Origin of the sequence: Burkholderia sp. 9777_1386 (assembly GCF_015712265.1) — a bacterium.
In the GTDB taxonomy this organism is placed as follows: domain Bacteria; phylum Pseudomonadota; class Gammaproteobacteria; order Burkholderiales; family Burkholderiaceae; genus Burkholderia; species Burkholderia cenocepacia.
This window is the reverse complement of record NZ_JACCQB010000001.1, coordinates 171414-227963: the sequence shown is the minus strand read 5'-3', so window position 1 is coordinate 227963 and position 56550 is coordinate 171414. Positions and strand designations below refer to the sequence as shown.

The 56550-nt window shown below is 67.9% G+C and carries 49 protein-coding genes (1 of these 49 cut by a window edge); 22 read left to right on the top strand and 27 right to left on the bottom strand.

Annotation, left to right across the window (positions count from 1 at the left end):
- On the bottom strand, positions 1 to 141 hold the start of the coding sequence (locus H0X91_RS00940; protein WP_062911515.1) for an iron-containing alcohol dehydrogenase. 1023 nt of this gene lie to the left of the window's left edge; the window shows 141 of its 1164 coding nt (coding positions 1-141); its start codon is at positions 139 to 141; its stop codon lies beyond the left edge, outside the window.
- 227 nt (positions 142 to 368) lie between these two features.
- Here H0X91_RS00940 and H0X91_RS00935 point away from each other — a divergent pair, with 227 nt between their 5' ends.
- Positions 369 to 1685, top strand: a complete 1317-nt coding sequence (locus tag H0X91_RS00935; RefSeq protein WP_006497965.1) for an MFS transporter — start codon at positions 369 to 371, stop codon at positions 1683 to 1685.
- A gap of 103 nt (positions 1686 to 1788) precedes the next feature.
- On the opposite strand, the gene H0X91_RS00930 is transcribed toward H0X91_RS00935, so the two are convergent.
- The gene (locus H0X91_RS00930) at positions 1789 to 2808 is read right to left on the bottom strand and encodes an aldo/keto reductase (protein WP_006497964.1); all 1020 of its coding nucleotides are present in this window, start codon (positions 2806 to 2808) and stop codon (positions 1789 to 1791) included.
- A gap of 101 nt (positions 2809 to 2909) precedes the next feature.
- Between H0X91_RS00930 and H0X91_RS00925 the strand changes: the two genes are divergently transcribed.
- On the top strand, positions 2910 to 3821 hold the full coding sequence (locus H0X91_RS00925; RefSeq protein WP_069352166.1) for a LysR family transcriptional regulator: 912 nt from the start codon (positions 2910 to 2912) through the stop codon (positions 3819 to 3821).
- A gap of 60 nt (positions 3822 to 3881) precedes the next feature.
- Here H0X91_RS00925 and H0X91_RS00920 read toward each other — a convergent pair whose 3' ends face one another.
- Positions 3882 to 5465: an aldehyde dehydrogenase (NADP(+)) gene (locus H0X91_RS00920; RefSeq protein WP_077190586.1), complete on the bottom strand. Its 1584-nt coding sequence runs from the start codon at positions 5463 to 5465 to the stop codon at positions 3882 to 3884.
- A gap of 281 nt (positions 5466 to 5746) precedes the next feature.
- On the opposite strand from H0X91_RS00920, the gene H0X91_RS00915 reads away from it, so the two are divergent.
- Complete coding sequence (locus H0X91_RS00915) at positions 5747 to 6715, top strand: cyclase family protein (protein ID WP_006497961.1); 969 nt, start codon at positions 5747 to 5749, stop codon at positions 6713 to 6715.
- A 63-nt stretch (positions 6716 to 6778) separates the two neighbouring features.
- On the opposite strand, the gene H0X91_RS00910 is transcribed toward H0X91_RS00915, so the two are convergent.
- The gene (locus H0X91_RS00910) at positions 6779 to 7567 is read right to left on the bottom strand and encodes an SDR family oxidoreductase (RefSeq protein WP_034203932.1); all 789 of its coding nucleotides are present in this window, start codon (positions 7565 to 7567) and stop codon (positions 6779 to 6781) included.
- Between the two features lie 231 nt (positions 7568 to 7798).
- Here H0X91_RS00910 and H0X91_RS00905 point away from each other — a divergent pair, with 231 nt between their 5' ends.
- A complete protein-coding gene (locus H0X91_RS00905; protein ID WP_006497959.1) occupies positions 7799 to 8737 on the top strand; it encodes a LysR family transcriptional regulator in 939 nt (312 codons plus the stop codon).
- A gap of 116 nt (positions 8738 to 8853) precedes the next feature.
- Here the strand turns inward: H0X91_RS00905 and H0X91_RS00900 are convergent, their stop codons facing one another.
- Together H0X91_RS00900 and H0X91_RS00895 are read right to left on the bottom strand one after the other, a co-directional pair.
- The gene (locus H0X91_RS00900; RefSeq protein ID WP_006491822.1) at positions 8854 to 9270 is read right to left on the bottom strand and encodes an SRPBCC family protein; all 417 of its coding nucleotides are present in this window, start codon (positions 9268 to 9270) and stop codon (positions 8854 to 8856) included.
- A 17-nt stretch (positions 9271 to 9287) separates the two neighbouring features.
- Positions 9288 to 10307 carry an aldo/keto reductase gene (locus H0X91_RS00895; protein ID WP_006485206.1) on the bottom strand — a complete coding sequence of 340 codons (1020 nt, stop codon included), beginning with the start codon at positions 10305 to 10307 and terminating at the stop codon, positions 9288 to 9290.
- A gap of 331 nt (positions 10308 to 10638) precedes the next feature.
- On the opposite strand from H0X91_RS00895, the gene H0X91_RS00890 reads away from it, so the two are divergent.
- The 4 genes from H0X91_RS00890 to H0X91_RS00875 all read left to right on the top strand — a co-directional run bounded on the left by H0X91_RS00890 (position 10639) and on the right by H0X91_RS00875 (position 17055).
- Complete coding sequence (locus H0X91_RS00890; RefSeq protein WP_006497957.1) at positions 10639 to 10983, top strand: DUF4148 domain-containing protein; 345 nt, start codon at positions 10639 to 10641, stop codon at positions 10981 to 10983.
- A 311-nt stretch (positions 10984 to 11294) separates the two neighbouring features.
- Complete coding sequence (locus H0X91_RS00885) at positions 11295 to 12476, top strand: efflux RND transporter periplasmic adaptor subunit (protein WP_230391138.1); 1182 nt, start codon at positions 11295 to 11297, stop codon at positions 12474 to 12476.
- Entirely contained in the window at positions 12473 to 15664 is a 3192-nt protein-coding gene (locus H0X91_RS00880; RefSeq protein ID WP_080331937.1) for an efflux RND transporter permease subunit, read from the top strand. Before H0X91_RS00885 ends, H0X91_RS00880 begins: the two co-directional genes overlap by 4 nt.
- On the top strand, positions 15661 to 17055 hold the full coding sequence (locus H0X91_RS00875; protein ID WP_196432718.1) for an efflux transporter outer membrane subunit: 1395 nt from the start codon (positions 15661 to 15663) through the stop codon (positions 17053 to 17055). The genes H0X91_RS00880 and H0X91_RS00875 overlap by 4 nt, the downstream gene beginning before the upstream one ends.
- Positions 17056 to 17159: 104 nt before the next feature.
- Here H0X91_RS00875 and H0X91_RS00870 read toward each other — a convergent pair whose 3' ends face one another.
- The 3 genes from H0X91_RS00870 to ampC form a co-directional block, all read right to left on the bottom strand.
- Positions 17160 to 18062: a LysR substrate-binding domain-containing protein gene (locus H0X91_RS00870; RefSeq protein ID WP_048988543.1), complete on the bottom strand. Its 903-nt coding sequence runs from the start codon at positions 18060 to 18062 to the stop codon at positions 17160 to 17162.
- Between the two features lie 199 nt (positions 18063 to 18261).
- A complete protein-coding gene (locus H0X91_RS00865) occupies positions 18262 to 19173 on the bottom strand; it encodes an NAD-dependent epimerase/dehydratase family protein (protein ID WP_006497951.1) in 912 nt (303 codons plus the stop codon).
- Between the two features lie 264 nt (positions 19174 to 19437).
- On the bottom strand, positions 19438 to 20607 hold the full coding sequence (ampC, locus tag H0X91_RS00860; protein ID WP_196432717.1) for a class C beta-lactamase: 1170 nt from the start codon (positions 20605 to 20607) through the stop codon (positions 19438 to 19440).
- A 611-nt stretch (positions 20608 to 21218) separates the two neighbouring features.
- Here ampC and H0X91_RS00855 point away from each other — a divergent pair.
- Genes H0X91_RS00855 through H0X91_RS00845 form a run of 3 tightly spaced genes read left to right on the top strand, consistent with a single transcriptional unit; the run spans position 21219 to position 25305 of the window.
- Positions 21219 to 22526, top strand: coding sequence for a hypothetical protein (locus H0X91_RS00855; RefSeq protein ID WP_196432716.1), 1308 nt, complete (start codon positions 21219 to 21221; stop codon positions 22524 to 22526).
- The gene (locus tag H0X91_RS00850; RefSeq protein WP_196432715.1) at positions 22520 to 23302 is read left to right on the top strand and encodes a DUF1266 domain-containing protein; all 783 of its coding nucleotides are present in this window, start codon (positions 22520 to 22522) and stop codon (positions 23300 to 23302) included. Before H0X91_RS00855 ends, H0X91_RS00850 begins: the two co-directional genes overlap by 7 nt.
- Positions 23303 to 23316: 14 nt before the next feature.
- Positions 23317 to 25305, top strand: coding sequence for a DUF4034 domain-containing protein (locus H0X91_RS00845; RefSeq protein ID WP_230877862.1), 1989 nt, complete (start codon positions 23317 to 23319; stop codon positions 25303 to 25305).
- 46 nt (positions 25306 to 25351) lie between these two features.
- Here the strand turns inward: H0X91_RS00845 and H0X91_RS00840 are convergent, their stop codons facing one another.
- Together H0X91_RS00840 and H0X91_RS00835 are read right to left on the bottom strand one after the other, a co-directional pair.
- A complete protein-coding gene (locus H0X91_RS00840; protein WP_080322383.1) occupies positions 25352 to 26161 on the bottom strand; it encodes an alpha/beta fold hydrolase in 810 nt (269 codons plus the stop codon).
- A gap of 72 nt (positions 26162 to 26233) precedes the next feature.
- Complete coding sequence (locus tag H0X91_RS00835) at positions 26234 to 26719, bottom strand: hypothetical protein (protein WP_058903835.1); 486 nt, start codon at positions 26717 to 26719, stop codon at positions 26234 to 26236.
- A 411-nt stretch (positions 26720 to 27130) separates the two neighbouring features.
- Here H0X91_RS00835 and H0X91_RS35205 point away from each other — a divergent pair, with 411 nt between their 5' ends.
- Positions 27131 to 27265, top strand: coding sequence for a hypothetical protein (locus tag H0X91_RS35205; RefSeq protein ID WP_006767081.1), 135 nt, complete (start codon positions 27131 to 27133; stop codon positions 27263 to 27265).
- Here the strand turns inward: H0X91_RS35205 and H0X91_RS00830 are convergent.
- The 10 genes from H0X91_RS00830 to H0X91_RS00785 all read right to left on the bottom strand — a co-directional run bounded on the left by H0X91_RS00830 (position 27219) and on the right by H0X91_RS00785 (position 39508).
- Positions 27219 to 27539 (bottom strand): beta-mannosidase, encoded by a 321-nt coding sequence (locus H0X91_RS00830; protein WP_196432713.1) that lies wholly within the window; start codon positions 27537 to 27539, stop codon positions 27219 to 27221. The genes H0X91_RS35205 and H0X91_RS00830 overlap by 47 nt on opposite strands.
- 49 nt (positions 27540 to 27588) lie before the next feature.
- Entirely contained in the window at positions 27589 to 30084 is a 2496-nt protein-coding gene (locus tag H0X91_RS00825) for a GH92 family glycosyl hydrolase (protein ID WP_196432712.1), read from the bottom strand.
- Positions 30085 to 30728: 644 nt separating this feature from the next.
- Entirely contained in the window at positions 30729 to 31916 is a 1188-nt protein-coding gene (locus tag H0X91_RS00820; protein WP_062911520.1) for a beta-propeller fold lactonase family protein, read from the bottom strand.
- Positions 31917 to 32043: 127 nt separating this feature from the next.
- The gene (locus H0X91_RS00815; protein ID WP_196432711.1) at positions 32044 to 33546 is read right to left on the bottom strand and encodes a M81 family metallopeptidase; all 1503 of its coding nucleotides are present in this window, start codon (positions 33544 to 33546) and stop codon (positions 32044 to 32046) included.
- On the bottom strand, positions 33543 to 34832 hold the full coding sequence (locus tag H0X91_RS00810; RefSeq protein ID WP_196432710.1) for a Zn-dependent hydrolase: 1290 nt from the start codon (positions 34830 to 34832) through the stop codon (positions 33543 to 33545). The genes H0X91_RS00815 and H0X91_RS00810 overlap by 4 nt, the downstream gene beginning before the upstream one ends.
- A 34-nt stretch (positions 34833 to 34866) precedes the next feature.
- The gene (locus H0X91_RS00805) at positions 34867 to 35568 is read right to left on the bottom strand and encodes an ABC transporter ATP-binding protein (RefSeq protein WP_006485194.1); all 702 of its coding nucleotides are present in this window, start codon (positions 35566 to 35568) and stop codon (positions 34867 to 34869) included.
- Positions 35565 to 36332 carry an ABC transporter ATP-binding protein gene (locus H0X91_RS00800; RefSeq protein ID WP_006485184.1) on the bottom strand — a complete coding sequence of 256 codons (768 nt, stop codon included), beginning with the start codon at positions 36330 to 36332 and terminating at the stop codon, positions 35565 to 35567. Before H0X91_RS00800 ends, H0X91_RS00805 begins: the two co-directional genes overlap by 4 nt.
- Before the next feature lie 71 nt (positions 36333 to 36403).
- Entirely contained in the window at positions 36404 to 37372 is a 969-nt protein-coding gene (locus H0X91_RS00795) for a branched-chain amino acid ABC transporter permease (RefSeq protein ID WP_230877860.1), read from the bottom strand.
- On the bottom strand, positions 37369 to 38229 hold the full coding sequence (locus H0X91_RS00790) for a branched-chain amino acid ABC transporter permease (protein WP_006497936.1): 861 nt from the start codon (positions 38227 to 38229) through the stop codon (positions 37369 to 37371). The genes H0X91_RS00795 and H0X91_RS00790 overlap by 4 nt, the downstream gene beginning before the upstream one ends.
- Positions 38230 to 38299: 70 nt before the next feature.
- On the bottom strand, positions 38300 to 39508 hold the full coding sequence (locus tag H0X91_RS00785; protein WP_006485185.1) for an ABC transporter substrate-binding protein: 1209 nt from the start codon (positions 39506 to 39508) through the stop codon (positions 38300 to 38302).
- Between the two features lie 229 nt (positions 39509 to 39737).
- Between H0X91_RS00785 and H0X91_RS00780 the strand changes: the two genes are divergently transcribed.
- A complete protein-coding gene (locus tag H0X91_RS00780; RefSeq protein WP_006497935.1) occupies positions 39738 to 40595 on the top strand; it encodes a FadR/GntR family transcriptional regulator in 858 nt (285 codons plus the stop codon).
- A gap of 78 nt (positions 40596 to 40673) precedes the next feature.
- On the opposite strand, the gene H0X91_RS00775 is transcribed toward H0X91_RS00780, so the two are convergent.
- Genes H0X91_RS00775 through H0X91_RS00765 form a run of 3 tightly spaced genes read right to left on the bottom strand, consistent with a single transcriptional unit; the run spans position 40674 to position 44938 of the window.
- Positions 40674 to 42113 carry an aldehyde dehydrogenase family protein gene (locus tag H0X91_RS00775; protein ID WP_077190564.1) on the bottom strand — a complete coding sequence of 480 codons (1440 nt, stop codon included), beginning with the start codon at positions 42111 to 42113 and terminating at the stop codon, positions 40674 to 40676.
- 30 nt (positions 42114 to 42143) lie between these two features.
- Positions 42144 to 43541 carry an aspartate aminotransferase family protein gene (locus H0X91_RS00770; RefSeq protein ID WP_006484830.1) on the bottom strand — a complete coding sequence of 466 codons (1398 nt, stop codon included), beginning with the start codon at positions 43539 to 43541 and terminating at the stop codon, positions 42144 to 42146.
- A gap of 50 nt (positions 43542 to 43591) precedes the next feature.
- On the bottom strand, positions 43592 to 44938 hold the full coding sequence (locus H0X91_RS00765; RefSeq protein ID WP_059721459.1) for an APC family permease: 1347 nt from the start codon (positions 44936 to 44938) through the stop codon (positions 43592 to 43594).
- 293 nt (positions 44939 to 45231) lie between these two features.
- On the opposite strand from H0X91_RS00765, the gene H0X91_RS00760 reads away from it, so the two are divergent.
- On the top strand, positions 45232 to 46353 hold the full coding sequence (locus tag H0X91_RS00760; protein ID WP_196432709.1) for an AraC family transcriptional regulator: 1122 nt from the start codon (positions 45232 to 45234) through the stop codon (positions 46351 to 46353).
- On the opposite strand, the gene H0X91_RS00755 is transcribed toward H0X91_RS00760, so the two are convergent.
- Complete coding sequence (locus H0X91_RS00755) at positions 46337 to 47287, bottom strand: LysR family transcriptional regulator (RefSeq protein WP_196432708.1); 951 nt, start codon at positions 47285 to 47287, stop codon at positions 46337 to 46339. The two genes, H0X91_RS00760 and H0X91_RS00755, sit on opposite strands and share 17 nt — an antisense overlap.
- Before the next feature lie 164 nt (positions 47288 to 47451).
- On the opposite strand from H0X91_RS00755, the gene H0X91_RS00750 reads away from it, so the two are divergent.
- Together H0X91_RS00750 and H0X91_RS00745 are read left to right on the top strand one after the other, a co-directional pair.
- The gene (locus H0X91_RS00750; RefSeq protein WP_196432707.1) at positions 47452 to 48753 is read left to right on the top strand and encodes an MFS transporter; all 1302 of its coding nucleotides are present in this window, start codon (positions 47452 to 47454) and stop codon (positions 48751 to 48753) included.
- Positions 48754 to 48801: 48 nt separating this feature from the next.
- On the top strand, positions 48802 to 49731 hold the full coding sequence (locus H0X91_RS00745; protein WP_006497931.1) for an agmatinase: 930 nt from the start codon (positions 48802 to 48804) through the stop codon (positions 49729 to 49731).
- Positions 49732 to 50113: 382 nt separating this feature from the next.
- On the opposite strand, the gene H0X91_RS00740 is transcribed toward H0X91_RS00745, so the two are convergent.
- Positions 50114 to 50296, bottom strand: a complete 183-nt coding sequence (locus H0X91_RS00740) for a hypothetical protein (RefSeq protein WP_006484836.1) — start codon at positions 50294 to 50296, stop codon at positions 50114 to 50116.
- On the opposite strand from H0X91_RS00740, the gene H0X91_RS00735 reads away from it, so the two are divergent.
- From H0X91_RS00735 to H0X91_RS00720, 4 genes are read left to right on the top strand one after another with little or no spacing between them, the layout of a single operon-like run.
- The gene (locus H0X91_RS00735) at positions 50295 to 51011 is read left to right on the top strand and encodes an ABC transporter permease (protein ID WP_006484827.1); all 717 of its coding nucleotides are present in this window, start codon (positions 50295 to 50297) and stop codon (positions 51009 to 51011) included. The genes H0X91_RS00740 and H0X91_RS00735 overlap by 2 nt on opposite strands.
- Entirely contained in the window at positions 51008 to 51919 is a 912-nt protein-coding gene (locus H0X91_RS00730) for a glycine betaine ABC transporter substrate-binding protein (protein WP_006484838.1), read from the top strand. Before H0X91_RS00735 ends, H0X91_RS00730 begins: the two co-directional genes overlap by 4 nt.
- Positions 51920 to 51929: 10 nt before the next feature.
- The gene (locus tag H0X91_RS00725) at positions 51930 to 52583 is read left to right on the top strand and encodes an ABC transporter permease (RefSeq protein WP_059721462.1); all 654 of its coding nucleotides are present in this window, start codon (positions 51930 to 51932) and stop codon (positions 52581 to 52583) included.
- Positions 52580 to 53764, top strand: coding sequence for an ABC transporter ATP-binding protein (locus H0X91_RS00720; RefSeq protein WP_058903826.1), 1185 nt, complete (start codon positions 52580 to 52582; stop codon positions 53762 to 53764). The genes H0X91_RS00725 and H0X91_RS00720 overlap by 4 nt, the downstream gene beginning before the upstream one ends.
- Positions 53765 to 53845: 81 nt before the next feature.
- Here H0X91_RS00720 and H0X91_RS00715 read toward each other — a convergent pair whose 3' ends face one another.
- The gene (locus H0X91_RS00715) at positions 53846 to 54223 is read right to left on the bottom strand and encodes a hypothetical protein (protein WP_006484823.1); all 378 of its coding nucleotides are present in this window, start codon (positions 54221 to 54223) and stop codon (positions 53846 to 53848) included.
- A gap of 243 nt (positions 54224 to 54466) precedes the next feature.
- Here H0X91_RS00715 and H0X91_RS00710 point away from each other — a divergent pair, with 243 nt between their 5' ends.
- A complete protein-coding gene (locus H0X91_RS00710; RefSeq protein WP_062911523.1) occupies positions 54467 to 55447 on the top strand; it encodes a bifunctional helix-turn-helix transcriptional regulator/GNAT family N-acetyltransferase in 981 nt (326 codons plus the stop codon).
- 120 nt (positions 55448 to 55567) lie between these two features.
- Positions 55568 to 56269, top strand: coding sequence for a pentapeptide repeat-containing protein (locus H0X91_RS00705; protein ID WP_080322372.1), 702 nt, complete (start codon positions 55568 to 55570; stop codon positions 56267 to 56269).
- Positions 56270 to 56550 lie beyond the last annotated feature (281 nt).

Genomic DNA, 56550 nt, shown 5'->3' with positions numbered 1-56550 from the left:
CACGCCGCTCTTGATCAGGCCTTCGTCGGTCACGACCAGCAGCTTGCCGCTGAACAGCGGCTTCAGCAGTTCGCCGGCCTGCCGCGCGAGGCCGTTGCCGAATTTCAGCGTGGTGGGAAAGAAATATTGGAATGGGCTCATGGTGCTTTCTCCGTGTGAAGTCTCCGCACCGAACACTACAAGCGGCCGATTGCCGCCGGTAATGAAAAAACCGGATCGCCCGATAACGTCCGCTTATTCCCCGCGCGCCGCGCCGTTTGGTTATCACGCGATCACGAAGCGTCATTAGGCAAGACGCGGCCATGCCCCTACAGTCGCTGCACGGCGACGATGCCATCGCCCCCGCAACCATAACGACGGAGACACGCATGCCCCCCTCGACTTCCCCCGCCGTCCCGGCCGCCGCGCCGACTTCGCTCGACGCGGCGGCGCGGCCGACCAACGTCCGCTGGCGCATCTTCCTGCTCATGCTGCTGCTGGTCGCGATCAACTACATCGACCGCGCGTCGCTGTCGGTCGCGATGCCGCTGATCGCACCGGAATTCAACCTGTCGCCGGCGCTCGAAGGCCTGATGCTGAGCGCGTTCTTCTGGTCGTACGCGCTGATGCAGATCCCGGTCGGCGTGATGCTCGACCGCTATCACACGCGCGGCATCATCGCGACCGCGACGCTCGCATGGGGCGCGTTCCAGGCGCTCGGCGCGGCATCGCACAACTGGATCCTGCTGATGCTCACGCGCATGGGCCTCGGCTTCTCCGAATCGCCGGTGTTCCCGGCCGGCGCGAAGCTGATCGGCACGTGGCTGACGCCGCACGAACGCGGCCGCGGCGCGGTGCTGGTCGACGGCGGCGCGCCGCTCGGCAGCGCGCTCGGTGCGATCCTGATTTCCGGGCTGATCGCGTGGTTCGGATCGTGGCGCATCGCGTTCGTGATCGCGGGCGTCGGCACGATGCTGGTGGGCGTGCTCGTATGGCGCTACATCCGCAACCATCCGTCCGAGCATCCGGGCGTGAATGCGGCCGAGCTCGAACACATCACGCGCGCGAATGCGCCGACGCAAACCACGGGCGAACGCGTGCCGCTGCGCGAACTGGTGAAGGATCGTTCGGTGCTCGCGATGTTCGCCGGCTACAGCTGCATCCTCGCGGTGTTCTACGGGCTGCTGACGTGGATGCCGAGCTACCTGCACAAGACCTACGGCTTCAACATCGCGACGACGGGCGGCGCGACCTTCATCATCTTCATGTCGGGCTTCGTCGGCGAACTGATCGGCGGCACCATCGGCGATCGCTGGAAGGCGTCGGGCGCGTCGCCGAACCTGGTGATGCGCACGATGTTCAGCGGCTCGTCGCTGATCGCGGCCGCGTGCATCCTCGCGGCGGCCTATATCGCGAACGCAAACGCCGTGGTGCTGCTGCTGAGCATCGCGATGTTCTTCATCCGCTTCTGCGGGATGTACTGGAGCCTGCCGGCGATCGTCGGCGGCCCGGAACGCGCCGGCGTGCTCGGCGGCACGATGAACTTCTGCGGCAGCATGGTCGGCGTCGTGGTGCCGATCCTGATCGGCGTGATCGTCCAGTGGTCGGGCTCGTACTTCCTCGCACTGCTGTTCTTCGTCGCGATGGCCGTGCTGATCGCGGTGTTCTCCAGCCTGATCGATTACCGGCCGCGCACGCACGGCTGACGGTCACGCAGCCGAGCTTTCCTTCTGCCGAAACGACGAGGCCCGCGCGAGCGGGCCTCGTCGCGTCGTCAGCGGCCAGACGGACTCGGCGGCGCTGACCGAATCAACGATCGATCGGCAGCGGCGCATCGGCCGCGACGAGCTGCTGCTCGCGCATCTCGCGCCAGAAATCGGCGGGGATCTCGAACGTCAGCGCCGCGGCATCTTCCGCGATGCGCTCCGGGCGGCTCGCGCCCGGAATCACCGCGGCCGTCGCCGGATGCGCGAGCACGAACTGCAGCGCGGCGGCCTTGACCGGCACGTCGTGGCGCGCGGCGATCGCGTTGATCCGCTCGACCTTCGCGACGACCTCGGGCGGCGCCTTCCGGTATTCGAAGTGCGCGCCGCCGACGAGCACGCCCGAGCTGTACGGGCCGCCGACGACGATCCCGACGTGACGGGCCGCGGCGGCCGGCATCACGCGCTGCAGCGCGCGTTCGTGATCGAGCAGCGTGTAGCGGCCGGCCAGCAGCATGCCGTCCGGTTGCGGTTCGGCGAGGTCGAGCAGCAACTCGATCGGCTCGACACGGTTCACGCCGAGACCCCACGCGCCGATCACGCCTTCCTCGCGCAGCTTGCCCAGTACGCGAAATGCGCCCTTGCGCGCCACCTCGAACTGCGCGAGCCATTCGTCGCCGTAGATGTCCTGCGCGACGTCGTGCACCCACACGACGTCGAGACGATCGGTGCGCAGCCGCTTCAGGCTGTCCTCGATCGAGCGCAGCGTCGCGTCGGCCGAGTAGTCGCTCACCAGCCGGTTCGCGCGGCCGTGCGCGAAGATCCCGCTCTTCTCGCCGTAGTCGCGGGTGGCCGCTTCCTCCAGATCGTCGAGCACGATGCGGCCCACCTTCGTGCTGATGAAGTAGTCGTCGCGGCGCCGGCCGGCCAGCGCGTCGCCGAGACGCGCTTCCGCGAGCCCCGCGCCATACGACGGCGCGGTGTCGAAGTAGCGGATGCCGCGTGCCCACGCGGCTTCGACGGTCGCGTGCGCTTCCGCGTCGGGAATGTCGCGGAACATGTTGCCGAGCGGCGCCGCGCCGAAACCGAGCCGGTTGTCGGCGGGCAGCGTGTCGTTGAGAGCCATGCGTTTCTCCGGATGGGACAGGAAAGTGCGCCCAGTCTAGGTTGCATGAATAAGTCTGTCCAAGACATAATTCATCACACTTGAGTCCCATAAGGTCTTACATGCTCGACATCCGCCAGCTTCAATATTTCATCGCGGTCGCGGAAGAGGAACACGTCGGCCGCGCGGCCGAACGCCTGCACATTTCGCAGTCGCCGCTCAGCCGCCAGATCGCGCAGCTCGAGGAGAAGCTCGGCCTGACGCTGTTCGAACGCAGCCAGCAGCGCATTCGTCTGACGCGTGACGGGCGCACGTTCCTCAGCGAAGCGCATGCGTTCCTGCGCCATGCGAACCGGCTCGAATCGCTCGCGCGCCGGCTCGGTCGCGGCGACGAAGGCGGTCTGTGCATCGGCTATCTGGAAACGGCCACGCACTCGGGCGTGCTGCCGCGCGCGCTGAAAACGCTGCGCGCGGAGCGCCCGTCGGTGCATATCGCGCTGTACAACTATCCCTGCGCCGCGCAGCTCGAAGGCCTGCGCGAACGCAGCCTCGACATCGCGCTCGTGACCGAGCCGCCCGCACCGGACGATCCCGAACTCGATTCGACGATGGTGCTGAACGATCCGATGCTGCTCGCGCTGCCCGACGGGCATCCGCTCGCGAAGAAGAAGACGCTGGTCGCCGACGATCTTGCCGCGCAGGCGTGGATCGGCGTCACGCAGCAGGAAAGCGCGCCGCGGCACGGCGCGTTCGTCGCGGCCTGTGCGAAGGCCGGTTTTTCGCCGGACATCTCGGTGGAAGCGACCGAGCCGCTCGCCGCGCTCGGGCTCGTCGCCGCCGGGCTCGGCGTGACGATGATCCAGCAAAGCCTGCGTCACCAGGTGCCGGAAGGCGTCGTGCTGCGCGAGCTGCCGTGGTTCAGCTACCGCACGCCGCTGTGGGCCGCGTGGCACAAGGTCAACCTGCGCCCGCTGGTGGGCATCTTCCGCGAGATCCTGACCGGCGAGGAGATCGTCGCGGCAGTCGGCAAATAAGGCCGTGAAAACGCGGGGCGCCGGTGCGTCGCGACGCCCCGCCTGCCATTCGCTCGCCGCTTACCGCGCGAGCGTGAGCTTGCCGTCGAGCAGGCGGTTCAGCGCCCACGGGTTGCTCGTTCGCAATGCGTCGGGAAGCAGCGCATCCGGCATGTCCTGATAGCTGACCGGCCGCAGGAAGCGGCGGATCGCGAGGCTGCCGACCGACGTCGAACGCCCGTCCGCGGTGGACGGATACGGGCCGCCGTGCACCATCGCATGCGCGACCTCGACGCCGGTGCCGAAGCCGTTGACCAGCACGCGGCCCGCGCGCCGCTCGAGCGCCGGGAGGAATCGGCGCGCGTCCGCGTAATCGGCTTCGTCGAGATGAATCGCCGCCGTCAGCTGCCCTTCCAGCGACTCGACCAGCGCGAGCATCGTGTTCAGGTCCGGACACCGAACGATCAGCGACGCCGCGCCGAAAATCTCCTCGTGCAACGCCTTCGATTCGCGGAATGCGTCGGCGCTCGTCACGAACAGCGCGCCCTGCCCCTGGTTCGCACCGGCAGGCGCCTGGGCGCGCGCGACGGTCCGCACCTGAGGATGCTGCGCGAACACCGCGACCGCACGCTCGAACGCCTGGTGAATACCGGGCGTGAGCATCGTCGCGGCCGGCGCCTGCGCGAGCCGCCCGGCCGCCGCCGCGATGAAGCGTTCGAGCGCCGGCCCTTCCACCGCGAAGATCAGCCCGGGGTTCGTGCAGAACTGGCCGGCACCGAGCGTCAGCGACTGCACGAATGCCTGCGCGATCGCGTCGCCGCGTTGTTCCAGCGCGTGCGGGAACAACAGCACGGGGTTGATGCTGCTCATCTCCGCATAGACGGGGATCGGTTCGGGCCGCGCGTTCGCGATCGCGATCAGTTCGGTCCCCGCATGGCGCGAACCGGTGAAGCCGACCGCCTTGATCCGGCGGTCGCGCACGAGCCCCTGGCCGATTTCAAGGCCGCTGCCGAACAGCAGCGAGAACGTGCCTTCCGGCATCCCGCATGCTTTCACGGCCTGCTGCACGGCCATCCCGACGAGTTCCGACGTGCCGGGGTGCGCCGAGTGCGCCTTCACGATCACCGGGCAGCCGGCCGCGAGCGCGGACGCGGTATCGCCGCCCGCCACCGAGAACGCGAGCGGGAAGTTGCTCGCGCCGAATACCGCGACCGGGCCGACGCCGATATGACGCAGGCGCAGATCGGGGCGCGGCGCGGGTTGGCGTTCCGGCTGCGCCGGATCGATGCGCGCTTCGAGGTAGTCGCCCGCGCGCACCACGCCGGCGAACAGGCGCAACTGGCCGACCGTGCGGCCGCGCTCGCCTTCGACACGCGCGCGCGGCAGGCCCGATTCGGCGACGCAGCGCTCGACCAGCGCATCGCCGAGCGCGAGGATGTTCGCCGCGATCGCTTCGAGAAACTGCGCGCGTGCTTCGGGCGGGGTCTCGCGATACGCGTCGAAGGCCGCCCAGGCCAGCGCGCACGCTTCGTCGAGATCGACGACGGTCGCGCCGCCGAAAGCCGGCTCCATGCGTTCGCCGCTCGCCGCGTCGATCGCATACGTGACGCCCTGGGTGCCGCGCCGCGCGCGCTGACCGATCAGCAAGTTGCCTGCGATGTTCATTTCCGTTTCCTGTGTGGATCAATCGACTGGATGCGTTGGCGTCGACGCGCATGCAGCGCCGCCACGATCGACCACGATGGTTTCAAACCCGCCCGACCCGCGTCAATACTTCGCGCATGACAGCTTTTCATAGCGCTATGAGCGGCTCTCAATACCGGATGGGCGGCGCGATTTCTATACTGGCCCGACGTCGCGCCGCACCGGGCGCGCCCGTCCGATGCCGAATGCCCGCACGGCAAATCGCCCCCGGGTTCGCGTCGATCACAACGATGGAGACGAACATGTGTGTGCAGAAACCGGCCGATGGCCCCGACGTCAAGCGCCTGCTCGACGGCCTGCCGACCAACTGGGGCAAGTGGGGCCCCGACGATGAAGTCGGCGCGCTGAATTATCTGCAGTCCGAACAGGTGATGCGCGGCATCGCCGCCGTGCGCCAGGGCCGCACCTTCACGCTGCAGGTGGACATCGGCCACGCGAAGGGCGAGCCGCTGTTTCCGGGCCGGCGCCCGTCGATGCGGATGAACGTGCTCGACAAGGGCCATTTCCTCGCGGGCAAGGCGCACTTCGACGGCAACGTCGAATACGCGGACGACGTGATCTTCATGCACGTGCAGGGCTCGACGCAGTGCGACGCGCTCGGGCACGTGTGGTACGACGATACGCTGTGGAACGGCTACGACGCGCTGAGCACGGTCGGCGGCCTCGAACGCGCGAGCATCCTGCCGATCGCCGAGCGCGGTATCGCGGGCCGCGCGGTGCTGATCGACATCGCGCGCCATCGCAACAAGCGCGTGCTCGACAAGGGCGAGACGTTCGATCATCACGACCTGCTCGACGCGGCGCGCGCGCAGAACGTGACGATCGAGCCGCGCGACATCCTGCTGATCCGCACCGGCTGGATCGGATCGTTCTACGAGCGCGACGAAGCCGAGTTCTATCGCGACTACGTCGAGCCGGGGCTCACGTTCAGCCGCGAGCTCGTCGAATGGTTCCGCGAGATGGAGATTCCGAACCTCGTCACCGATACGATGGGCAACGAAGTGACGGTCGACCCCGTGTCGGGCGTGATGATTCCGCTACACAACGCGCTGATGCGCAACCTCGGCGTCGTGTTCACCGAGGTCGTGCTGCTCGATGCGCTCGCGGAAGATTGCGCGCGCGACGGCCAGTGGCAATTCCTGTACACCGCCGCGCCGCTGAAGATCGTCGGCGGCACCGGTGCGCCGGTCAATCCGCTGGTGATCAAGTAACGCGGGCAAGCCATGCCCGGGCGCACCGTGCGGCCCGGGCATCCCGCGACGAACGCCGCGCGATCAGAACGTGCCCGGATATGCGCCGCCGTCGAGCAGCACGTTCTGCCCGGTCAGGTAACCGGCGTGCGCGCTGCACAGGAACGCGCAGACCGCGCCGAATTCGTCGGCCGTGCCGAAACGCCCGGCCGGCACGTTGCGGCGCTTCGCTTCACGCGTCGCTTCGTAGTCCGTCCCTTCTGCCTGCGCGGACGCTTCGGTCGCCTTCTTCAGACGGTCGGTATCGAACAGCCCCGGCAGCAGGTTGTTGATCGTCACGTTGCGCGCCGCGATGCGCTTCTGCCGCGCGATGCCCGCGATGAAGCCGGTCAGCCCCGTGCGGGCGCCGTTCGACAGGCCGAGCACGTCGATCGGCGCTTTCACGGCGCTCGACGTGATGTTGACGATGCGCCCGAAGCCGCGCTCGGTCATCCCGTCGACGGTCGCCTTGATCAGCTCGATCGCCGTCAGCATGTTCGCGTCGAGCGCCGCGATCCAGTCGTCGCGCGTCCATTCGCGGAAATCGCCCGGCGGCGGGCCGCCCGCGTTGTTCACGAGGATGTCGACTTGCGGCGCGGCCGCGAGCGCCGCCGTGCGGCCCGCGCTCGTCGTGATGTCGCCGGCCACGGCCACCACCGTGACGGCCGGGTTGAGCGCGCGCAGTTCGCGGGCGGTCGCGTCGAGCGCGTCGCTGCCGCGCGCGGTGATCACGACGTTCACGCCCTCGGCGACGAGCGCCTGCGCGCACCCCTTGCCCAGCCCCTTGCTGGCCGCGCAAACCAGCGCCCAGCGGCCTTCGATGTTCAGATCCATGTGTGCTTCGCTCCTGGCATCCAGCGCGTGTCGTCCGGGTGCGACCGCAATCGACACGGCAATAAGTTCAAGTTATAGTGAGTGCACCCGCTTTCCGCCGCACGTCGGCGGCATCCCGGTTCACCCATCCAAAAACAGCTTGATAAAAAGGCTCGACGGGCCAGCATAAGGAATCGCAATCGTCGAGACAATTGACGGGACGTGATACCGGTATAACTTTTCGTCACATCCATGACCCCGCCGCTTCACTCCATCATTTCCCGCCTTCACCTGAAGCAGCTGCGCCTGCTGATCGCGCTCGCCGACCAGGGCTCGCTGCTCAAGGCCGCGCAGCAGGTCGCGCTCACGCAGCCGGGCGCGAGCAAGGCGCTGCAGGAGATCGAGACGACCTTCGGCACGCCGCTGTTCAATCGCACCAACCGCGGGCTCGAACCGACCGAGGTCGGCGATTGCGTGATCCGCTACGCGCGGCTGATTCATACCGATCTCGCACATCTGCGCGAGGAAATCGTCGGCATCCTGCGCGGACATGGCGGGCGCGTGAGCGTCGGCGTGATCATGGGCGCGGTGCCGCGGCTGACCGATGCGATCTCGACGCTCGTCGCACGCCATCCGGAGATGTCCGTCGAGATCGTCGAGGACACCAGCGAAGCGCTGCTGAGCGAGATCGACGCAGGCCGGCTCGATCTTGCAATCTGCCGCACGACGATCAGCCGCACGCCACAGCTCTACGACAGCGTGAAGCTGCAGGACGAGACGCTCGCGGTGGTCGCGAACGTGCGCCATCCGCTCAAGGGCGCAAAGAAGCTCGCGCTGCGCGACCTCGCCGAATACAGGTGGGTCGTGTATCGCGCGAACATGCCGATGCGGCTGCTCCTGGAACGCGAATTCCTCGAAGCCGACATCCGCTTTCCGCCGCATCTGCTCGAAACGACGTCGGCATTCGCGACGCTCGCGCTGTTGCAGGGCAATCCGTCGTTCGTCGCGCTGGTGTCGATCGACGTCGCCGAATTCTTCGCGCGGCACGACATGACGCGCATCCTGCCGCTGCGGATCGGTTCGCGCAGCGAGCCTTACGAACTCGTCACGCGCAAGGGCGCGCCGATCTCGCCGGGCGCGCGGCTGCTGATCGACGAGCTGCACGCCGATGGCGGCGGCCCGTCGGTGTAGAACCACGCCGACGCGCTCACACCTGCGCCCAAGCCTTCGCCGCAGGCGACACCCGCGGCGAAGGCGTGGCGGGAGCCGGACGCCCCGCCTCCGTCACACGATGCGACGTGTCGCCGTCAGGCCACCGCGAAGCGCTTCGCCAGTTCCGCGAGGCCGTCTTCGTAGATGCCGCGGAACAGCCGGATCGTTTCGTCGTCGGTCGCGCCGTGCGGCGTGAACGTGCCGGACCACTCGACCTTCGACGCGTTCGGGCCGTTCTCGCGCACGCGCAGCGTGGAGCGATAGTTCACGACCGGAAACGGTGCTTCGAGGATCGCGTACGTATAGCTGCGCTCCGCTTCGTCGAACGCAACCAGCCGCTCGACGATCGCATCGCCCGCCGGATTCGCGAGACGCCGCACGCGCCCGCCCTCGCTCAGCTCGCTGGCCGGAATGTACGACAGCCAGTCGGGCAGTGAGCCGAAGCCGCCGATCAGTTGCCAGACCGTGTCGGCCGAAGCCGCGATCTCGATACTTGCATGTGCCTGTGCCATGTCATCACCTTTCAGGATCAACGATCGGTCGGCAGCGGCGCATTGGCCGCGATCAGGCCTTGTTCACGCATCTCGCGCCAGAAGTCGGCCGGAATCGCCACGTTCAGCGCGGCCTGGTCTTCCGCGATCCGCTCCGGACGGCTCGCGCCCGGGATCACCGCGACGGTCGCCGGATGCGACATCGAGAACTGCAGCGCGGCGGCCTTGATCGGCACGTCGTAGCGCGCGGCGATCGCCTTGATCCGGTCGACCTTCGCGAGGATTTCCGGCGACGCCTTCTGGTATTCGAAGTGCGTGCCGCCCGCGAGCACGCCCGAGCTGTACGGGCCGCCGACGACGATCCCGACGTTCTGCGCGGCCGCCGCCGGCATCACGCGTTGCAGCGCGCGCTCATGATCGAGCAGCGTGTAGCGGCCGGCCAGCAGCATGCCGTCCGGTTGAGGTTCGGCGAGGTCGAGCACCAGTTCGATCGGTTCGACGCGGTTCACGCCGAGGCCCCACGCCTTGATCACGCCTTCCTCGCGCAGCTTGCTCAGCACGCGGAATGCGCCCTTGCGCGCCACTTCGAATTGCGCGAGCCATTCGTCGCCGTAGAAGTCCTGCGCGATGTCGTGCACCCACACGATATCGAGGCGGTCGGTGCGCAGACGCTTCAGGCTGTCCTCGATCGAGCGCAGCGTCGCGTCGGCCGAGTAGTCGTTGACGATGCGGTTCGGCCGGCCGTGTTCGAACAGGCCGCCCTTTTCGCCGAGATCGCGCGCCGACACGTCTTCGATTTCGTCGAGGATCACGCGGCCGACCTTCGTGCTCAGCACGTACTCGTCACGCGGATGGTTCGCGAGCGCGTCGCCGAGGCGGATTTCCGCCAGGCCGGCGCCATAGAACGGGGCCGAATCGAAATAGCGGATGCCGTGTTGCCACGCGGCTTCGACGGTGGCCGCGGCTTCCGCGTCGGGGATGTCGCGGAACATGTTGCCGAGCGGGGCGGTACCGAAACCGAGGATCTTGTTGCCGGGCAGCTTGTCTTTGAGACTCATGATTTTCTCCAGGGAGTAAAGGAAAGCGAGTTCAGTCTAGGGAGACCGGTTAAGTCTGTCCAAGACGGAATTCGACACACTTGAGTCCCGCGAGGTCTAATGGGCCGATTGGCGGCCTGTTTCGATCACCGGCCCCTAGCCACTGTTCGGGCCAGACGCCCGGCCGGCAAGGCTGCCGACCGAATTCACGTTCGATTCGTGACGCAGAATCAAAAATGATTTGGTCCGGCAGCCGTTTTTCCCGGGCGTCGGCGTACCTATATTGGCTGCACGCGCAACGACATCGACGTGGTCGATGTTGGTTGCGGCTCACTCAACCACACAGGTACCCATGATGAAAACGCTCGTTTCTTCCACCCTTGCCGCCCTGATCCTTGCCGCACCGGCGCTGTCGTTCGCGCAGCAGGCCGACCATCAGCTGACCCGCGCCGAAGTGAAGGCCGAGATGGCCCGCCTCGCGGCCGTCGGCTATACCCCGGCGCTGGACCACAACCAGTATCCGGCCGCGATCCTCGCCGCCGAACAGCGTGTGCGCGAAAACGCCGTCGCGCAATCCGCCCCGAACGCCACCCCGGCCGCGAACACGACCGGTTACGGCAGCGAAACCCGCACGGCCGGCGAATCCGGCCGCGCGATGTCGGTCAACGGCCGCGACTCGATCTATCGCGGGCATTGAGCCACGTCGGCGTGCAAGCGAGCACGCCTTCCGATACGCGCAATCGCGCGTCCGCCCCCTCCGCATGGCCGGCCCGAATCGCCTGAACAGGCATTCGGGCCGCGCGTCGTCGCTGCCCTTCCGCTTGCTCGCCGTGCTCCGCGAAACCGGCTCGCCGGTCGCCGATGCAGGCAGCGATTCGTGACTGCGCAGTACAAGTTCTTATGCCGCTTCGTCCGTTTATCCGCCGCGCGCCGCGCCCGATACTTCGCACCGTCCGGCGCCACGCGCCCCACTCGACATCTCGTACGCATATGAACCGATATCCAGGATTGAAACGCATCGCGCGATCGGCCGTGCTGGCCGCCGTTCCGCTCGCCGCGCTCGTCGCGTTGGCCGGCTGCCAGTCGGACGACAAGGCCCCGGCCGCGACGCCCAACGTGATCGTCAGTGCGCCCGTCGTGCGCGACGTCCACGACGTCGACGTCTACACCGGCCGCTTCGAAGCGGTCGACACCGTCGACGTGCGTCCGCGCGTGAGCGGTTATCTCGACAAGGTCGCGTTCCAGGACGGCGCGACCGTCCGCAAGGGCGACCTGCTGTTCGTCATCGACCCGCGCCCGTACCAGGCGGCCGTCACCGCCGCGCAGGGCGCGCTCGAACGCGCGCAGTCGCAACTGAAGCTGAGCCGGCAGGATTTCGAGCGCGCGAGCATCCTGATCAAGACCGATACGATCGCGCAGAGCCTCTACGACCAGCGCAGGCAGGCCGTGCAAAGCGCGCAGGCCGAGGTGACGAGCGCACAAGGCGCACTCGAACGCGCGCGGCTCGACCTGTCGTTCACGCGCATCGTCGCGCCGATGTCCGGCCGCATCAGCCGCAAACTCGTGAGCGAAGGCAATCTCGTGAAAGGCGGCGACAGCGACGCGACCGTGCTGACGACGATCGTGTCGCAGGATCCGATCGACATCTACTTCGATGTCGACGAGGAAAGTTACCTGCGCTATACGCGCGAAGCGCGGACAAGCGGCGGCAACGCGTCGTCGCGGCAGGTCGCGATCGCGCTGCCGGGCGATGCCCGGCCGTCGCTGACGGGGACGATGGATTTCGTCGACAACCGCCTCGACGACTCGACCGGCACGCTGCGCCAGCGCGCACGCGTCGCGAATCCGGACCGGCGCCTGAGCCCCGGCCAGTTCGGCCGCGTGTACCTGTCGAGCCGCGTCGCGCACCACGCGCTGCTCGTGCCCGATGCGGCCGTCGCGACCGATGCGACGCGCCGCGTGCTGTACTTCGTCGACGCGAACGGCACCGTCGCGATCCGCCCGGTCACGCCCGGCCGCCTGTACGACAACCTGCGCGAGATCGATGCGGGGTTGAAGGCGGGCGATACCGTGATCGTCGACGGCTTCCAGCGCGTGCAGGCCGGCGACAAGGTCAAGGCCGTGCCGCGCGCGATCGAAGCGGCCACGGTGGCCCACGCGGCGAGCGGCACGATGGGGAGCGCGCAATGAACCTCGGCCGCCTGTCCGTCCAGCAGCCGGTGCTCGCGATCGTCCTGTCGATCGTGTTGACGATCGCCGGTGCGCTGGCCTATTTCTCGCTCGCGGTGTCCGAGTATCCGGACATCGCGCCGCCGACCGTCGTGATCCAGGCGACCTATCCGGGCGCCTCCGCGGAAACGGTCTCGCAAACGGTATCGACGCCGATCGAACTGGAAGTGAACGGCGTGGAAGACATGCTGTACATGTACAGTCAGGCAACGTCGGACGGCAGCCTGAACATTACCGCGACGTTCAAGCCCGGCACCGACGTCGACAAGGCGCAGGTGCTGGTGCAGAACCGCGTCGCGCTCGCGACGCCGCGCCTGCCCGAACCGGTGCAGCGCAGCGGCGTGTCGGTACGCAAGTCGTCGCCGACGCAGCTCGGCACGATCTTCCTGTACTCGCCGGACCAGCGCTACGATCCGCTGTACGTATCGAACTATGCGATCCGCAACGTCGCGGACGTGCTCAAGCGGATCGAAGGCGTCGGCGACATCAACGCGCTCGGCGCGCGCGAATACTCGATGCGCATCTGGCTCGACCCCGAGCGCGTCGCGTCGTTCGGCCTGAGCCCGGCCGACCTGATCGCCGCGGTACGCGCGCAGAACACGCAGCTCGCGGGCGGCGTGGTCGCGCAGGCGCCGATCACGAACCAGGCATTCCAGCCGAACCTGATCTTCGAGGGGCGGCTCAAGCGTCCCGAGGATTTCAGCGACATCGTCGTCAAGCAGGGCAAGGATGGCAGGCTCGTGCGGCTGAAGGACGTCGCACGCGTCGAAATCGGCGCCCTCGCGTATGCGACCGACAGCTACATGCTGCGCCACCCGACGATCGCGCTGCAGGTGCTGCAGCAGCCCGGCGCGAACGCGGTCGCGACGATGGCCGCGGTCGAGAAGAAGATGGCCGAACTGTCCAGGGACTTCCCGAAAGGCATCGTCTACAACATCGGCTACAACCCGACCGCGTTCATCGGCGACAGCATCCACGAACTCGTCAAGACGATCTACGAGGCCGTCGTGCTCGTCGTGTTCGTCGTGCTGCTGTTCCTGCAGGGCTGGCGGCCGTCGATCATCCCGATCCTGTCGATTCCGGTGTCGCTCGTCGGCACGTTCGCGGCGATGGCCGTGCTCGGCTACTCGATCAACAACCTGACGCTGTTCGGCCTCGTGCTCGCGGTGGGGATCGTCGTCGACAATGCGATCGTCGTGGTCGAGAACGTCGAGCGGCACCTGTCGGCCGGTGCGGGGCCGCGCGACGCGACACTGCTGACGATGAAGGAAGTCGGCGGCGCGCTGTTCGCGATCACGCTCGTGCTGTGCGCGGTGTTCGTGCCGACCTCGTTCATTCCCGGCATCTCGGGCCAGTTCTTCCGCCAGTTCGGCGTGACGATCGCCGTGTCGACCGCGATCTCGTTCTTCACGTCGGTAACGCTCGCGCCCGCGCTGTCCGCGATGATGCTGAAAGCGCACGCCGGTGACCATGACGCACCGACGCCGACATCCCGCATGGCCGCGCCGTTCGCGCCGGCGCTGCGCGTCGCGCGACGCTTCTCGAACGCGTTCAACCGCCTGTTCCAGCGGCTGTCCGATGCGTATGGCCGGCTGGTCCGGAAAGTCGTCCGGATCATTCCCGCCATGGCCGCACTGTACGTGGTACTAATCGCCGCAACCGGCTACCTGCTCGTGTCGAGCCCGAAGGGCTTCATTCCCGCTCAGGATCGCGGCTACCTCGTCGTGCTCGTGCGGATGCCCGACGGCGCGACGCTCGAACGCACCAGCGCGATCGCGCGCAAGATCGAGGACATCGCGCTGTCGGTGCCCGGTGTCGCGCGCGTGCCGGTGTTCTCCGGCGTCAACGCGGCGACCGGCACGAACTCGGCGAACAGCGCCGGCCTGTTCCCGGTGTTCCAGCCCTGGCCGGAACGCAAGGCGCGCGGCCTGACGATCGACACGATTGCCGCCGAGATGCGCAAGCGGCTCGCGACCATCACCGAAGCGTCGACCGTCGTCGCGATGCCGCCGCCGGTGCAGGGTCTCGGCAGCACGGGCGGCTTCGCGATGCGGCTCGAAGACCGCAACGGCCTCGGCACCGCCGCGCTCGCGAAGGCGACGCAGGATCTCGTCGCGGCCGCGAACCGCACGCCCGGCATGGTCGGCGTCTACACGCCCTACTCCGCGACGAGCCCGCAGGTGCACGTCGAACTCGACCGCGAGAAGGCCGAGATGCTCGGCGTGCCGAGCCAGGCGATCAACGACGCGGTCGAGACGTATTTTGGTTCGACCTATATCAACGACTTCAATATCGTCGGGCGCACCTATCGCGTGACCGCGCAGGCGGACCTGCCGTTCCGCGTCGACGCGTCGGATCTCGCGCGGCTGAAGGTGCGCAATCGCGACGGCGAGATGGTGCCGATCGGCAGCGTGACGCGTATCGACGACATGCTCGGCGTCGATCGCGCGCCGCGCTACAACCTGTATCCGGCCACCGAAATCAACGGCGATACCGCGCCGGGCCTCGGCTCGGGCTTCGCGATCAAGACGATGGAAACACTGGCGAAACAGGTGCTGCCGCCCGGCATCTCGTTCGAGTGGACCGATCTGTCCTATCAGCAGACCACGGCCGGCAACACGGGGCTGCTCGTGTTCCCGCTGTGCGTGCTGCTCGTCTATCTGGTGCTCGCCGCGCAGTACGGCAGCTGGAGCCTGCCGGTATCGATCCTGCTGATCGTGCCGATGTGCCTGCTTGCCGCCTCGCTCGGCGTGCGCGCGCTCGGCCAGGACGTGAACATCCTCACGCAGATCGGCTTCATCGTGCTGGTCGGGCTCGCCGCGAAGAACGCGATCCTGATCGTCGAGGTTGCAAGACAGCTGGAGGCCGACGGCGCCGAGCTCGTCGAGGCCGTCGTCGAAGCATGCGTGCAGCGGCTGCGCCCGATCGTGATGACGTCGCTCGCGTTCATCCTCGGCGTGCTGCCGCTCGTGATCTCCGAAGGCGCGGGCGCGGAAATGCGCCAGGCCGTCGGCGCGGCGGTGTTCTTCGGGATGATCGGCGTGACATTCTTCGGGCTGCTGTTTACGCCCGTGTTCTATGTGATGGTTCGCCGGCTCGCGATGCGCAAGACCGCTGTCGCAGCCGTCGCGACGGAGGCTGTGCAATGAAGTTCGTTCGACTCGTGGCCGCGCTGTCCGCAGCGGCCGTCCTGACCGCCTGCACGAGCGCGCCGGTCGCCACCGTCACGCCGCCGCCGCTGGCCGCGACCTTTGCGAACGCGGATCTCGCGGCCAGCGGCCCGGCCGCCGACACCGGCGCGTGGTGGCATGGCTTCCACGATCCGATCCTCGACCGGCTGGTCGACACTGCGCTCGCGAACAACCTGGACCTGCAGGCGGCCGTCGCGCGCATCGATGCGGCCCGCGCGGTGCGGATCGGCGCGGCGTCGTCATGGTTCCCGTCCGTCGACCTGAATGCCGGCGCCAGCCGTCAGCGGCTTTCCGCATCGCAGGCGTTCCCGACCGATACGCCGACGACCGGCAACGCGTTCGACCTGAATGCGAGCCTCGCATGGGAAATCGACATCTTCGGCCGCATCCGCCAGGGGGTGTCGGCAGCCGACGCGGATATCGCATCGGCGCAAAACGATGCGACGGCCGTGCGGATCGCGACGATCGACGAAACCGTGCGCACCTACGTGACGGTGCGCGGCCTCGAACAGCGGTTCGCGCTGGTCGAGGCCAACGCGTTGAGCCAGCGCAGCACCGAGGAATCGACACGGCGCCTGTTCGACGCCGGCGTCGTGCCGGCCGCCGACGTCGACCGCGCCACCGCGCAGACGGAAACGACGCTGGCCGAGCTGCCCGCGCTGCAACTGCAGCGGCAAGCCGCGATCCATAGGCTGTCGATCATCACCGCGTCGACGCCGCAGGCGATCTATGCGCGGCTCGACCCGCCCGCGCCCGCGCCGGTGTGGACCGCCGCCGCGCCGGGCATCGGCACGCCGGCCGACCTGCTGCGCCGGCGGCCCGACGTGCGCGCGGCCGAGGCGCGCGTCGTCGCGGCCTATGCGCGCATCGGCGTCGCCGAGGCCGACCTGAAGCCGCACCTGCAACTGATCGGCGTGATCGGCGCGGCGATCGACGGTTTCTCGGGCGCGTCGCTCGCGCGTTCGCTCGCGTGGATGGCCGGCGCCGGCGCGAGCGCGCCGTTGTTCGACGGCGGCCGGCGCCGCAGCGTCGTCGCGTTGCGGCGCGCACAGGCCGACCAGGCACTCGCCGCCTATCGCACGGCGGTGCTGACGGCCGTCGGCGACGTCGAGACATCGGCGGCCGCGACCGCCCGGAATCACGGCCGGACCGAGCGCCTCGAGCGCGCGGTGTCGAATGCGCGTGATGCGTATACGCAGATCAACCGGTCGTGGCGCAGCGGCGAATCGGCGTTCATCGATACGCTGGAGGTGCAGCGTACGCTGCTCGCGGCCGAGGATTCGCTCGCCCAGGCGCGCACCGAGGAAACGTTGAGCCGGGTCAGGCTGATGAGTGCGCTGGGGCAGTAAGCACGCGGTTCGCTTCGAGCGATGCGCAAAGGGCGACGGGTTCGATGTCATGCGAACCCGCCGCCCTTTTTACGTCGCGTGAACCCGTGCGGGCGGCATCGACGTCAATCGATGTCGCCGCCTGCCTTCAACTGCGCGCTCACATAGTCGAGAAAGCTGACGATGCGCGACGACAGCGTCGTGTTGCGATAGAACACCGCGTGAATCGGCTGGCGAAACTCGATGGTGTCGTCGACGAGCAGTTCGACGAGGCTGCCATCGCGGCGATGCGTGCCCGTCATGTAGTCGGCGAGGCATACTATGCCCGCGCCATTGAGCGCGAGCGTCAGCAACGTCTCGCCGCTCGACGCCTGCAGCGCCGGATGAATGCGGTACACGTCGCCGTCCGCGGTGCGCAGCGGCCAGTGGTTCAGCGTCTCCGGCTGCACGAAACCGAGCAGCGTATGGTTCGCGAGATCGGCGACACGCGTCGGCACGCCGGCTTTCTCCAGATAAGCCGGACTCGCCAGAATGCGCAGCCGGCTGCTGCCGAGCCGGCGTGCATGCAGCGTCGAATCGCGCAGCTCGCCGATCCGGATCGCGACGTCGGTGCGCTGTTCGAGCAGGTCGATGATCTCGTCGCTCGTATGCAGTTCGACCTCGATCGCCGGGTACGCGTCGCGAAAGCCCGGCATCATCGGCGCGATCACGTGCTGCATGAACGGCATCGCCGCATTGATCCGCAGCCGCCCGGCCGGCGTCTCGCGCTGGCTGACGATCTGTTCCTCGGCGAATTCGACCGACGCGATGATTTCGCGCGCGTAGTCGAGAAAGAGCTTGCCCTCCTCGGTCACTTCGAGGCGGCGCGTGGTGCGGCGGATCAGCGTGGTATCGAGCTTTTCCTCGAGGCGTCGCAGGATCCGGCTCATCACCGAGGTCGGCTGGTGCAGTTTGTCCGCCGCCCCCGTCAACGAACCGGTATCGGCGATGGTCACGAACGCGAGCATCTCGTCGAGGGTCGTCTTCATGGTCGGCAGTCGTCAGCGGTGTCAGGAACCGCCACGATAGTGCCGCCGCGCCGGTTTGATAAGCGGGCGCGCGTGCGAATCACAGTTGATTTCGATTCAATAATTCGCGGCGAATATTGTCCGAACAATCGGGTGTGAAGCGGGAAGCCGGCCACGCCAACACGCGCAGCTTTTCGTCAGACGACGCGAAGCGGCCGCGTCAGGCCGCGACGGGCATCTCGTCGCGAATCCAGTCCAGCATCGCGCCGTGCTTCGGCGCCCATCCGAGTTCCCGCCGCGCACGCAGCGCCTTCACGCGGCTGTTCGACGCGAGCGAGAAATGCGCACGCGAGTGACCGAGCGCCTGCGCGGCATCGGCGACGTCCCATTCGACGACCGAGCGCAACCCGAGCCGCGCGGCGAGCGCACGGCCGATCTGCGCGAACGACGCTTCGCCGTTTTCCGCGTAGTAGAACCCACCCGGTGGCGCCGCATGGACCGCACGCAGATACAGGTCGGCGACGTCGGCGACGTGCACGTTCGACCAGCGGTTCAGCCCCTTGCCGATCACGCGCACCGCGCCGGCATCGCGCGCGATGGCCGCGAGCAGCGGCAGTTGCGCGCTGTCGCGACGCAGGCCGAGGCCGTCGCCGTAGATCATGCTGTTGCAGATCACGGCCGAGCGGATGCCGAGGGACGCGGCCGACATCACGAGCCGGTCGATCGCGCGGCGCTCGGCCTTCGCAGGCTCGACGATCGGCGTCGTTTCGTCGAACACGATCGCGTCGCCGTGTGCGCCTTGCGCATCGTCCGCGATCACGCTCGTGCCGCTCGTGTGCAGGAACGTCTTGCCCGAGCCGCTCAGCGCCGCGATGATCGTTTCGACGGCCTCGCGGTGATCGCTGCTCGCCGCGTTGACGACGCAGTCCGCGTCGCGCGCGAACGCGTACAGCAGCGCCGTGTCGTCGAGCGTGCCGACGACCGGCATGATGCCGGCCGCCGCGAGCTTCGCGGCGTGGCTGCCATCGCGCGTGAGCCCGGTGACGACGTGCCCTGCCGCGACGAGCCGCGCGGCCACCGAGCCGCCGATGTAGCCGGTCGCGCCCGTCACGAATATCCTGATGCCTTTCATCCGCTGCTCCGGAGGCGAAACGGGCCATGCGGCGCCCGTCCCGCGAAATGTCGTGCGTCGCAGTATCGACGGCCGGTGCCGACGGCGGAAGGCGTGAATCGCTAAAACAGTTTTGCGCGCGGCGGGATGATGGGCCGCGTCAGGCGAAGCCCGCTTCGACCGGCGTGCAGCCGTCGGCCGCGATCTCGTGCCGCCGGCCCGAGCCGCCGACCACGGGCTCGCCCGCCCGTCATGAACGCTTCCCGACGGGCGGGCGCGACAACGTTACCGCGCGTCGCCGAGCGACCCGAGAATCCGGTAGGCGGCCTTCACGCGCTCCTCGATCGGCACGTTGCCGTTCGCGAGCATCACGATCCCGATCCGCTTCGCGGGAACGAACGCGACGTACGTGCTGAAACCGCCGGTCGAGCCCGTCTTGTTGATCCAGGTCGCCGGGTTCGGCGCGAGCGGCGGCTGGATCGCGCTGGCCGGCACCGCATCGAACAGCATCTTCGGCGCGTTGCCCGCCAGCAGCGTCGGCAGCGCGATCGGGTACGCGTATTGTTCCCAGATCAGGTCCTGCGTCAGCGGCCCCGCGCGGAAGTAGCCGGTGTGCGTGCGTTCGATCGCGCGCTGCAGGCGCGGCGCGGTGTGGATCATCCCCATGTTCGCCTGCACGAAGCGCAGCAGGTCGGCCGCCGTGGTCCGCACGCCGTAAGCCGGTTGCCACAGCATGCCTTCCGTCATCCGCACCGGCTTGCCGTCCTTCGTGTAGCCCTGCGCATAGTCGGCCATGCGCGCGGCGGGCACGTTGATGTACGTATGCGTCATCCCGATCGCGGGAAAGAGCCGCTGCTCCATCAGCGTCGCGAAATCCTGGTGCATCGCCTTCGCGGTGAGCCAGCCGAGCATGCCGATCGCGACGTTCGAATACTTGCGGTGCGTGCCCGGCGCATACGCGGGCCGCCACGCGTCGAGATAGCGGATCAGGCCCGCGTCGTCGCGGATGCTGTCCGGCACCTGCAGGGGCGTTCCGCCGGGCGTGTGCGTGCCGAGCTGGAGCAGCGTCACGACGCCGAACGGCTTGCCCTGCAGCTCGGGCAGATATTTGCCTGCAGGGTCCGCGAGCGACAGTTCGCCGCCCTCCTGCGCGTCCGACGCCAATGTCGCGGTCAGCGTCTTGCTGACCGAGCCGATCTCGAACAGCGTGTCGCCGGTCACCGGCTTGCCGGTTTGCTTCGACATCACACCGTAGTCGAACACGTACGGCTTGCCGTCGGCGACGATGCCGATCGCCATGCCGGGAATCGCGTACTGCTTCATCAGCGGCGCGATCTGGCGCGTGACGGTGTCGCGGAGGTCGTCCTGCGTGACGGCGGCCGCGCGACCGGCCGTGGCGGTCGCGCATGCGGCGACCAACAGGGTCGCGGCGAAGCGTGTCGCATTGAATCGCATGGGGGCGGTTCCTTCTCTTTCCGATGGTTGCATGGACAACAGATCCGGCCGCGCCGCGCGAAAAAGGTGGCGACCGGCCTGTCGAAGCAGGACTATCCGCTACCACCCGGCCGCCAACAATCGACGATATGTTGCGCGAGCCGAAAGAAAAACTTATGAGATAAGTGGAAGGCGGGAACGAGGCCGCCGTCATAGCCGGGCTACTCACCCGTTTTCCGGGAAAACCTGCCGGTTTTAACAGCATCGAATCCGGCGGCCGGGTGGCGCCGCGTCGAAAATCGATGAAAAAGAGATAAGTCTTGTCAGATCCAGCGGCGCCGGCCAGCCGCGTGATTGATTCATCCGCACGGATCGAAGTAGACTCGCGAAAGCCAAAAATAAAATCCGACCTGAGAGAATCCATGAATCGCCCTATCCCGCTCGCCCGCTCCCGCGTCATCGGCTCCCGCGCGCTCGCGTGACGTTCACGCACCGATCGACCTGAACCGGAATACGCGACGCCAGCGCGTTCTTGCGCGCGCACGTTCGCCGTTTCGCCGTTGAGCCAAAAGAACCGCCAGGGTCCTGCGCGCACCGCCCGCGCACGCCCTGCCCGACCGGAGAGTGAGCCCGTGACCGAAACCATGGCCGCGTCGGCCTATCGGCCGCGCGACGTCGTCAATGCGCCCGACATCAAGGCGGCGATCGCCCGCCGCAGCACCGAGCGCGACGATCCGGCCGAGATCCGTGCGTGGCTCGGCAACCATTTCTTTCGCTGGGTCGTCGGTGCGTTCGAGCAGGCGCAGCCGCTCGATTCGCTCGCCGATTACCGCGCACTCGCCGGCGCCGACCGGCCGGCGCCCGAATGGCTCGTGCGCCGGTTCCGCGCGCAACCGGCGTCCGCGGCGTCCGCGGCACCCGGCCAGGTGGCCGACGCTGCGCCGCCACTCGCCGCCGAGCCCGCGCGGCTCTACTTCATCGATCCCGAGCACATGCTGCTGATCGACCGCGAACGCGTGCTGGTCGAATTCCTGCGCTCGCGCGCCGGCACGCGGCTCGCGCAGAAACTGCAGCGCATCACCTGCGCGATGGCGCTCGACATGTGGGAACGCGAGCACCAGCGGATGCAGGCGCGCCGCGACAAGGGCTGGGTGCCGAGCAGCGGCCTCGCGCTGCGCGAGGTGCTGCGCACGCCGAACGGAATCGTGTTCGAATTCGTCGGCAGCCATGCGGCGCTGCGCGAGGAGCTCGCGTACGAGTCGTACTACATGCAGCACTGCCTCGGCCAGTTCGCGGATCGCCGCCGGTTGCGCGGCGGCTACGGCGAGCAGTACGCGCAAGCCGCGCAGGACGGCCGGCTGCGCCTGTTCACGCTGCGCGGCGCGGGCAACCAGCCGCACGTGACGATCAGCCTGCAGGTCAGCGGCGACGGCCTGCGCATCGACCAGATCAAGGGCAAGCAGAATCGTCATCCGGTGCGCCGCTATGCCGACGACGTCCGCCAGTTCCTGCGCGCGCTCGCGCCGCGCGGCGAGCGCCATCCGGATTGCGAGGGCATGGGCCTCGTGTTCGAGCCGGACGCGCCGGGCGCGGCCACCGGCGCCTGGACCTTCGTCACCGACGTGCGCTCGCCCGACCATCTGCTGAGCGTGATGAGCGACAACTTCCACCTGATCGAGCATTTCGAGCAGCCGCCGGCCGTGCTGCAATGGCTGCTGCTGCGCAACGCGCCCTATGCGCTCGGCCAGCTGCGGCAGATCGATCCGGCCGTCGCGGCGGCCGCGCGCCACGCATTGCCGGCCGATGCGCTGCCGGCCGCGCGCGCACCGAATGCACCACCGGCCACGACCGCATTCGAGATCGAAGGCATCGCGATCGATCCCGCGCTGTGCGCGGCGTTCGCGTTGCCCGTGCCGGCGGACGGGAGCCCGTCATGCTGAAACTGCTGCTCGGCGCGGTCGCGCTGTGGCTCGTGTGGTACGTGTGTCGCTCGTTCCGGGTCGCCGCGCGGATGGTGTGCGAAGTCGACGCCGACCAGGCCGCGGGCGCCGACAGCGCGGTGCCGGTACGGCAAACCACGGCCGTTCGTCTCGCGCATGCGCAGGCCGAGCAGGCGCCGCCGAACCGCCGTCGCTGGGCGCTCGCGCTGGCCGACATCCTGTTGATCCGCAACGGGCTGCGCTGCGATTGCGACGATCTCGTCCATGCGCTGCCCGATTCGCAGCGCGAACGGCTCGCACGCCAGGTCAGGCGCGAACTCGACCTGCCGGCCGACCTGCCCGAGTGGCAGATCGTGCAGCGCGTGCCGTCGATCCTTGCGGGCTGGATCCGCGGCGTCGGCCGCTCGCACGACGGCTTCTACGAACAACTCGCCGCCGTCGGGCGCGTGCGCGACGCACTCGCGTTCGACTGCGCGCGCACCGCATTTCTCGTGCGCTGCATCGCGCTGCTCGGCTGGACGTCCGAACAGCACGCGTGGGTCGTGCTGCTGCTCAACGCCCAGCGCGCGCAGGACAGCTTCGACAGCTGGGAAGACTTCGGACTCGCGTATGCGCGGGCGCGCCAGCAGTGGCTGCGCGGCAGCGGCCAGGACGGCCCCGCGTCGTCGCGCGCCACGCAGGAAGTGCGCGAGTACCTGCGCAATCCGTCCGGAAACTGGCTTTCGCTGCCGTGGAAGCGCTACCGCATCTTCGATCCTCAACCCGTTTCGTCATGACCGCCGATACCGACATGTCCTCCGCTTCCGCCGACCTGATTCCGCCCGCGACATCCCGCTGGTTCATTTGCGACGTCGACGCGCTGCTGCGCGCGGGCGAGTTCGCCGCGCTCGACGCGCAACTCGATGCCGCGCTCGCCGCGAGCGTCGACGATCGCATCGCCGAAGGGCGGTACGTCGACGCGCTGCCGGCCGACGTGCAGCCGTGCCTCGACGCCGGCGCCGAGGGCCTCGCGCGCCTGCGCGCGTGGCAGGCCGCGAACCCGCGCTCCGCGCACGCGTGGCTGTGCGAAGCGCATTACTGGCACCACTGGGCCTACGAATACCGCGGCGGCGGCTGGGCCGAAACAGTGACCGAAGCCGGCTGGATCGGCGCGCATGCGTGCGCGACGTTGACGCTCGTCGCCGCGCTGCGCGCGCTGGCGCTCGCGCCGACGATGTGGAGCGCGCCAATGGTGATCTTCACGAGCGTGTCGTCGTTCGGCGAACCCGAGTGGCTGGCGCAGCTCGTGCGCGAGCGCCGCTGGCCCGTCACCGAACTGCAGCTGAACGCCGGCGCCGACGACGAAGCCACGCACGCCGAACTGCAGCAGATGTTCGCGCGTTCGGGGCTGAATCCCGACGTGCCGGTCGCCTGCCCGCCGGCATTTCCGGACGCGTTGCCGGGCCCGGTCCAGGGCAAGAAGCTGCGTAAGGAGAAGTGGTACTGGATGGAGGCGACGCTGCACGTCCACCCGAAGCTGTTCTTCCCGATGCGCACGTTCATCTGGTACATGCAGCCGCGCTGGGGCGGCTCGCACGATCACATCCGCGCGTTCGTCGCGTCCGACGCGTGCGCGCACCTCGATGCGGTCGAAAAGGACCGGCTGCTGCACGAGATCTGGCGCGACGACTACGCCGGCAACACGCTCGATGCGAACGACGACGAAGACGACGCACGCCACGCGATGACCGCGACGCTCGCGCGTGCGCAGGCCGCGCTGCATCCGTATCACCGCTGGGAAACGCTGCACTGGCTCGCGTACAGCCACTTCAAGCGCAGCGAGTACGAACAAGCCTACGCGCGGCTGCAGGAAGCCGAACGCAACGAGCCGATCGACGACAACCGCGCGATGGCGATGGGCTTGCGGCTGGCGCTCGGCCTCGATCCACAGGGCGACTGGCTGCCCCGCGCGATCGAACGTGCATCGGACGCGCGCGCCTGCACGTCGGCGATGATCCTGCGCGGCTATGCGCATCGCACCGGCACGTTCGGCTTCGCGCGGGACGACGCGCGCGGCGACGCCTGGCTCGAAGCCGCGCGCGAGAACGAGCCCGGCTCGCTCGCATGGAACCAGATCGCCACCGCGTTCGAGTATGAGAACCGGCGCCCCGCCGATGCCCTCGCCATCTGCAAGCTCGGCTACGAGGCGGGCGGCGATTCGTGCGGCTACCTGCTCGGCTGCTTCTACAAGGACGGCACGCATGTCGAGCCCGACCCGTACCGCGCCGCCCACTACTTCCGCGAATCGATGGAGGCCGGCGGCAACATGGCTGCGTACCGGCTCGGCTACACGTACCATCACATCGGGCAGACCAGCACGGACCGTGCCGAACGCGTGCGCATGCAGGCCGAGGCCGTCGAGGCCGCGCGCAAGGCGCACGAGATGGGGCATACGGACGGCCTCGAGTGCATGCTGATGTTCATCGGCGACATCGAGGATTATCCGTCGCGCCATCGCTACGTCGACGAACTGCGCCGACATGCCGAAGGCGGTCACCCTGCCGCGATGGCCGCGCTGTCGTTCTTCCTTGCGGACATCAACGACAAGTCGCTGTACGACTATCGCGAAAGCGTGCGATGGATCATGGGCGCGCAGGCCATCGCACCGGACGACGAATACGTGCAGAACATCACGCGCGTCAGCCACGAGGACGGCATGCTCGGGAAGCTGCGCTACAAGCTGCAGCGCAAGCAGATCAAGGCGCACGAAATTCCGGGCGCCGACAACGCGATGGTCTGAACCCGGGCCGACGCACGCGCCCGCTCGCCGGCGGGCCGTGCGTGCATCATCCCGGCAGCCGCTCGAGAAACGCCAGCATCGCCGCGTTGAACCGTTCGGGCCGCTGCAGCGGCGCGAAATGGCTCACGCCGGGCAGGATCGTCAGCGTCGCGCCGGGGATCGTGCGTGCCAAGTACGCCGCATGCTCGGGCCGAATGAATTCGTCGTGCTCGCCTTGCACGATCGCCACCGGCACGGCGATCGCCGCGAGGTCCTGCGCGGTGTAATCGGGTTGCGTGCGCATCATTTCGCTGACGGCCGCGACGAACGCATCGAACTGGTCCGGTGTCGCGGACAGTCGCGCATAGTCCTTGCGATGCCGCGCGAAACAGCGGTCGATCAGCGGGCTCGGCACCATCTCCTTCGTGCCGCCCGGATCCATGTTGCACGCGAAGAAGAACACGCCGGCCGCGCGTTCCGGTGCGCGGGCGGCGAGCACGAGCGCGATGCACGCGCCGTCGCTCCAGCCGACGAAGCGTGCACGGTCGACGTGCAGCGCGTCGAGCACGGCCAGCACGTCCGATGCCATGCGTTCGTACGAATAGGGTCGGTCGTCGCGCGTGCTGCGACCGTGCCCGCGGCTGTCGATCACGATCGCGCGGTAGCCGGCCGCGAGCAGCGCCGGCACCTGGTTGCCCCAGTTGCCGCCGTGGCCGAGGGCGCCGTGCAGCAGCACGACCGCCGGCCCCTGGCCGAACGACGCGTGCCACATGCGTGCGCCGTCGTGGTCGATCCATCCTTCCGCGTCGGCCGCCGGCAGCGGCGTGCCGCCGTGCGCGTCGAAGCGAACGAGTTCGTCGTCGGGTTCCGCATGCATCGTTCAGCCGTCCTCGAGAGGGAGACGAGCTTGCGATTGTAATGCGGGCGGCCGACGTGCCGCCGCGGGCGCTCAGGCCTGCGTCGACACCAGCCCGCCCGACGGCGAGCCGCCGGATTTTTCGAGCGCCGCCGCGAGTTGCGAGATGGCCGTCGCGAGCGCAGCCGAAATCGCGCTGGCTTCCGCGCTCAGCGACTGCTGTTCGACGGCCGCGGCCGGGTCGTCCTTCGCGCGCTGCGCCGCAGTGGCCATCTGCCGCTCCAGCGTCGCGAGCTGCTTCTGCAGCCGCTCGATCAGCGCCTTCAACTGCGCGACCGCCGGGTCTTCCGACGATGCGCCCGCCGCGCCGAGCGTTTCGCCGGTGGCGCCGGTCGAATCCTTCGTGCCGGTGGTACGGGTCGTGTCGGTCGCGCCCGTGGCGCCGGTCGTGCCCGTCGTGCCCGTCGTGCTCGCTGCATCCGCCGTGCCGCCGCTGGACGACGTCGCGGCGGGTGCGTTCGCGGTCACGCCGCTGTCCGCGAGCGGGGATCGCGCGGTCGTGGAGAAATCGATCTGCATCGTGTCGGTCCGTGTGTCGGTAAACGAAGTGACAAGGGCGAAAATCGCCTTCCAGTTCGTTTACGGCATTCGTCACACGAAACTTGAATATCGGGGCCGGGTGGATTGCCCCGCGCGCACTTCAATCGACCGCGAAAGGGCCAGATTGGCAGGCGGGCGGCGCTGGTAGAATCGCTGCTTCGCCGGCTGGATACGCACATCGACCGCCTCCGTCGGGCCCGAACGCGCCACGGCCGCCGGCTTCGACTCTCCGCGCCGTTGCACGCGGCATGCAACCTGTGCCGACGCCGCCATCGCGGCTTTCCGGGTCGCCTTTTCCGTTCGTCTGCCCTGCGTCCCCCCGCTCATCCACGCGAGCGGCGAACGCCGTGCGGCATGCATTCGCTTCATCACGCATTCGAGGAACACACGATGGCCCGCATCGGCGCCTTCTGCATCACGACGTGGCTTGCCGCCGCGATTCTCTACTTCGGCCAGCACTCCGTCGCGATGATCGTGCTCAGCGGTGTCGTGGTCTTCGGCGGGTTCGATCTGCTGCGTCCCTGACGCACGTCGCGACGCGGGCACTCGCGAACGTCGCCACCGCCTGATCGACCGTCAGCGCGCGCTCGTTGAACCCGACCGGCACACCGCCGAGCCCGAGCCTGCAGTTCGGCCGATCGAGTCGCCACCCGTCGATCCGCAACGCGACGCGCGATATCAGGGCGCCGTTCGCATGCGGCAGGTCGATCGTGATCTGCCGCTTCGCGCCCGGCATCAGGTTCAGATAGTTGTCGCTGCAGAACGCCGGCAGGATTGTAGTTGTCCTCCATGATGGCATCGTCTCCGCGGATGCGCGCAGCGCAGCTGCCCTGCGGGCATCCCTGCCTTTATCGCGCGCCGATCTGGCGCTGCGTGCGCATCGCAGTCGACGCGCCGCCGGCGGTCATCTGCGTATAGTCCGCGTTCGGCCCGGACGGCGGCGTCAGGTTGTCGGCGGCCGCCCATTGCGTCGGCGTCGCGGACAGCGCGTAGCGCATCGTCCCACCGTTGGCGATCTTGCCCAGCGGCAGCCATGACCCGGCATAGTCGGCTCCATTGACCTTCAGCGACTGGATATACGGGAACGCGGCACGGCCGGTATCGTCCGCCGCGACCTGCTGGTCGCTTTCGAGCCGCAGCGTCTTGCCGTTGCCGAGCCAGACCGTGATGCCGCTGAATTGCGGCGTGGACAACGCAAGACCCGCTTCCGACGGAATGACCGGGAACATGCCGAGCGTCGCCCACACGTACCAGCTCGACGTCGCGCCCATGTCGTCGTTGCCCGGCAGGCCGTCGCGGCCGGTGCCGAACGTCTGCGCCATGATGATCGGCAGGATGTACTGCGCCCCGCTCGGTTGCCCGGCCCAGTTGTAGCCCCATGGCGACTGGAACGACGGTTCGTTGCCGATATAGAGGCCGTTCGACGATTCGCCGCCGTTCAGGCTGCCCGAAGTCGGCACCGTCGAATACGGCGTCGTGATCGCGAACAGCTTGTTCAGCCGCGCGACGGCCGCCTGCTTGCCGCCGATCGCATCGATCAGCGCGGACCAGTCCTGCGCGAAGGACCAGAAGTAGTTCGGCTCCGTCGATTCGTGGAACGAACCCGGCACGAGCGCGCCCAGCGCGCCGGGCGCCGCACCGGCCGGCGGCGCGTTACGCGCGGCGATCACCTTGTTCGGGTAGTCGAAGATGTTGCGCCACCACGATGCGCGCGTGTACAGCGTGCCGATGTTGTCCGCCGTCACGCCGACCGACGGCGCGTTCAGCACGCTGGCAGGCAGCGCCTGCAGGAACGCGGCCGCCGAGCGGTCGCTCAGCACGCGCTCGATGGTCGCCGACGACGAATGGCCGTCGTCGCTCTGCGACAGATAATGGGCCGTCAGGAAATTGGCGAGCCCCGGTGCGCTCGCGCGGTCGTTGCACGCGCTCGACGGATCGAACACCGACTGCTTCGTCAGGCGCGCGGCCGACACCAGATCGAAATCGGTCGCGCCGAACTTGTAGGAACCGGCAATCACGTTCAGCGCGTTGTCGCCCGCCATCGGCGTCGAATCGTCACTGCCGTCGACCCAGTGCGGAAACGCGCCGCACTGCAGCCCGTCGACGACGAGCGACTGCATCATGTCGCTCGCTTCCTGTGGCGCGAGCATCGCAAGCAGCTGCGCCTGGGAAAGATACGTATCCCACAGCGAGAAACCCGTGTAGTGATTGGCGCCGCCGCCTTGCGAGCCGTCCGGACGTTTGTACGCATAGTCCTTGACGTTCGCGGTGGCACGCTGCGGGACGGTGCCGGTCCGGTCCACCGAGGTCGGATAGCCGCCGTTCGCGTTCTTCGGCTGACGCATGCTGCGGAACTCGCCATTCGTGTCGCTGTAGAGCGTCGGCGCGCTGAACACGTGATACAGCGCCGTGTAGAACTTCGTGAGGTTCGCCTTCTGCGTGGCGTTCAGTGCAGCCGGGTCCTTCGCCTGATCGATCTGGATCGTGTTGAGCCGGTCGTTCCACGCCGCGGAGGCCTTCGTCCGCGCATCGTCGAACGCCAGTTTTTCGCCCTCGGCCGCGAGGTTGGCCTGCGCGTTCGACACGCTGACGGACGAGATGCCGACCTTCACGGTCACGGTCTTGTCCGCATCGGTCAGGTCGAACTGCAGTGTCGCTGCACCGTTGCTCGCGGTATTCACCGACGACGTACCCGTTTGCTTGCGCAGCGGCTTGTCGAAGGTCGCATAGAAATACACGGGAGCATTCCAGATCGTGCCGTACGGCGTGCAGAACGCCGGCGCGACCGCCTGCCCGCTCATCGACCGGCCGTCGCTGGCGAGCGCGAGCGCCACGTTGTTTGCGGTGATGCTCGTGCTGCCCGAATCGCTGTTGCCGTTCAGCTTCGCATCGATCGAGAAAAAGCCCTTGTTCTTGTCCGTGTACGTGAAGCGCGCGAGGCCGGAACGCGCGGTCGCGCTCAGTTCCGTCGTGATGCCGTTCGCGAGGCGCACCTTGTAGTAGCCCGGTTGAGCCACTTCATCCGCATAGCTGTATCCGACGCCGGCCGGTCTGCCGCCCGGCGCGATGGCGTTCGCCCCGTCCGTGGGCAGCATCGCGACTGCGCCCTGCCCCGGGCAGCCGACGCCGCTCAGGTGCGTGACGCTGAAGAAATCGATCGTACCGGTCGATCCGCCCGACGACAGGTAGCCGCCCGACCCGTTGAAGTTGTAGCGCGGCGTGCTCGGCCCGAAATCGACCATCCCGAACGGCACCGTGGCGCCCGGGTTCACGTTGCCCGCGTAACCGGAGTCGCCGTTGACCTGCGTGCCGATCAGTGGGTTGACGAACTGCGTCAATTGCATGTTGGTACGCGTGGGCGTCGGCGTGGACGGCCGGCCCGGTTGCGCTGGCTGCCCCGGTTGTCCCGGTTGCGATGGCCCCGATGTCGATGGCCCGTCCGTGCCGCCGTTGCCGGCGGTCGACGTACCGTTCACGTCATCGCCGCCACACGCGGCGAGCGCCGCACACGTCAGTGCAGCGACGATCAAGAGTCGTGGATTTTTCATTTTCGTTTAGTACCATTAATTAAACGAATCATCCGGCGTCGACGATGTTCCGACGCGCCGCCAGGCTTGCCACCTTGCGCGGCGCGACGCCGGCTTCCCCCCAATCGGCGCCGCGCAGACTTCCGCTTGCGAATTTCCGGCGCCTGCCGCTATCGCGGCAGGCGCGGGCGTGCTGCCCACCGAATCGGCACCGCATCCGGCGCTCCCTTCCCGGGGACTTAACAGTGCCGTAACGACTGTTTATTCACCACAAGAAGTTTCCCGAATTTTCAGTTTGTTTAACTAAACAATTGTGAGTTAAGTGGCTTTGAGCACAAATTTCCCGCGTTTGTTGCGTTGCAACCAGCCGGAGCGGGATGTGCGGCGACGGGCGCCCGGCGACTCCGGGCGCCCCGTTCACTCAGGGATGCGAAAGAATTGACGAAGCGCGCGGCGGCGCGTCAGCGCGGCAACGTCCTCAGCGAAGACGGGCCGCCGGTCAGCGCGATCCGCTTGCCCGTATCGCGCAGCTTGCCGCCGTCGACCGCATACAGCGCAAGCTGCCGTTCGACGTTGAACTGCACGATCACGTGCCGGCTGTCGGCGGTAAACACGATGCCCTGCGCGGCTTCGCCGCCGGGCGCCTCGCTCACCTTCACGGCCTGCCCGTCGCGGATCTCGAACAGCAGCACCTTGCCGAGTTTGTGGCGGCCCGGGTTGTCGGCCGTCAGGTTCGAACCGTCCATCGCCTGCACGGCGATCCACTTGCCGTTCGGCGAAATCGCGACGCCTTCCGGCAGCGACGGCACCGTCAGGTACTGGACCGTGCGGAACGGCACGCGCGACACGTCGATCAGCGCGACCGAATCGGCGTCGCCCGCGAGCGTGCCGGAGTAACCGGGCAGCCCCGCGAGCCCGACGTTGCTGACGACGGCCCAGCGGTTGTCGCTCGACACGTCGATCGTATACGGCGCGACGCCGGTGCTCAGGCGCGTGCCGCTGTCGGTCACCTTGCCGTCGTCGACGTTCAGTACCGCGATGCCCTGCTCGTCGCGCAGCGACACGAGCGCATGCTTGCCGTCGTGCATGAAGCTGATCCCGGCCAGCCGCTTCTTGCCGATTTTCAGGTTGCCGTCGAGCGTCACGTGGGTGCCGTCGATACGCACGATCGACACGCTGCCGTCGACGTTGGCGACGAGCGCGAGCCGGCCCGAGCGGTCGATCGCGATCCCTTGCGGATGCGTGCCGAGCTCGATGCGCGTGATCGCCGGCGGCGCGCTGTCGAGATTCACGACTTGTAGAAACGTGTCGAATACGAGCTGCTTCGCAGCCGTGTCGTAGCGCGTCGGCGCACCGACGAGCGCGAGCTTCGCATCGGGCGTGATCGCGACGGCCTGCGGCGGCCCCTGGATACCGTTCTCGACGTCGACCTGCAGTGCGACCTTCGGCGGGAAGGTGCTGGCGTCGAGCAGCGTCAGCGTGTCGGCGGGCGGGGCAGGCAGATAGGTGTCGCGGCCCTCGACGCGCTGGTACTTGCCGTCGTTGCCGGACACGATCCAGTCGGCGGCGTGCACGGCAACGGCCGTCGTGGCGAGGGTCAGCGCGGCGAGCAGACGCGCGCTGCGCAGGCGGAAAGGATTCGAATGCATGGCGATCGGTTCTCCGGATCGGTTGCGGACGCAATGGATTGCCCGGCCCTGCTGCTCGACGGGCCGGCGCTATCGGATGATGCCCGAAAGCGGGCCGACCCGGCGTCTCGCGCCCGGTCCGGTTCCGTCAATCCGTGCGTCGCGTCCCCGATGACCACTCGACGACGTCGTCGAGCGGATACACCGGCCGCGCGAGCCGCGCGTAGCGAAACAGCCCGAAGTCCGAGCCCGTCACGCCGCGGCTGTCGCATTCGACCAGCGCGGACGAAAGCGGCACGAACACCGGCCGGCAATACATCCGCGACTTCAGCAGCAGGAAGCGCGCGCGCCGCGGATCGACACCCACGCTCTCGAACACGCCGAGATCCCACGGCTCCTGCGTGCGCTCGGTGACGACGAGCGTGGCCGTGCCGATGTCGAGCACCGCCGCGCGGCCCATGTACGCACGCTGCCCGGTGTACGTCGGCCCCGTGATCACGTACTCGCCGTCGGTGATCGCGCGCACGATGCCCGTCGCGCGGAACGGTTCGCGCCGCACGCCGCCGTGCGACGGCAGACGGTTGCCGACCGGCACCGTGACGGTAGCGCCGACGCCCGCGTCGATCAGCGCCGCGACGGCTTCGGGGTCGCACAACGGCCCGCTGACGATCCCGTCGAGCCCGTGCGCGAGCGCGGCTTCGAGCAGGTCCATCGTGTCGCACGGGCCGCCCGACATGCAGTTGTCGCCGTGATCGAGCATCAGCACCGGGCGGTCCGCGCCGTCGGCGAGCGCCGCGGCCTGCGCGACCGATTCGGTGAGCGGCGCGCTGCGATAGACGAATTCGTCGCGCGCATCCCAGATCTGCCGCGCGATGCGTTCGGCGACGGCGTCGGCCGCGGCGCGGTCGCCGTCGGCTACCACGACCACGCTGATGCACGGCGCGGGAATATCCGCGAGCGAGAAACCGGGCAGCACCGAGACCGCGAGCATGCCGTTCGCCTCGGCCGCGCATGCGGCTTCCACCGCGCGCCGCATCGCGCCTTCGGCGCTCGCGCTGCGCAGCGTCGACGTCATCAGCGGCGGCTGCCGCCACGCGAGCACGGGCCGCGCGCGGCCGTGCAGTCGGTCCAGCAGCAGCCGCGCCGCATGCTCGCCGGTCTCGTACATGTCGACGTGCGGATACGTCTTGAAACTGACGATCACGTCCGCGTTGTCGATCATCTTCTGCGTGACGTTCGCATGCAGGTCGAGCGCGACCGCGATCGGCGCAGCCGGCAGCGCCGCACGCACCCGCGCGAGCAGGTCGCCCTCGCCGTCCGCGCTCTGCTCGGCGACCATCGCGCCGTGCAGGTCGAGCATCACCGCGTCGCAGCCCGGCGCGGCGGCGACGATCGCATCGCAGATCGCCGCATACGCGTCGGCCGCGACCGGCCCGCTCGGGTTCGCGGCGGCCGACACCGGCGTCACGATATCGGCGCCTTCGCGCTCGGCCGCGTCGATGAACGCGGCCATCGCGGTGCGCATCCCGCGATTCGCGCGATACGCATCGTCGCCCCGGTCGGGGCCGTTACGGCCGAACGCGGCGAGCGGCGTCGGCACCGGCGAGAACGTATTGGTCTCGTGGTTCATCCGGGCGATCAGGATCTTCATCGTGCACGGCCCTCCGCAATCCCGGCCGCGCCGAGCATCGCATGCAGCAGCACGTTGCAGCCGGCTTCCAGATGTGCCGGATCGGCGTCCTCGATCTCGTTGTGGCTGATCCCGTCCTTGCACGGCACGAAGATCATCGCGGTCGGCGCCACGCGCGCGAGATACACCGCATCGTGGCCCGCGCCGCTGATCACGTTCATCGAGGACAGCCCGAGCGCGCGCGCGCCGGCGCGGACCTGCTCGACCAGCGCCGGATCGAACGGCTGCGGCGGAAAATACACGACCGGCTCGATGTCGATCCGCATCCCGGCCGCCGCGCCCAGGTCGGCGCATGCCGCGCGCAGTTGCGCGTCCATCGCCGTCAGCGTCGCGTCGTCGGCCGCGCGCAGGTCGACGGTCAGCGTCACGCGGCCGGGAATCACGTTGCGCGAATTCGGGTGCACGTCGACCCAGCCGACCGTGCCGCGTCCGTGCGGCGGATGCGCGCGCGCGATGCCGTTCACCGCGCGCACGAGATCGGCCGCGACCAGCAGCGCATCGCGGCGCAGTTCCATCGGCGTGGGGCCGGCATGCGCCTCCATCCCGTGCACGGTCACGTCGTACCAGCGTTGTCCGAGCGCGCCCTCGACCACGCCGATCGTCGTGTCGTGCGCCTCCAGCACCGGCCCCTGCTCGATATGCGCTTCGAAATACGCGCCGACGGGATGCGCGCCGCGCTCGTCGTCCGCACTGCCCGCGTACCCGATCGCGGCCAGCGCATCGCGCACCGACACGCCGTCGCGATCGCATTGCGCGAGCGCATGGTCGAGCGTGAACGCGCCCGCGAATACGCCGGAGCCCATCATCACCGGGACGAAGCGCGACCCTTCTTCGTTGGTCCAGACGGCCACCTCGAGCGGCGCGCGCGTGCGCACCCCGGCGGCGTCGAGCGTACGCAGCACCTCGAGGCCGGCCAGCACGCCGTAGTTGCCGTCGAACTTGCCGCCGGTCGGCTGCGTGTCGATATGGCTGCCCGTCGCCACGGGCGGCAGGTCGTCCCGCTCGCCCGCGCGCCGCGCGAAGATATTGCCGATCGCATCGACGCGCACCGTGCAACCGATGTCCTTCGCCCACGCGACGAACAGGTCGCGCGCCTGGCGATCGAGGTCCGTGAGCGCGAGGCGGCACACGCCGCCCTTTTCGGTCGCGCCGATCCGCGCGAGCCGCATCAGGCTGTCCCACAGCCGCGCGCCATCGACGCGCAAGCCGGACGCCGCGACGCCCGGAGTCACATCCTGTACTTGCATCGTTGCCATTCCTCGCATTGAAAGGGCCCGGCGCTCATGCGACACCGACGCCCAGGTAGCGGTCCTTCACGTCATGGTCGGCCGCGAACGCCGCGTTGCTGCCTTCGTAGACGATCACGCCCTGTTCGATCACGAAGTGGCGATCCGCGAGCTGCGTGCACACTTCGAGGTTCTGTTCGACGAGCAGGATCGCGACACCGGCCGCCTTGATCTGCTTCAACTGCGCGACGATCTCCTCGACGATCACCGGCGCAAGCCCCTCGACCGGTTCGTCGAGCATCAGCAGCCGCGGATGATTCATCAGCGCGCGGCCGATCGCGAGCATCTGCTGCTCGCCGCCGGACAACTGCGCGCCGCCGTTGCGGCGACGCTCCTTCAGCCGCGGAAAGATCCGGTAGATGTCGTCGAGCTGCCACGGCGAATCGCGACGCGCGCCGAGCCGCAGGTTTTCCTCGACCGACAGCAGCCGGAAAATCCCGCGATGCTCGGGCACGAAGCACAGGCCGCGCGCGGCGATCCGGTGCGCCGGCTGCCCGGACACCGGCCGGCCCGCGAACGTCACCGTGCCGCCGGTCGGCGCGACGACGCCGGCGATCGTCTTGAGCGTCGTCGACTTGCCCGCGCCGTTGCGGCCGAGCAGCGTCACCGTCTCGCCTTCGTTCACGTTCAGCGAAATGCCCTGCAGCACGTGGCTCTTGCCGTAGCACGCGTGCACCTCCTTCACGTCGAGCATCATGCGCGGCCTCCGGTGATCATGTTGCCGAGATACGCACTGCGCACGCGCGCGTCGCCGCGAATCGCATCGGGTCGGCCTTCGACCAGCACGCGTCCCTGCTGCATCACCGTGATCGTGTCCGAGATGTCCATCACGATGCCCATGTTGTGTTCGATCAGCACGACCGTGTAGTCGTCGCGCAGGCCGCGGATCAGCGCCTTCATGTCGTCGAGATCGTCGATGCCCATGCCCGACGTCGGCTCGTCGAGAAAGATCGCGCGCGGCCGCGCCGCCAGCGCCATGCCGACCTCGAGCCGGCGCTGCTGCCCATGCGACAGCACGCCGGACGCCGTGTCGGCGAAGCGCTGCAGGCCGAGCCGCTCGAGTACGTCGTCGATGATGCCGTCGTGCGCGAGCGCCCCGCGCGGCGGCGTCCACGGATTGAGCGCCCGCCGCGATTCGACGCCCTGCGCGGCGACGCGCAGGTTTTCGCGCACGCTCAGGTTCGGAAACAGGCTCGTCACCTGGAACGAGCGGGCGATGCCGCGCCGCACGCGCTTGTGATCGGGTTCGTGCGACACGTCGTGCCCGTCGAACAGGATCGAGCCCGACGTGATCGGCAGCGTGCCGGTCAGCGTATGGAACAGCGTCGTCTTGCCCGCGCCGTTCGGGCCGATCACCGAATGCACGGTGCGCGGCATGATGCGCAGATCGACGCCGCCCAGCGCGGTGAACTTGCCGTAGCGCTTGACGATGCCGCGCGCTTCGAGAATCGCTTCGCTCATTGCCGCTCCTTGACCGTGACCACCGTGCGATCGCCACGCCGCAGCGACGCCACGACGCGTTCGCCCAGCCCTCACAACCCGCGCTGCATGAACAGGCTGACCGCGATCAGCACGAGGCCGAGCAGCAGCAGCCAGCGCGGCCACAGCGTCGACAGCCAGTCCGCGAACAGCACGTAGAACGCCGCGCCGAGCACCGACGCGAACAGGTTGCCCGTGCCGCCGATCACCGTCATCACGAGGATCATCTCGCTCGTGTGATAGTCGATGTTCGACAGCGGCGCGATGCCCGTCATCAGCGCGTGCAGCGCGCCCGCGAGGCCCGTGACCGCGCCCGAGATCACGAACGCCGCGAGCTTGAAGCGCTTCACGTCGTAGCCGGCCGCCGCCGCGCGCGCCTCGTTGTCGCGAATCGCGAGCAGCGTCCGGCCGAATACCGAGCGCGACACGCGCAGCAGCAGCCAGAACACCGCGACGAACAGCACCGCGACGAAGCCGTAGTAGCGCCACGGTGAATCGAGCGACACGAGCGGATGGCCGAACGCGGACAGCGCCGGACGCGGGATGTCGAGCAACCCGTTGTCGCCGCCCGTCACATCCGGCGTCGTATACGCGAGGAAGTAGAACAGTTGCCCGAACGCGAGCGTCAGCATCACGAAGTACGTACCGCGCTGCCGGATCGAGAACCAGCCGACGAGTGCGGCCGCAATCGCGCCGAGCACCGCGGCCGCGACCAGCGCGGCCGTCACGGACGCGACGCCGCGCGTCAGCACCAGCCCCGCCGTGTAACTGCCGAGCCCGAAGAAGATGCCCTGCCCGAACGACAGCAGCCCCGTGTAGCCGAGCAGCAGGTTGCAGCCGAGCGCGGCGAGCGCGAACACCAGCACTTCGGTCGCGAGCGAGCCCGAACTCAACACGAGCGGCAACACGCACGCGGCCACCACCGCGAGCCAGCCTTCCGGCCGCTGCAGCGCTCCGCGCCACGGCCGCGGGCGTTGCGACGCCGCCGCGCCCGGCGGCAGCGGTTTCGACGATTCGATCATGCGGCCCTCCCCAGCAAACCGTTCGGACGCAGCAGCAGCACGGCGGCCATCGCGACATAGATCATCAGCCGCGCGCCTTCCGGCCACAGCGTGCTCATCAGGCTCTGCACGATGCCGACCAGCAGGCCGCCGACGAGCGCGCCGAGAAAATTCCCCATTCCGCCGACGACCACCACGACGAATGCAACGCCGAGCGCCTCGATCCCCATGAACGGATCGACGCCGCGGATCGGCGCGGCGAGCACGCCGGCCAGCGCGGCCGTCGCCGCGCCGAGCGCGAACACGAGGCTGAACACGCGCGTCACGTTGATGCCGAGCAGCGACACCATCTCCGTCGACTCGCTGCCCGCGCGCACCGTACTGCCGAGCCGCGTGCCGTCGAGCACCCACCACAGCAGCGCGGCGAGCACGGCCGTGAACCCGATCACGAACAGCCGGTACTTCGGATAGACGAAGCCGCCCCAGATCACGACGCCGTTCAGTGCGTCGGGCGGCGGCACGTTGTCGCCGAGCGGCCCCCACGCGAGGATCGCGCACTCCTGCAGCACGAGCGCGAGCCCCACCGTCGCGAGGATGTGGAATTCGTGCTGCTGCGCGTACACGTGGCGCAGCACGAGTTTTTCGACGCCCCACGCGAACGCGCCGACCACGAGCGGCACGATCGCGAGCGCGACCCAGAAATTCGCCGACCATTGCAGCGCCTGGTAGCAGAGATACGCACCGAGCAAATAGAACGCGCCGTGAGCGAAATTCACGAAGCGCAGCAGGCCGAACACGATCGACAGGCCGACGGCGAGCAGGAAATACAGCATGCCCACGCCGATGCCGTTGACGATCTGCAGCAGATAGACGTTCATGGCTTCCGTGTCGGAAAGGAAGGTAACGGACGCCCGCGGCGCGCGATGCGCCGCGAACGCATGCACGGCGTCAAGCGAGCTTGCAGCCCGTCTTGTCGAGCGGCAGGAACGACTGGCCCGAGCTGACGATGTCCGCATAGTCGTCCGCGTTCTTCATCCGGGCCTTCGGCTTGCCTTTCAGCAGGTAGTAGTTCTTCAGCACCTGGTGGTCGCCCTTGCGGATTTCCTCCGGGCCCGTGAGGCCGTCGTACTTCATCCCTTCCATCGCGGCGACGACCTTCTTCGGATCGGCGCTGCCGGCCTTCACCATCGCGTCGATCAGGATCTTCGAGCAGATGTACGAACCCGCGAGGCTGTAGTTCGGGTTCGCCTTGAACGCGGCGTTCGCGCGCTTCACCAGATCGCGGTTCAGCGGCGAATCGATGCCGTGCCAGTACTGCGCGCCGAAATACACGCCATCGCAGATGTCCGGCCCGAGCGCCTCGAACTGTTCGAGGCCCGACGCCCACGCGAGCAGGATCGTGCAGTTGCGCTTCATCCCGAAGCTGACGGCCTGGCGCAGCGTGTCCGACGATTGCGAGCCGAAGTTCAGGATCAGCAGCACGTCGGGCTGCGCGGCGGCCGCGTTCGTCAGGTAGCCGCTGAACTCCTTCTCGGCGAGCGAGTGGTAGCTGTTGCCGACGTGCTCGATGCCCTTTTCCTTGAAGATCGCCTTCGCGGCCGACAGCAGCCCGTCGCCGAACACGTATTGCGGCGTGATCGTGTACCAGCGCTTCGCCTTCGGCAGCATCTGGATCAACGGGCGCACCGTCTGCTCGATCGCGCCGAAGGTCGGCACCGACCAGCGGAAGGTCGCCGCGTTGCAGTCCTTGCCGGTGATCTCGTCCGCGCCGGCCGTCGTGATGAACACGCCGCCCGCCTTCTGGACTTCCTTGCCCATCGCCAGCGATTCGGACGACAGGATGCCGCCCGCGAAGAATCGCACGCCCTTCTGCTGCGCGATCTCCTGCACGCGCCGCACGGCGGTCGCGGGCTTGCCCTCGGTATCGAGCGCCGTATAGGCGAGCGGCGCGCCGAGCACCTTGCCGTATTGCTTGACGACCAGTTGCATGCCGAGATCGGCGTACTTGCCGTTGGCGGCGAACGGGCCGGACATCGGCACCGGGCAGGCGAGCTGGATGGGCGAGCCCTGCGCGAACGCGACACGGGACGACATGCTGCCGAGCGCGCCCGGCACGGCCGACAGCGCGGCCAGTTTCAACAGTTCTCGGCGATTCAAGTTGACGCTCCTCATGATGGGGGACACACGCGATACGACCGACTGCCAAACCGTGCCCACGCCACTCCTGGATGCGCACCGCCGGTTCATTCTATTTATCATGATAAATAGAATGAACCTGATGCTAGAGTTGATCAAAATTGGTGTCAATCAGGCAAAATTCCGTACCCGCGCCGGGACCGATCGTCGACGATGACGCGGCGCGCGGTCAGACAAAGGAGTCGTGAAGATGGTCATGGACCGAGCCAGGGCGGGCCTCGCGGTCGAAATCAAGCAGCCGAAGCGGGCCGACCTCGTCGCCGAGGAGATCAAGCGGCTGATCACCGAGAAGGACCTGAAGCCGGGCGACCGCCTGCCGCGCGAAGCCGAGCTGCAGCAGCTCTATGCGGTGAGCAAGAGCACGATCCGGGAAGCGCTGAAGTCGCTCGAGGTGCAGGGGCTCATCAAGGTCACCACGGGGCCGTCGGGCGGCGGGATGGTCGTCGAGGTGCCGCTCGACCGCACGCTTCAGCTGTTGCAGAACTACCTGTTCTTCAAGGACGTGACGATCGACGACATCTATACGGTGCGCAAGCTGCTCGAACCCGAGCTGGCCGCCGGCGCCGTGCCGCACCTGACGGAGCGCGACTTCGCGGCGCTGGAAGCGAACATCGCGTGCTGCGACGGCGCGTCGGGCGTGCACGATCGCGGCCACATGCTGCGTCAGCGGCAGGAGGACACGACGTTCCACGATATCCTCGCGGCCGCGAATCCGAATCCGTTCCTGCGCTTCAGTTGCGAACTGATCAACGAGATGATCCGGCAGTTGATCGAGTTCCGGAACGATACGCCGCTCGTCGAGCACAAGCGCTTCGGCGAAGCGAACGTGTCGATTCACAAGGCGATCCTGCAGGCCGCGCGCGAGCGCGACGCCGAGCGCGTCCGGGCGCTGATGGTCGAGCACATGACCGAGGCGCCCAAGCATGTGAAGCGGATGAAAGGGAAGCTGCGCGGGCGGTTGATCCTCGATTCCGAGATTCGCCGGCGGGCCGCCGCCGCGCCGGTGGCGGGACCCGATGCGGCCGAGGCGGACGCGGAAGAGCGCTGAGCGGCGGCACCGGCGGCGTGGCGTCGGGGCCGGCCGCTGCGCGGCGACCCCGCGGACTTCTTCCGCGCGCTCAGGCCATCATCGCGCGTCGCCTTCCGTGTACCCGGTCGTGCCCTTCGTTTCCAGATACTCGACGAGGCCGAACTCCGCGTACTCGCGCCCGTTCCCCGAGCGCTTGTAGCCGCCGAACGGCGCGGCCGGGTTCCATGCCGGGTAGTTGATGTGGACGTTGCCGACGCGCAACCGCGCGGCGATCCGGCGCGCGCGCTCGAGATCCTTCGACTGCACGTACGCCGCGAGCCCGTAGACCGAATCGTTCGCGAGCGCGACGGCCTCGTCCTCGGTCCGGTAGGTCATGATCGACAGCACCGGTCCGAAGATTTCCTCCGTGGCGATCGTCATGCCCGGCGTGACGTTCGAAAACACCGTCGGCCGCACGTAGAACCCGTCCGCGAGCCCCTCCGGCCGGCCGGGGCCGCCGGCGACGAGCGTCGCGCCCTCTTCGATCCCGAGCCGGATGAAGTGCCGGATGCGCTCGAACTGCGTGCGGCTGACCACCGGCCCGATGCCGGTTTCCGTCGAACGCGGATCGCCGACGACGGTGCGTTCCGCTTCCCGGCGCGCCGCCTGCTCGGCCCGCGCCAGATGATCGACGTGCACCAGCATGCGCGTCGGCGCGTTGCACGACTGGCCGCTGTTGCTGAAGCAGCTGCGCGCGCCGCGCGTGACGGCATCCTCGATGTCGGCATCGGGCAGGATCAGGTTCGGGCTCTTGCTGCCGAGCTCCTGGTGCACGCGCTTCACGGTATCGGCCGCCGCCTTCGCGACCTCGACGCCCGCGCGCGTCGAGCCCGTGAACGACACCATGTCGACGTCCGGATGCCGCGACAGCGCGTCGCCCACTTCCTGTCCGTAGCCGTGCACGAGGTTGAACACGCCGGCCGGCACACCGGCTTCGTGCAGGATCTCCGCAAACAGGATCGCGCTGAACGGCGCGATCTCGCTCGGCTTGAGCACCATCGTGCAGCCGGCCGCGAGCGCCGGCGCGACCTTGCACACGATCTGGTTGATCGGCCAGTTCCACGGCGTGATCAGCGCGCACACGCCGATCGGCTCGTGCGACACCAGCAGCGAGCCGGTCTGCGTGCTGAAGCGGAACGACTGCAGCGCGCGGATCGTCTGTTCGAGATGCGCGGTGCCGACCGCCGCCTGCATCGCCCGCGCGAACGCGATCGGCGCGCCCATCTCCTGGCTGATCGTCTGCGCGACTTCTTCGTAGCGGCGCTGGTAGATCTCGAGGACGCGCTTCAGCAACGCGACGCGCTCGTCCACCGACCAGCGCGAATACGTGTCGAACGCGTGCTTCGCCGCGCCGACCGCACGGTCGACCTCGGCCGCGTCGCCGATCGCGAGCCGTGCATACGGCCGCGCGGTGGCCGGATCGATCACGTCGATCGATCGCGCCTCGGCCGGATCGCGCCACTGGCCGTCGATATAGGACTGCTGTGAGGTTCGCATCGAATGCTCCTGGAATGACGGATGCCGCGCTCAGCGCGTCGCCCGCGCGTAGGTCTCGACGAGGATGTCGCGGATCTGCGCGACGAACCATGCGATCTCGTCGCGCGACATCACCAGCGGCGGCGAAAACTGCACGATCGGCGTGCCTTCGTGATCCACGCCCGCGCGGCACAGCAGCCCCGCGTCGAAGATCGCCGGCGCGAGCAGCGTCGACACGAACGCCTGCGCGCTGATGCCGGCCGCCCAGCGGCGCGCGACCTTGTCGGTCACGAGTTCGAGCGAATAGTGATAGCCGTCGCCGCGCACGTCGCCGACGCACGGCAGTTCGAGCAGCCCGTCGAGCGTCCGGCGAAACACCGCTTCGTTGTCGCGAACGTTCGCGAGCACCCCTTCGCGCTCCATGATCGCGAGGTTCGCGAGCGCGGCCGTGCACGCGACCGGATGGCCGCCGTAGGTCGCGCCGTGCAGGAACATCTGCTGCGGCCCGTCGAGCACCGTGTCGACGACCGCGTCGCTCGCGATCACGCCGCCGAGCGGCACGTAGCCCGACGCGATGCCCTTCGCGAACGTGATGATGTCCGGCTTCAGCCCGTAGCGCGCCGACCCGAAATACTCGCCGAGCCGGCCGAACCCGCAGATCACCTCGTCGGCCACGAGCAGCACGCCGTGCCGGTCGCAGATGTCGCGCAGCCCGGCCGCGTAGCCGGCCGGCGGCGTCAGGCTGCCGCCCGCGTTCTGCAGCGGCTCGACGACGATCGCGGCGACCGTGTCCGGCCCCTCCTGCACGATCAGCGATTCGATTTCGTCGAGCAGATGGCGCGTGAACTGCGCCTCCGTCTCGCCCGCCGGGCGGCCGTAGCGTTTCGTGTTGCCCACGTGCCGCACGCCCGACATCAGCGGCTCGAAATGCTTGCGGAAGTTCGTCATCCCGTTCAGCGCGAGCGCGCCGAACGACGTGCCGTGATACGCGACGCGCCGCGCGATGAACTTGCGCCGCTGCGGCTCGCCGCGCGACTGGTGATACTGGCGCACCAGCTTGATCGCCGATTCGTTCGACTCCGAGCCGCTCGACGTGAAGAACACGCGGTTCAGGCCCTCGGGCGCGAGCGCCGCGAGCCGGTGCGCGAGCCGGATCGCCGGTTCGTGCCCGTAGCCCCAGTTGGTCGCGAATGGCAGCCGCACCATCTGCTCGCGAATCGCATCGCCGATCTCCGCGCCGTGGCTGTAGCCGACCTGCACGCAGTACAGCCCGGCCAGCCCGTCGAAATAGCGCTTGCCGCTGCGGTCGACGAGCCAGCAGCCTTCGCCGCGGTCGAACACGGTCAGCGCGTTCTCGCGGTATGCATCGGCATGCGTGAAGTGCATCAGCAGATGGCGCTTGCCCAGCGCCTGCAGGTCCGCATCGAGATTGACGTCAACAGCGTGCATGGATCACTCCTCCTTCAGGGTTTCAAAACCGGCATCGCGCAGCCGGTCATTCAATTCATCGACAGCGTCGGCGCCGGCCGCGTGAAACCGCGCGTCAGCCAGACGAGCTGGCAGAGCCCGACCACGAGCCAGCCGATGCCGACGTAGAACGTCTGGCGCGACAGCCCCGACCAGAGCCACACGTTCATCGCGAAGCCGATCGCCGGCATCAGGCCGTATGCAATCCAGCCCGCTGCGTGGCGATGCTCGGGCCGGCTCAGATAGCTGCGCATCACGCACAGGTTCACGATCGCGAACGCGACGAGCGCGCCGAAACTGATCATCGTCGACGCGAGATCGAGCGTGATGAACAGCGCGGACAGCGACACGACGCCGACCGCGAGCGTCGCCCGCACCGGCGTATGCAACCGCGCATGCAGATGGCCGAACACGCATTCGGGCAGCACGCGGTCGCGGCCCATCGCGAACAGCACGCGCGTCACGCTCGCCTGGCCCGCCATCGCGCTCGCGAAGCAGCCGGCCACGTACACCGCGACGAAGAACGCCGACAGCGTGCGGCCGCCGACCCGCCGCATCAGTTCGAGGCTCGCCGAATCGAGATCCTTGAACGCATGCCAGTCGGGAAACACCACTTGACCGACATACGCGATCAGCATGAACAGCAGGCCGCTCGCGAGCGTGCAGAGCAGGATCGCGCGCGGCACCGTGCGCCGCGGCTCGCGCGTTTCCTCCGACAGCGTGGTGACCGCATCGAAGCCGAGGAACGACAGGCACAAAATCGCGGCGCCGGCGAAGATCGCGCGTGCATCGCCGGACGACGGCAACGCGATGGCAATCGACAGCCCTTCGCCCGCCGCGACGTGCGCCGACGCGATCACGAAGACCGCGATGAACACGAGCTGGCTCGCGATCAGGATCAGGTTCACGCGATTGACGAGCCGGATGCCGACGATGTTCAGCCCGGTGATCAGCGCGATGCTGCCGATGATCCACACGCTGGCCGGCACCGTCGGAAAAATCTGTTTCATGTAGATGCCGATCGCGAGATAGCTGATCATCGGAATGAACAGGTAATCCATCAGCAACGCCCAGCCGACCATGAAACCGGCCGACGTGCCGAAGTTGCGGCTCGCGAACGTGTAGGCCGAGCCGGCGCTCGGCATCAGCCGCGCCATGTGGCCGTAGCTGCGCGCGGTAAACAGCATCGCGATCAGCGTGACCGCGTACGCGGCCGTCAGATGCCCGTTCGTCTCGCTCGTGACGAGGCCGTAGGTCGTGAACACCGTCATCGGCAGCATGTACGCGAGGCCGAAGATCACCAGCGTCGAGAGTCCGAGCAGGTGCGGCTTGCGTGCGTCGGTGTCGCCGCGCGGCGCGTACGCCTCGAACTCGTGCATCGCGGCGGCTGATGCGGTTCGACCTGGCCTGTCGTTGTCCATGCTGTCCTCACGTGGGTGGCGTCCATGACTTCAACACGCGTGCGTCCGGCGCTGCCGGCGGGGCACGACTGGAAGAAAGTGTGGTGCGCCAAAAAATCGACGACGAATGAGAAAAGCGGACGTAATCGAGGGATATTTCCGGACACATCGTCGGGCATGGTGCCCTGCCGCCCTGCATGCTGCTGTGCGGCACTGGCGTTTTGCGGACATTCCGGCTATGTTCTGTGCGACCCCGTCACCGCATCGGCACCATGGACAGCCGTTCCCAACGAAACCAGAGCCGGGCCGAACGCAGCCTGCGTTCGGCGCTCGGCCTCGCGCGTCCGGCCGGACGCCAGGAGGATATTCCCGCCACGGTTCACGCGATCGCGGTCGCGCTGGACGAGTGCCGCGTGCGGCGCATCGACGGCGCCGCACTGCTCGAAGGCACGGGGCTCGGCGCGGACGAAGTCGCATCGCCGAACCTGCACGTGAATCGCGGCCAGGAGCAACGTTGCTTTCGCAACCTGCTGCGCTGCAGCGGCGTGCCGTCGATCGGGCTGTCGATCGGCGCGCGGCTGCATGTGTCGACGCTGGGTCTCGCCGGCTACGCGATGCTGATCAGCGGCTCGGTGATGCAGGCGTTCCGCTGCATGGGCCAGTTTCCGCTGTTCATGGGGCTGTATTTCGACGTGCGTATCGACGCGCATGCCGGCGGCATGAGCGTGACCATCGGCCGCTACAACGGCGAGCCCGATCTCGAGGTGTTCCAGGCCGACATGTGCCTGTCGAGCCTGCGCCTGATCGTGTCCGACCTCGTCGGCAAGCCGGTGTGGCCCGAGCAGGTGCAGCTCGCGCGCCGCACGCCGCGCAACGCGGCCGACTACGCGCGCCACTTCGGCTGCCCGGTCGTCTTCAATGCGGCCGACAACCGGCTCGTGTTCACGTCGGTGAACGGCACGGAAGCGCCGCGCCTCGCGAACGAAGTCAGCTTCAATGCGCTGCACGGCCAGTGCGAGGTGCTCGAACGGCAGTGGGCCGCGTCGGTCGGCACGCGCTTCGCCGATCGCGCGAAGGAATTGATGGCGCGCGACCTCGTGCGGTTCAAGTCGATGACGGCGCTCGCCGGCGCGCTGCACCTGACCGAACGCACGCTGCGCCGGCGGCTCGACAAGGACGGCATCACGTTCCAGTCGTTGCTCGACGACGTGCGTCGCGACGAAGCCGTGCGGTTGCTCGACGATCATGCGTTGAGCGTCGCCGCGATCGCCGAGCGGCTCGGTTACAGCGAACCGCGCAGCTTCCGTCACGCGTACCGGCGCTGGACCGGCAAGACGCCGCGCTCGGCGTCGGACACCGACGCGTCACGCGGATGCGTTACCCCTTCGCCCTGACGCGCCGCCGGCTCGCGCACCGGCGCGTCATGTCGACCTGAAGTCGCTTCGCCTGGCTTTCGAGGATCCGGCAGAACGCTTCGGTGAACGCACTACCCGGCCGCAGCGACGGGCGCAGCATCGCGATACGGCGCGGCGGAATCGTGTCGATCGGCACGAACGCGAGGCCGGCCGCATCGATCGACGCGGCGGTCAGGCTGTCGACGATCGCGCGCCGCCCGGCCAGTTGCACCATCCGGCACGCGAGCGCCGAACTCGACACGCGCGCGTGAATCGTGTGCCGGTTCTCGGACGCCGACAGCAGCGCCTCCAGTTCGGGGATGCCTTCCAGCGCATCGACGCTCGTCAGCCCGCCGGCTTCGAGATCGGCGAGCGTCACCGTCTGCTGCACGACCAGCGGATCGTCGGCGCGCATCGCGCAGACGATCGTCGAATCGAGCAGATGCTGTTCGGTGACGTTGCGCATCGCGCGAAACGGCGCGCAGATGCCGAGATCCACTTGCTGGCTCTCGACGAGATCGAGCATCCGCTCCGCGTTCTCGATCGCGACTTCGACGAACACCTTCGGGTACTTCGCCTGGAACACGGTGATCGCTTCCGGCAGCAGCCGTTCGGTGACCGCCGGATACGCGCAGATGCCGAGGCGGCCGAGCGTGCCCGCGCGCAAGCCGTCCGCGAGTTCGTTGAGCGCATGCAGGCTCGCGTTGGTCCGCTCGGTCTGCTCGAACAGCAGGATCGCTTCGGCCGTCGGCAGCAACCGGCCTTTCTCGCGCTTGAACAGCTCGACGCCGAGGCTTTCTTCCAGCACCTTCAACTGCTTCGTGACCGCCGGCTGAGAGATGTGCAGATTGCGCGCCGCCGCCGTCAGCGTCCGGCACCGGACCACCTCGTACAGCAGTTCGACCTGGTGATAGTTCAGCGTTCGCCTTGCCATGTTCCGCCTCCTTTCGACGCCGCGCGATCGCGAGAGCATAACCCACGGTTATAGATCGCGGTCCGACAATGTATTGGCGGAACAGGCCGGAATTCGATGAAATCACGGCTTTGAACACAAAAGCGGCCGCAACGGGCAGGTCAGGGGACACAACGATGCAGACAATGTCGAGCTCACGGGCGCACAAGCCCACCAAATTCCGCTGGTTCATGGTGTTCCTCGCGTTTCTCGCGATCGTCACCAACTACATGGACCGCGCCAACCTGGCGGTCGCGCTGCCGTACATGAATACGGAGCTGCACCTGTCGTCCGCCGAATCGGGCCTGATCCTCGGCGCGTTCTTCTGGACTTATGCGGCCTGCCAGATCCCGGCCGGCATGCTCGTCGACCGGTTCGGCGCGAAACTCGTGTTCGCGGGCGCGGTCGTGTGGTGGTCGGCATTCACGATGGCGACGAGCCTCGCGCGCGGCGGCGCGTCGCTGCTCGGCCTGCGTTTCCTGCTCGGCGTCGGCGAAGCCGGCGCGTTCCCGTCCGCGACGAAATTCGTCGAGCGCTGGTTCCCGCCGACCGAACGCGGCCTCGCGTCCGGCATCTACGATTGCGGCGCGCGCGGCGGCACACTGATCGCGCTGCCGATCTGCACCGCGATCATCACCGCGTACGGCTGGCGCGCGTCGTTCATCTTCACCGGCGCGATCGGCCTCGTGTGGGTCGTCGTCTGGCTGCTGGTCGCGAGCGAGTTTCCGTCGCAGAACCGCTTCGTCAACGCGGCAGAAGCCAAGCACGTCGACCAGGACGCACCCACCGAAAAGCACGCACCGGTCCGCATCAAGTGGGGCCGGCTGTTCACGTCGCGTGTGGTGTGGGCAATGTCGTTCGGCTTCGCCTGCCAGGGCTACGTCGTCTACTTCTTCATCACGTGGTACCCGACCTACCTGGTGAAGGAACGCGGTTTCAGCCTGCTGCAGCTCGGTTTCTACGGCATCCTGCCGGGCCTCGCGGGGCTGATCGGCTCGTGGGTCGGCGGCTGGATCTCCGACCGCATCGCGGCAAGCCACTACGGCCTGAACTTTGCGCGCAAGTTCTGCATCGTCGTCGGGATGGCGCTGAGCGCGACGATCGGTCTGGCGGGGCTCGCGTCGCAGGCTTGGCTCGCGCTGCTGCTCCTGTCGATCGCGTTCTTCGGCGTGTCGGTCGCCACGTCGAGCATTCTCGCGCTGCCGGCCGACGTGTCCGCACGCGGCGAACGCTCGGTGGCCGGCACGGTCGCCGGGTTCCAGAACTGCATCTCCAATCTCGCGGGCATCGCGAGCCCGGCCGTGATCGGCCTGCTGAAGGACGCGACCGGCTCGTTCACACCCGGCCTGATCTCGGCGTCGATCATGGCGATCATCGGATGCCTGATCTACATCTTCATGCTCGGGCCGATCCGCTCCGACGTGCTCGAACACGTGGTCGCCGACTGACGGTCACACGTTCACACACGTTCGGCCCGCTTATTCAACGAGGAAAACATGCTTTGCGATTCACCGAAGGTGCCGTTTCTTGCTCAGGGTTGCGAGCCGGATACGGAGCGAGTCTCCGCCACGTTCGCCGTCCTCGGCGCGCCGTACGGCGTGCCGTACGGCCCGGCGCTGCTGCACTGCGACGCGTCCAACGCGCCCGACAAGGTGCGCGAGCGCAGCTTCCGCTACGGGCGCCAGATCGGACACTATGACTTCGACCTGCAAGGCACGCTGTTCGGCGACACGGGCGCGACCTGCGTCGATTGCGGCAACCTGCCCGGCACGCTGGACGTCGCGCGCAACGCGGCGGCCGTGACGTCCGCCGTCGCGTCGCTGCTCGAGCGCGGCGCGATTCCGGTGGTGCTCGGCGGCGACGATTCGATTCCGGCGCTGTGCGTGCGCGCGTTCGAGGCGTACGGACCGCTGAACGTGCTGCAGTTCGACGCGCATCTCGACTTCCGCGACGAGGTGAACGGCGAACGGCACGGCTATTCGAGCCCGATCCGGCGCATCCGCGAGATGCCGTTCGTCAGGCGGATCGTCCAGGTCGGCCTGCGCGGCAGCGGCAGCGCGCGCCCGAGCGACGTGGAGGACGCGCTGCGCTCGGGCAACGTGCTCGTGCCGGCCGACGTCGTGCACGATGAAGGCATCGAAGCCGTCACGCGGCACCTCGTGGACGACGCGCCGTGGTTCGTGACCGTCGACATCGACGGCCTCGACCCGAGCATCGCGCCGGGCGTGGTCGCGCCGATGCCGGGCGGCCTGACGTTCCACCAGACGCGCGGCGTACTGCGGCACCTGTGCGCGAACACGCGCCTCGCGGGAATCGACGTCGTCGAATATCACCCGGCGCTCGATGTGCGCGAGATGACCGCGCTGACGATCGTGCGGCTGCTGACCAACGTGATCGGCACCACCGCGCGCCGCATCGCGCGGTAACGATTTCATGCGGCGAGACCGCTCGCGCATCGCCCGTCGCCACGCCGGTCTCGTCCACTGATTCGGGCTTCGAATCAATTTTCACGCACCCTGCTCGTGGCCCTCGCACGACCGGCCACGCATCGCCGCGATCGCTCCCCACGGTAGACGCGTTCGATCGATTGTTCTATACTCGCCTCAACTTCATCACAAAACGCATGATCTCGTGCGCAACGTGATGTCATTTCGCACTTCGTTGCGCATGCATCCGTTTCGCCACGTCAAAGGGGCCTCCGGCCCCAGCGGTCGGCGCCAAGCCGCCCGCATCCATGCCGTCTTCACAGGACGGTGCCCTGCTCGAACGCGCCTCGCCGTTACGGCGCCGCCGGGCTGAACCTGACAATCAGACGAACGCGTCGTCGCGTTCAACCGACCGCCAGCCGCACCTCGGTGCAGCCGGCAGCACTGTTTCCGTCAGTTCAATCGCGGCCATGCCGGGATCACGAACTTCCATCGCGACGCCATGCGGCGTCATCGCGGCGTGCGCCTGCGCGCGCCGCACCGAATCGAGGAGGCGTATCTTCATGACTCGACGCACTGTCCAGCTGGTGGGCAGCCTGGTGGCCATCATCGCCGTGGGATGGGCATTGGCGCGCGGCATCGGCGCCGAGACGTTCAAGCAGCGCTCGGACGATCTCGCCTACTACGCGGGCCAGCACATGCTGCTGGTCGTCTATTCGATGACACTGGCCATCGCCGTGGGCGTGCCGGCCGGCGTACTGCTGAGCCGGCCGCGATTCCAGCGCCAGGCCGAGCGCTTCATGCAGGTCTTCAACATCGGCAATACGATCCCGTCGCTCGCGGTGCTCGCCATCGCGCTCGGCATCTTCGGCATCGGCAACGTGCCGGCGATCGTCGCGCTGTTTCTCGCCTCGCTGCTGCCCGTCACGCGTAACGCCTACGAAGGGATGAAGAACGTACCGGCCGCGCTGCGCGAAGCCGCCAAGGGCATCGGCATGACGGGCTGGCAATCGCTGGTTCGCGTGGAATTGCCCAACGCCTTGCCGATCATCGTCGGCGGCGTGCGCACCGCGCTCGCGATCAACGTCGGCACGGCGCCGCTCGCGTACCTGATCGGCGCGGACAGTCTCGGCTCGCTGATCTTCCCCGGCATCTACCTCGACAACCAGCCGCTGCTGCTGCTCGGCGCATCGCTCACCGCGATCCTGGCACTGGTGCTGGACGGCATCGTCGCGGCCGGCAGCCGTCACTGGCTGGCACGCCACGGAGGTGCCGCATGACGCTTCATCGCATCCTTCGATCGTTCGCACGCCTGTGCACCGTCGGCGCGCTGTGCGTCGCCGCGAGCACGCCGGCGTTCGCCGCGAAGCTCGTGCTGGGCGCGAAGAACTTCACCGAGCAGTACGTGCTGGCGGAACTCACGTCGCAATACCTGCGCTCGCGCGGCTACGACGTCGAAGTCCGCGCCGGGCTCGGCAGCACGCTCGCGCGCAGCGCGCTGGAGAACGGCCAGTTCGACCTGATGTGGGACTACACGGGCACGGCGGCGCTCGTCTACAACAAGATCCAGGACAAGCTGTCGCCCGAGGAGATGTACCGGCGCGTCAAGGCGCTCGACGTGCCGCGCGGGCTCGTGTGGCTCGATGCGTCGCCGCTCAACGACACCTACGCGATCGGCCTGCCGAGCGAACTCGCGCAGGCCACCGGCATCCGCACGGTGTCGCAGCTCGCCGAGCACCTGAAGAACGATCCCGCCGCGAAGCATTACGTATTCGGCATGGATGCGGAATTCGCGAATCGCCCCGACGGCCTGAAGCCGCTGCTCGCCGCCTACGGCATGCAGTTCAGCCGCGCGCAACTGAAGCAGATGGATCCGGGGCTCGTCTATACGGCCCTGCACAACAATCAGTTGAAGATCGGCCTCGTCTACACGACCGACGGCCGCGTGAAGGGCTTCGGCATCGTGCCGCTCGAGGACGACAAGCACTTCTTCCCGCCGTACAACGCGACGCCCGTGGTCCGCAAGGGCACGCTTGAAAGCAATCCGAAGCTCGCGACGCAGCTCAACGCGCTGTCGGCCGCGCTCGACAACGACGCGATGCAGGCGATGGCCAAGGCCGTCGATCTCGACGGCAAGTCGCCGCGCGACGTCGCCGATGCGTTCCTGCGCACCCACCCGCTGCCCTGAAGGAGGACCGATGAGCGTATTCGACTATCTCGCTTCGAGCTGGCCCGAGTTGCTGCAGCTCACGCTGCAGCACGTGTGGCTCGTCGCGATCGCCGTAGGTTGCGCGATCGTCGCCGGCGTACCGCTCGGCATCCTGATCAATCGCCACGAATGGCTCGCCGGGCCGCTGCTCGGCATCGCCACGCTCGTGCTCACGCTGCCGTCCATCGCGCTGTTCGGCCTGATGATCCCGTTCTTCTCGCGCTTCGGCCAGGGCATCGGCGCCGCGCCCGCGATCACGGCCGTATTCCTCTACTCGCTGCTGCCGATCATGCGCAATACGTACCTGGCCTTGCACAACGTGGATGCAGGGATCAAGGAAGCCGGCACCGGCATCGGGATGACCTCGTGGCAGCGCCTGCGTCTCGTCGACTTGCCGCTCGCGGTGCCGGTGATTCTCGCGGGCGTGCGCACCGCGGTCGTGATGAACATCGGCGTGATGACGATCGCCGCCGTGATCGGCGCGGGCGGCCTCGGCACGCTGATCCTGCGTGCGATCGGGCAGAGCAGCATGATGAAGCTGCTGGTGGGCGCGGTGCTCGTGAGCCTGCTCGCGATCGTCGCCGACCGGCTGCTGCAGATGCTGCAACGTGCATTGACACCGAAGGGAGTGCAGAAGACATGATCGAACTCGACCAACTGACCAAGACCTTCACGCGCAAGGACGGCCAGGCCGTGCGCGCGGTCGACTCCGTGAGCCTGTCGGTGCCCGAAGGGGAAATCTGCGTGTTCCTCGGCCCGTCGGGCTGCGGCAAGACCACCACGCTGAAGATGATCAACCGGCTCATCGCCGCCACGTCGGGCCGCGTGCTCATCAACGGCGAGGACACGGCACAGCTGAACGAAGTCGACCTGCGGCGCCACATCGGCTACGTGATCCAGCAGATCGGCCTGTTCCCGAACATGACGATCGAGGAAAACATCACCGTCGTGCCGCGCCTGCTCGGCTGGGACAAGAAGCGCTGCGCCGAACGCGCGCGCGACCTGATGTCGATGGTCGCGCTCGATCCGAAGCTGTACCTGAAGCGCTATCCGCGCGAGCTGTCGGGCGGGCAGCAGCAGCGCATCGGCGTGATTCGCGCGCTGGCCGCCGATCCGCCCGTGCTGCTGATGGACGAGCCGTTCGGCGCGGTCGATCCGATCAATCGCGAATCGATCCAGAACGAGTTCTTCCAGATGCAGCGGCAACTGAACAAGACCGTGATCATGGTGAGCCACGACATCGACGAAGCGATCAAGCTCGGCGATCGCATCGCCGTGTTCCGGCGCGGCCAGCTCGTTCAGTACGATCACCCCGACACGCTGCTCGCCCGCCCGCGCGACGAATTCGTCGCGCAGTTCGTCGGCCAGGACAGCACACTCAAGCGCCTGCTGCTCGTGAAGGCCGGCGACGCCGCCACGCAACCCGAAACCGCGCGCGTCGATACGCCGCTCGCACACGCACTGGCGGTGATGGACGAAACCGACTGCCGCTACCTGACCGTGCTCGACGACGCGGGCCGGGCGCTCGGCTACGTGACGCGCCGCGCGGCACGCACCGACGGCGGCGTGTGCGGCGAACGCGTGACGCCGTTCCCGGCCGGCGTCGCGGCGGATGACAACCTGCGCATCGTGCTGTCGAAGATGTACCAGTACAGCGCGTCGTGGATGCCGGTGCTCGACCCCGACGGTGCGTGGCTCGGCGAGATCACGCAGGACTCGATCGCCGCGTACCTCAGCTCGGGCCGCTCGCGCCGGCAAACCGGCCAGCCGCCTGGCAGCCCGGCCGAGACGGTCGTCTCGGTCGCCTCGGTCGCCACGTCCTGAGTCGCGCCCGGGCCGGTGCTTCGTTGCACCGGCTTCGGGAAGTGAATCGACATCGCGCGTTGCAGAAAACAACCAGACGCATCAGCGCAGCGGCGCGCGCGTTTTTCCGTCGACCTTCAATGTGCGCCGATCGCGCGCGACTTCGTATTCGACGGTCTGCGCGGGCGTGACGGCACCATACGATCGGCCGTTCACATAGACGACGCCGTCGCGCAACTCCACCCTGTCGCCGTTGACGGTCGCCGTGGCCCGGTCGCCCTGCAAAACCGCACCCGAACAACCGGCGGTCGAGAAGCTGCGGACCGACGTGCCCGGCATCGCGGCGTTCCCGCCGCGCTGATCCGCCGCATGCGCGGCGCTGCACGGCGCCGCATCCATCACGCCGGCCGCATGGAGCGGCACCGCGCCGAGGCCACTCCCGGCCAGCAACGCGATCGTCATCGGCAACAGCTTGTTCATGGTGATCTCCGTGGTCCGCGGTCGTCGATCGAGGGTCGGCCGATGCCCCTGCTCGCAGCTCTGCCAACGCCGCCCAGTATGCAGCCACTTCGCCGCGCCCGGCCATCCGCTTCAGTACCCGTCGCGGTGGCGGCCGCACGGATGCGCCGCCCCGAAGCAATCGATTACGTGAAAATCCGCCTTGATCAAGTTGCGACCCGCAACTATTATCGATTGCGATACGCAACCTTTCAGGGGCAGACCATGGACCTCATCGACGCGCCGGCCAAGCCGCGCGACGCGACCATCCTCGAATTGCGCGACTTCTCGCGCAAACTGGTACGCGAGCTCGGCTTCATGCGCGCGACGCTGGCCGACAGCGACTGGGCGCCGTCGGCCGTGCACGCGATCCTTGAGATCGGGATGGCGCCCGGCATCAACGCGAAGGATCTGGGCGCCATCCTGCGGCTCGACAAATCGAACACGAGCCGGCAACTCGCGCGGCTCGAAGCCGCCGGTATCGTGGAGCGGCGCGTGTCGAGCGAAGACGCGCGGGCGATCGAGCTGTACCTGACCGCCGAAGGCAAAAAGCTCCGAAAAAGAATCGATACGTTCGCGACCGATCAGGTGTCGAACGCGCTGCGCCGGATGATTCCGGCCGACCAGCAAGCGCTGCTGCGTTCGCTCGCGCTGTATGCCGATGCGCTCGCCCAGGACAACGCGGCCCGCGCGCCCGTCGCACCCACCGATGCGCCGTCGATTCGCGAAGGCTATCAGCTGGGCTGCATCGGCGACATCGCGAGCCTGCATGCGCGCTTCTATGCGGAACACTGGGGTTTCGGCGCCTTCTTCGAACAGCGGGTGGCGACCGAGCTGGCCGCCTTCGCGGGCACGCTGCCGGCCGACGGCAAGGCGCTGTGGCTGTGCCAGGAAGACGGCCGGACACTCGCGTCGCTCGCGATCGACGGCGACCCGGCGACGGGCGTCGCGCACTTGCGCTGGTTCATCGTCAACGACGCGTTGCGCGGCTCGGGCGTCGGGCGTCAGTTGATGACGCTGGCGATGCGTTTCGTCGACGAACACCGGTTTCGCGAAACCTACCTGTGGACCTTCAAGGGGCTCGATGCGGCGCGCCATCTGTACGAGTCGTTCGGCTTTGCGCTGACGAACGAGTCGGCAGGCACGCACTGGGGAACCGAGGTCGTCGAGCAGCGCTTCAGCCGGCCCGGGCCGTCCGGCGATTGATATCGGCGGACAGCTTCGCCGTGCGTGGGGGGCAGCAGCCCGGCGTTAGCTATCGCACGCCGCCCGATGCACGACGCGCGCGAAATCCGGATAATGTCTGCCCCGAACATTCGCCCGACAATGGATCCGCTCATGACTCCAGGTGTCCTCGTGACCGGCCGCACGCTGGATCGCGCCGAATTGATGCAGCTCATCGAAGGCTCACCTGCGCCCCTCCAGCTGGAGGATTGCGACCTCGAAAGCGCCGATCTGTCGCGCCTGGATCTGCGCGGCGCGCGATTCGAGCGCTGCGCGCTCGCGGAAGCGTCGTTCGTCGGCGCCACGCTCGCACACACCACGTGGATTCGCTGCCGGGCCCGCCAAACCGACTTTGCGTCGTCGGATCTCGAGGACGCCGCGTTCCGGTCGTGCGACCTCAACAATACGAGCTGGCGGCGCAGCAAGCTCGGATCGGTCCGCTTCAACGAATGCCGGCTGACCGGTGCCGATTTTGAGGAATGCAAATCGCTTGGGCTCGAATTCGCCAGCACGCTGCTGGTCGGTGCGAGCCTGCGGCGCTTTTCGTTCCGTAAAACCCGGCTCGTGGCGCTCGATTTCTCGGACGCCGATCTCGCCGGCGCGGACTTCCGCGATGCCGTGTTCGAAGGCGGCAGCCTGCGCAACGCACATCTGAACGACGCCCGCTTCGAGGGTGCCGACCTGCGCGACGTGGATCTGGGCGGCACGCCCAGGCTGCTCGCGTCCGGCGTGCTGCGCGGCGCGACCGTCTCCTACGATCAGGCGGCCATGCTGATCGAGAACTTCGGGATTCGGGTCGCATAACGCGCCGCCACAACCGCGCCGGCTTCGTCGTCGCGAGACGGCGCGGGTCATCCCGCCGTCTAATATTCTCATCACTTCGACCGCATTCCGGCCGCCGCCAGTACGCTCGCAAGCGCGACATGCACGCTGCCGCACCGCGTCGCCACCCTGCCCATCACTAGGGAAAATCCGGAGACATCCTTACAGCGATTTATCCGATGATTCACGGGAGCGTCATATTTCGGCGATTTCGCTGAATGCCAAGCTTTCAGTCCGCGCCATGCAGCCGATGCCGCCCCGCG

Bases quoted from the DNA above. Each gene is read 5' to 3' on its own strand.
- H0X91_RS00830 (WP_196432713.1), bottom strand. From the start codon at position 27,539: ATGCCATCATGGAGGACAACTACAATCCTGCCGGCGTTCTGCAGCGAC.
- H0X91_RS35205 (WP_006767081.1), top strand. From the start codon at position 27,131: ATGGCCCGCATCGGCGCCTTCTGCATCACGACGTGGCTTGCCGCCGCG.
- H0X91_RS00825 (WP_196432712.1), bottom strand. From the start codon at position 30,084: ATGCAATTGACGCAGTTCGTCAACCCACTGATCGGCACGCAGGTCAAC.
- H0X91_RS00935 (WP_006497965.1), top strand. From the start codon at position 369: ATGCCCCCCTCGACTTCCCCCGCCGTCCCGGCCGCCGCGCCGACTTCG.
- H0X91_RS00880 (WP_080331937.1), top strand. From the start codon at position 12,473: ATGAACCTCGGCCGCCTGTCCGTCCAGCAGCCGGTGCTCGCGATCGTC.
- H0X91_RS00820 (WP_062911520.1), bottom strand. From the start codon at position 31,916: ATGCATTCGAATCCTTTCCGCCTGCGCAGCGCGCGTCTGCTCGCCGCG.
- H0X91_RS00770 (WP_006484830.1), bottom strand. From the start codon at position 43,541: ATGCACGCTGTTGACGTCAATCTCGATGCGGACCTGCAGGCGCTGGGC.
- H0X91_RS00915 (WP_006497961.1), top strand. From the start codon at position 5,747: ATGTGTGTGCAGAAACCGGCCGATGGCCCCGACGTCAAGCGCCTGCTC.
- H0X91_RS00735 (WP_006484827.1), top strand. From the start codon at position 50,295: ATGACTCGACGCACTGTCCAGCTGGTGGGCAGCCTGGTGGCCATCATC.
- H0X91_RS00900 (WP_006491822.1), bottom strand. From the start codon at position 9,270: ATGGCACAGGCACATGCAAGTATCGAGATCGCGGCTTCGGCCGACACG.
- H0X91_RS00925 (WP_069352166.1), top strand. From the start codon at position 2,910: ATGCTCGACATCCGCCAGCTTCAATATTTCATCGCGGTCGCGGAAGAG.
- H0X91_RS00780 (WP_006497935.1), top strand. From the start codon at position 39,738: ATGGTCATGGACCGAGCCAGGGCGGGCCTCGCGGTCGAAATCAAGCAG.
- H0X91_RS00835 (WP_058903835.1), bottom strand. From the start codon at position 26,719: ATGCAGATCGATTTCTCCACGACCGCGCGATCCCCGCTCGCGGACAGC.
- H0X91_RS00790 (WP_006497936.1), bottom strand. From the start codon at position 38,229: ATGAACGTCTATCTGCTGCAGATCGTCAACGGCATCGGCGTGGGCATG.
- H0X91_RS00750 (WP_196432707.1), top strand. From the start codon at position 47,452: ATGTCGAGCTCACGGGCGCACAAGCCCACCAAATTCCGCTGGTTCATG.
- H0X91_RS00930 (WP_006497964.1), bottom strand. From the start codon at position 2,808: ATGGCTCTCAACGACACGCTGCCCGCCGACAACCGGCTCGGTTTCGGC.
- H0X91_RS00910 (WP_034203932.1), bottom strand. From the start codon at position 7,567: ATGGATCTGAACATCGAAGGCCGCTGGGCGCTGGTTTGCGCGGCCAGC.
- H0X91_RS00890 (WP_006497957.1), top strand. From the start codon at position 10,639: ATGATGAAAACGCTCGTTTCTTCCACCCTTGCCGCCCTGATCCTTGCC.
- H0X91_RS00765 (WP_059721459.1), bottom strand. From the start codon at position 44,938: ATGCACGAGTTCGAGGCGTACGCGCCGCGCGGCGACACCGACGCACGC.
- H0X91_RS00895 (WP_006485206.1), bottom strand. From the start codon at position 10,307: ATGAGTCTCAAAGACAAGCTGCCCGGCAACAAGATCCTCGGTTTCGGT.
- H0X91_RS00740 (WP_006484836.1), bottom strand. From the start codon at position 50,296: ATGAAGATACGCCTCCTCGATTCGGTGCGGCGCGCGCAGGCGCACGCC.
- H0X91_RS00840 (WP_080322383.1), bottom strand. From the start codon at position 26,161: ATGCATGCGGAACCCGACGACGAACTCGTTCGCTTCGACGCGCACGGC.
- H0X91_RS00755 (WP_196432708.1), bottom strand. From the start codon at position 47,287: ATGGCAAGGCGAACGCTGAACTATCACCAGGTCGAACTGCTGTACGAG.
- H0X91_RS00760 (WP_196432709.1), top strand. From the start codon at position 45,232: ATGGACAGCCGTTCCCAACGAAACCAGAGCCGGGCCGAACGCAGCCTG.
- H0X91_RS00805 (WP_006485194.1), bottom strand. From the start codon at position 35,568: ATGATGCTCGACGTGAAGGAGGTGCACGCGTGCTACGGCAAGAGCCAC.
- H0X91_RS00865 (WP_006497951.1), bottom strand. From the start codon at position 19,173: ATGAAAGGCATCAGGATATTCGTGACGGGCGCGACCGGCTACATCGGC.
- H0X91_RS00715 (WP_006484823.1), bottom strand. From the start codon at position 54,223: ATGAACAAGCTGTTGCCGATGACGATCGCGTTGCTGGCCGGGAGTGGC.
- H0X91_RS00705 (WP_080322372.1), top strand. From the start codon at position 55,568: ATGGATCCGCTCATGACTCCAGGTGTCCTCGTGACCGGCCGCACGCTG.
- H0X91_RS00775 (WP_077190564.1), bottom strand. From the start codon at position 42,113: ATGCGAACCTCACAGCAGTCCTATATCGACGGCCAGTGGCGCGATCCG.
- H0X91_RS00870 (WP_048988543.1), bottom strand. From the start codon at position 18,062: ATGAAGACGACCCTCGACGAGATGCTCGCGTTCGTGACCATCGCCGAT.
- H0X91_RS00795 (WP_230877860.1), bottom strand. From the start codon at position 37,372: ATGATCGAATCGTCGAAACCGCTGCCGCCGGGCGCGGCGGCGTCGCAA.
- H0X91_RS00815 (WP_196432711.1), bottom strand. From the start codon at position 33,546: ATGAAGATCCTGATCGCCCGGATGAACCACGAGACCAATACGTTCTCG.
- H0X91_RS00725 (WP_059721462.1), top strand. From the start codon at position 51,930: ATGAGCGTATTCGACTATCTCGCTTCGAGCTGGCCCGAGTTGCTGCAG.
- H0X91_RS00730 (WP_006484838.1), top strand. From the start codon at position 51,008: ATGACGCTTCATCGCATCCTTCGATCGTTCGCACGCCTGTGCACCGTC.
- H0X91_RS00720 (WP_058903826.1), top strand. From the start codon at position 52,580: ATGATCGAACTCGACCAACTGACCAAGACCTTCACGCGCAAGGACGGC.
- H0X91_RS00810 (WP_196432710.1), bottom strand. From the start codon at position 34,832: ATGCAAGTACAGGATGTGACTCCGGGCGTCGCGGCGTCCGGCTTGCGC.
- H0X91_RS00845 (WP_230877862.1), top strand. From the start codon at position 23,317: ATGTCCTCCGCTTCCGCCGACCTGATTCCGCCCGCGACATCCCGCTGG.
- H0X91_RS00920 (WP_077190586.1), bottom strand. From the start codon at position 5,465: ATGAACATCGCAGGCAACTTGCTGATCGGTCAGCGCGCGCGGCGCGGC.
- H0X91_RS00875 (WP_196432718.1), top strand. From the start codon at position 15,661: ATGAAGTTCGTTCGACTCGTGGCCGCGCTGTCCGCAGCGGCCGTCCTG.
- H0X91_RS00800 (WP_006485184.1), bottom strand. From the start codon at position 36,332: ATGAGCGAAGCGATTCTCGAAGCGCGCGGCATCGTCAAGCGCTACGGC.
- H0X91_RS00905 (WP_006497959.1), top strand. From the start codon at position 7,799: ATGACCCCGCCGCTTCACTCCATCATTTCCCGCCTTCACCTGAAGCAG.
- H0X91_RS00850 (WP_196432715.1), top strand. From the start codon at position 22,520: ATGCTGAAACTGCTGCTCGGCGCGGTCGCGCTGTGGCTCGTGTGGTAC.
- ampC (WP_196432717.1), bottom strand. From the start codon at position 20,607: ATGCGATTCAATGCGACACGCTTCGCCGCGACCCTGTTGGTCGCCGCA.
- H0X91_RS00745 (WP_006497931.1), top strand. From the start codon at position 48,802: ATGCTTTGCGATTCACCGAAGGTGCCGTTTCTTGCTCAGGGTTGCGAG.
- H0X91_RS00710 (WP_062911523.1), top strand. From the start codon at position 54,467: ATGGACCTCATCGACGCGCCGGCCAAGCCGCGCGACGCGACCATCCTC.